Below are 56,924 nucleotides of genomic sequence, written 5' to 3'. Positions count from 1 at the left end.
AGCGCACCATACCAGAAGCGCACCAGGTCGGCCATGAAGGCCTGTTCGTAGGAGAAGACGAAGCGGCAGATCACGATCAGCAGCTCGGCCGCGACGACGAGGAAGGCAAGCCAGACCACGCTGAGGCCGCGCGTCAGCGCGCCGATCACGATGCCGAGGATCACCAGGGGCACGTGGAAATAGGGGCCGCGGAACTGCGAGCGCCCAAGGTCCCCGGCCAGCTGCGAACCGACGACGCCCTCGAGCATTCCCTCGACGCGCATGAAGGACAGGATGGCGTCGCCAAGCCCCACCAGGAAGACGACCCAGAAGGCCGCCCGGACCAGGAAGGCGTTGAAGTTGCTGACGCGCGTGGCATCGTCGCGAAGGCTGGTGCCACCCGAGCGCAGCACATGCAGCACGCCGAGCAGGGGCAGGCCGAAATAGAGCGCGAGTTGAACGATGCCGAGCGTCGAGCTGTCCCCGGCGAAGAGGCTGCCCGCGCCCGGCCATCCCATCCAGATCGTGAGGATCGAATTCGCCATGAAGGCCGCCAGCATGGCGAGCATCGCCCAGCCGAAGGCTCGCACCAGGAAAGGTCCCGACCCGTCCGTCGTCGCCATCGTCTGTTTCCCCGTGAACCTATTGCACAAGCGGGACGAGGCCTGAGCCTCGCCCCGCAGGTCTTCGTTTCAGGCCAAGCCGGCCAGCTGGATCAGATACCGATCACGGCGTTGCGCTTCTGGACGTACGCCGCATCCGAGATGGCCATCCAGCCACCGATGTCCTGACGCGCGGCGAGGACGCTGTCCATGATCCGCTTGGACAGGTCGGAGTGCTCGCGCGCTTCCTCGATGACCGCGGTCGCCGCCTCGCCGAATGCCTCGTAGACGTCGTCGTTGAACTCGCGCAGCTCGACGCCGTTTTCCTTGATCAGCTTGGTGAGGTAGGTGCCGTTGTTGGCGTTCGTCTCGGCCATCTGGCGCGCGTTCTCTTCGTTGCACGCCGCCTCGAGGATGTTCTGGTCGTTCTTGGACAGGCTGCCCCACCACGAGGCGTTCATGCCCAGCGCCAGCTGCGAGCCCGGCTCGTGCATGCCCGGCCAGTAGTAGTACTTGGCGGCCTCGTAGAACTTCAGGAAGTAGTCGTTCCAGGGGCCGACCCACTCGGTCGCGTCGACCGCGCCGGAGACCAGGTTCTCGTAGATCTGGCCGCCCGGGAGCGAGACCGGCGAGCCGCCGAGCTTGGCGATGACGTCGCCGCCAAGGCCCGGGATACGCATCTTGAGGCCCTTGATGTCGTCGGGCGAGTTGATTTCCTTGTTGAACCAGCCGCCCATCTGCACGCCGGTGTTGCCGCAGGCGAAGTTCTTGAGGCCGAACTCGCCGGCCAGCTCGTCCCAGAGCTCCTGGCCGCCCGCGAATTTGATCCAGGCGTCGATCTCGGTGTAGGTCAGGCCGAAGGGCACGGCGGTGAAGGCCGCCCAGCCCGGATGCTTGCCCTTCCAGTAATAGTCAGCGCCGATATAGGCTTGGGCGTTGCCCGAGGCGACCTCGTCGAACGAGTCGAACGCGCCTACGCGCTCGCCGGCGGCAAAGTACTGCGTGGTGATCCGGCCTTCGGTCAGCTCGGTGATCCGGGCGGCGAGGCGCTGCGCGCTGGTGCCGAGGCCCGGGAAGTCACGCGGCCAGGTCGAGACGATCACCATGTCGGTGCGCGACTGCGCGATCGCAGGCGCGGCGAGCGTGGTGGCCGCACCCGTCAGTGCTGCGCCCTTCAGGAAGAGACGGCGTTCCATTTGCGATAATCCTCCGGTCTGTGCGTATTGGTTACTCGCGTGCATCCGTATTCGTTCTGCTTGGGATGCGCATTTCCGATCGGTCTTGTTGTTGGCTTTAACCGTTCCAGGAACCTCGGTGGCACTATAGCTATCGGCATGGCTTGCCATGCGCAAGCAACATCATTGCCGAGGATACTGCCGTCGCCCCGTTTTCCTGCATGCGACATGGCGCGCACTGCAAAGGTGTTTGGCGGCTTCTGCGGCACATGACAGCCGGCCGTTTGCCTGACTATGGTGCTCGCGCGTTCCGGCACGCGCCGGAACCCGGGCACGGAGTTCCGGCGATGGTCGAGGATGCCGACGGCGCCGTGATCCGCACCGGGATCACCGCCAACGCTGACGAGGTCGGGCGCGCCGGGCTGCCGGTCAGAGAACCGTCCCGGGCGGTGGTCACCGTGGCGCAGGGACGGATCACGCCGGGTTGGCGCCGCCGACCGGGCATCAGAGGAGTAGAGGGAATGACGCGACTGGACGAAACCGCAAGCGGGGTCTTCGTGATCGCCGTGACGCCGTTCAGGGCCGATGGGGCGGTCGATTTCCAAAGCGTCGACAGGATGGTGGATTTCTACCTCGGTGTCGGCGCGACGGGGTTGACCGTGCTGGGCATGATGGGCGAGGCGCCCAAGCTGACGGCCGAGGAATCGCGCGACGTCGTGCGGCGCGTCCTGGCGCGCGTCGACGGGCGGGTGCCGGTCGTGGTCGGCGTCTCGTCGCCCGGCTTCGCGCAGATGCGCGCGCTGTCCGATGCGGTGATGGGCGACGGCGCGGCCGCGGTGATGGTGGCGCCACCCGCCAGCCTCGCGACAGATGCCCAGATCGTCACCTACTACCACGGCGTGGCCGAGGAGCTTGGCGACACGCCCTTCGTCCTCCAGGACTACCCGCTGGTGACCAAGGTGCAGATCGCGCCGTCGGTGATCCTGAAGATCGTGGAAGACCTGCCAAGCTGCGTGATGCTCAAGCACGAGGACTGGCCTGGGCTCGCCAAGATCTCGACCCTGCGGGCGGCGAGCGATGCCGGCGCGCGGCGGATCTCGATCCTGTGTGGCAATGGCGGGCTGTTCCTGCCCGAGGAGATGGGCCGCGGCGCCGATGGCGCGATGACCGGCTTCGCCTATCCCGAGATGATGGTCGGCGTCTGTCGCCACCACGCGGCTGGCGAGCCCGGGCGCGCGCGCGATCTCTTCGACGCGTATCTGCCGCTCGCGCGGCTCGAGCAGCAGCCGGGCATCGGCCTCGCCATCCGCAAGCACATCCTCGCCCGGCGCGGCGTGATTGCCGACGCCAGCCTGCGCCGGCCGGGCGCGAAGCTGAGCGCCGCCGACATCGCCGAGGTCGAGACCCTGATCGCGCGGCAGGAGAAACGGCTCGGCGAGATCGGCTGACGCCAAGCCGCCGGCGCCCGCCCCTCCGGGCGCCGGCCTCGCGGTCGGCGCGTCCGCGTCAGGCGTATTCCTCGATCTTGCGGGTGATGCGGCGGAACATCGGCATCGACCGGCCCTCGACGAAGGCATCGAGCACCGAGTGCAGGATCTCTCGGGCCTCGTCGTTGCGGCCGGCGCGCGAGAGCAGGTCGGCGAGGCTCTCGGCCGCGCGGAACTCGGACGCGAGATGCCCAAGGCGCCGCGCGCGATCGCGTGCTTCGGAGAAACACCGGAAAGCGGCGTCGGCATCCGCGCGCAGGGCGTGCATCTCGCCCTCGACCCGGGCCAGCTCGGGCCAGAAGAAATGGGCGCTGTTGGCCTCCATCATCGCCCGGGCGTCCGTGAACTCGGCCATTGCCGCCTCGAACTCGCCGGCGCGCGCCAGCGCCAGGGCATAGGGCGGCAGCAGCATCGGCAGGAAGACCGCGAAGTCGAGCCGCCGCAGCATCTCGAGCGCCGCGCGCAGCTCGGGCAGGGCCTCGTCGCTGTGGCCCTCGTGGAGATGCGCCATCCCCCGCGACGCGCGCCCCAGCGCGGCCCAGAGCGGCATGCCGTCGCGCTCGCTGAGTTCGATGCAGCTCTGTGTCACCTGCGTTCCCAGGGGCACAATCTCGGCGGCCGAGAGGAAGCACGACAGGTGCCCCAATCCGTAGCCCGCCGTATGCGCATGGCTTACCCGCTCGATGTCGGCGATGGCGCGCTCGGCCTCGGCGACGGCCGTGTCGAAGCGGCCTTCGAGCGTCAGGCACCCGATGCGGTAGCAACGCGCGGCGACCCCGACGTCCTGACCGAAGCGCGAGGCCAGCCGCCCGTGCACCCCCGGGTCGTACCAGGTCTCGGCCTCGTCGAGCGCGCTTTCAGCCTCGGCGACCCGGCCCATCATCGTCAGAACGGTGCCGCGCAGCCGCCGCCCCAGCGCACGGGCAAGGCCGTCCTTGCCCTTGTCGCTCTCGGTGCAGATCGTGATCGCGATGTCGAGCGCCTGTTCGAGCCGGCCCGGCACGTAATGGCCCGCCCAGCGGCCGTAGAGGCCGTCGATCAGCAGCTCATTGTCGCCGGTGCGCCGGGCGATGCGCTCGATCTCGGCATAGGTGCCGGTGGTCTTCTGCGCCGCGTAGCCGGCATGGGCGATGCATGCCTGCCCGAGCAGCAGGAGCAGGCGCTTGCGCTCGCGCAGGGTGAAGGCGTCCTCGGGCTCGCCATCGATGGCGGCAAGCGCCGCGTCGAGATGGGCGAGCGCCTCGGCATAGGCCGGGCGGCGCAGGGCCTGCTCGGCCGCCTGCCGGCCATATTCCACGGCCTCGCGGGCCAGGCCCGCCTCGGCGGCATGCTGGGCAAGGACGCCCGGAGCCGCGGTCGGGCTTTCGCGGAGGACCTCGAAGATGCGCCCGTGGATCTCCTGCCGGCGCCGGTTCAGAAGGCTCTCATAGGCGGCGTCGCGGACCAGAGCGTGCTTGAACAGGTGGCGCTCGTCGCCGCCCAGCCGCGAGAAGACCAGTTCGACCTTGCGAAGCTGGTCGAGCGCCTCAGCGATGCGCTCGCGCGACAGCCGCGCGACCTCGGCCAGCGGGGCCGTCTCGAACTCGCGGCCAAACACGCTCGCGATCTGCGCGATCTCCTTGACCTCGGGCAGGCGGTCGAGCCGGGCCATGAGCGTGTCGTGCAGGCTGGCGGGGACGGTCATCTCGCCGCTCTCGATCATCGCCTTGGTCAGTTCCTCGATGAACAGGGGCACGCCGTCGGTGCGCTCGATGATCGCCTCGATGGTCTCGGAAGGCAGGTTGCCGCCGCCCAGGCGGCGCACGATCTCCTGCACCCCGCCGCGGCCGAGGCGGTTGAGCGAGACGCTCGACACATAGCTCTGATGCGGCAGCCCGGGTGGGTTCTCGGGCCGGGCGGTGATCAGTTGCAGGACGGGCTGGTTTTGCTGGCAATCCACGATTGCGCAGGCGAACTCCTCGGTGGTCGGGTCGGCCCAGTGGGCGTCCTCGAGCAGCACCAGCAGCGGTCCCTGGCGCGCCAGCGAAACGACGTGATCGATCAGGGCGCGGAAGGTTGCCGCGCGCCGCGCCGATGGCGGCAGGTCGATCGCCCCGTAGCGCGCCTCGCCGTCGAGCCCCATGAGATCGGCGATCAGCGCGGTCGACAGCGCCGACACGCCGTCGTGCCGCAGCAGGGCCTCGAGCTTGTCGAGGCGCTGGTCCAGGTCGTCATCGGGCCGGATGCCCGAGGCGGCGTTGAAATAGCTGATCACCGGCCAGAGCGCGATGTCGCGGTGGTAGGGCGAGCACTGGAGCGTGACCAGTTGATGGCGCTCCTTCTCGATATCCTCGCACAGCGCGCGGGAGATGCGCGACTTGCCGATGCCCGCCTCGCCCAGCAGCAGCACGGTCTGCCCCTCGCCGCCGCGTGCCAGTGCCCAGCGGTCCTGCAGCAAGGCAAGCTCGGTCCTGCGTCCGACCATCACGCCGGTCGCATGACCCTCGCGCCCGCTGAACCGGTCATGCGCGGGGTTCCGTCGCAGCACGGCATAGACGGTCTGGGGCTTGGCGATGCCCTTGATCTCGTGCGTGCCCAGGCTCTCGAGGATGAAGGCGTTGCCCAGCAGGCGGCGGGTGCTGTCGGACACGACGATGTGGTTCGCCTTGGCGAAGGCCTGGAGGCGGGCCGCGAAATTCGGCGTCTCGCCGATGGCCGTGCGGTCGCCACTCTCGGCGCTGCCGATCAGCTCGCCCACCACCACCAGCCCGGTGGCGATGCCGATGCGGCAGCTCAGCGGCTCGGCGAGGGGCGCGCGACGGTTTATTGCGGCGATGATCTCGAGCCCCGCATCGACGGCACGCTCGGCCGAGGACTCGTGCGCCTGCGGCCAGCCGAAATAGCACAGCGCCCCGTCACCGAGGTATTGCGCGACATGCCCGCCAAGGCGGGTCACCAGCCCGGCGACGATGTCCTGGTAGTCGCGCAGCACGTCGCTCCAGACCTCGGGGTCGAGCCGGCTCGACAGCACCGTCGAGCCAACGAGGTCGACGAACATCACGGTGAGCCGGCGACGCTCGGCATGGGCATGTGCGACGGCCTGCACAGGGATGGCCGTCGCGGGTCCGGGTGGCGGTGCCGGTTCGGGCGCCGGCGCAGGCTCGGGCGGGTGGAGGGCCGCGACCGCGCGCGCAAAGCGCTTTCGGTCCCCGATGGTCATCCCCAGTTCGCGAAGGTCCGCATCGGTGAGTTCGGCAAGAAGGTCGGACGTGATGTCGTTGGCCTCGAATGCGTCCGCGTAGCGCCCGCATTCGATTGAATCGAGCCACTGCCTCAGGTCGATCACGGACCGCATCTCCTTGCCCCACTGCGTCTGGCGCCCATTGGATGCGCTCGGCGCATGGATTTCAACGGAAAGCCGCCTGGCATGCCGCCTCCGCCCGTTCGTTCCGGACATTCTGTCCGGCAGATCGCGGGGCGCGGGCCGTGCGGTCGGCGCTCAGCGGAAGGCACGCATCCAGCCGAGGCTCTCGGATGTTGGGCCGGCGGGGCGATACTCGGCGCCGAAGAAGCCGTCATAGCCCAGGGCTGCAAGCGCGGGCAGAAGCCGGTCATAGGCGATCTCGCCCTCGTCCGGCGCGCCGCGGCCTGGCACCGCGGCGAACTGGATATGACCCACCATCGGCGCCATGCGCTGGTAGAGCCGCGTGAGGTCGCCCTGCATGATCTGCAGGTGATAGCAGTCGAACATCATCCGCACCTCGGCCCTGCCAAGCGCCGCGATGATGTCGGCGGCGGCGTCCGCGGTCTGGATGAAGTAGCCTGGCGCATCGCGGCTGTTGAGCGGCTCGATCAGGACATTCATCCCCTCCAGCGCCGCGCGGTCGGCGGCATGGGACAGGTTGCCCAGATAGGTCTCGCGTGCCGCCGGGCCCGAGGCGAACCCCGCCATCACGTGGACATTGCGCGCCCTGATGGCTGCGCCGTAATCGAAGGCCTGATCGATCGCCGCGCGCGCCTCGGCCTCGCGGCCCGGCAGGGCGGCGAGCCCGTTCTCGCCCGCCTGCACGTTGCCGCGAACGGTGTTGATCCCGAGCGCAGGCAATCCCGCCGCATTGAGCGCGGCTTTCAGCTCGGCCGCGGTCAGGTGGTAGGGCCAGTGAAACTCGACCGCCTCGAAACCCGCATCGGCGGCGGCGCGGATCGCGACCTGCAGCGGCAGTTCCGCCCAGAGAAATCCCAGATTGGCCGAGAGCCGGATCATTCGTCCCACTCGACCCCGAATTGCCGCACGAGATCGCGGATCTGCGCGTCATCGAGTCCCACCGCACCGCATCCGCGCGTGAGCAGCGCAAGCTTTGCCGTCTCCTCCAGTTCCTCGATCGCGTGCACCGCTGCCTCCAGCTCCTTCGCCGCGACCACGGGCCCGTGATTGGCCAGGACCACGGCCGACCGCCGCCCGGCCAGGCTGCGCACCGCGTCACCCATCGCCGGGTCACCGGGCCGGAAATAGGGCAGCAGCTTCACGCGCCCCAGCCGCATGATCGAATAGGCCGTGAGCGGCGGCAGCAGGCAGTCGGGGTCCACGTCCGGCAGCATCGAGAGCGCGACCGCGTGGGTCGAGTGCAGGTGCACCACCGCGCCGCAGCGGTCGCCCCGCGTCTCATAGAACGCGCTGTGGAGCGGCATCTCCTTGGTCGGAGCATCGCCCGCGACCAGCCGCCCCGCCGCGTCGAAGCGGCTGAGCCGCGCGGGATCGAGCCTCCCCATCGACGATCCCGTCGGCGTCACCAGCAGCCCGCCATCCGCCAGTCGCGCCGAGATGTTGCCCGACGCGCCGCAGGTCAGCCCGCGCTCGAACAGCGAGCGGGCAAGCAGGCAGATCTCCTCGCGCAGCGCGGCTTCCTCGGTCATGCCCCCTCCAGGATCCGCGACGCCTTTTCAAAGAAGTCGGGCGAGCCGAAATTGCCGGACTTCAGCGCAAGCGCCAGGTTCCGGCCCGGAACCTTCAGCGCTGGAACGCCCGGGTCGATCTCGGGCCCGATCTCGAGCGCGTCGATACCCACCCCCTCGACCACCGCGCCCGAGGTTTCGCCGCCCGCCGAGATCAGCCGCGTGATGCCGCCCGCCACCAGACGCCGCGCGGTCTCGGCGAACAGCCCCTCGATCGCCGCGGCGACGGCCTCGCGCCCGAAGCGGGCCTGGGCGCCCTGCACCGCCTCGGGGTCGGCCGAGGAATAGGCGAGGGGGAGCGTTTCGGGATGGCCGAGAAGGAACTCTGCGACCGCCTCGGCCGTCGTCTCGCCGCGCATTACCGCGTCCGCGCGGATCTCCATCGCGGGATAGCTGGCGGCGTGGCGGGCGACCTGGGCATTGGTCGCGCGCGAGCACGAGCCCGAGAGGATGGCGCAGGGGCCGCCGACGCCGTCCCAGGCCGTTGCCTCGCCGGCGATCAGTCCGGCCCGGCGAAAGTTCTCGGGCAGCCCAAGCGCGACGCCCGAGCCGCCGGTGACCAGCGCAAGGTCTCGCGCGGCCTCGCCAATCGCCATGAGGTCGGCGTCGCGGATCGCGTCGACCACGACCAGCACGTGCCCCGCCGCGTGCTCCGCCGCCAGCGCGGTCCGGATTGCGTCGGGGCCCATCAGGACCGTGGGCGCACCGACATGGCCGACCGGGTGCGCCGTCTGCGGCGCGAGCCAGCGGCGGATGTCGGGGTCGGTCATCGGTGTCAGCGGGTGGTTCTGCATCCCCGACTCGCTCAGCAGCCGGTCACCCACGAACAGGTGACCCTGGTAGACGTATCGCCCGGTCGCGGGAAAGGCCGGGCAGACGATCACCCGGTCGGCGCCCAGCGCGGCGATCAGCGCATCCGCCACCGGGCCGATATTCCCCTCGGGCCGCGAATCGAAGGTCGAGCAATACTTGAAGAAATACTGCTGACATCCTTGTTTTCGCAGCCATTCCAATGTTGATAGAGACTGCGCTACAGCATCCCCCGGCGCGATGGTACGCGACTTGAGGGCGACGACGCCGGCCTCGACCCCGGGCTCGGCGGGCGCGCCAGGCACGCCGCAATATTGTGTCACCCGCATCCCGCCCTTGGCCAGCGTGTTGGCGAGGTCGGAGGATCCGGTGAAATCGTCACCGATGCAGCCCAGCAGCATCACGCCTCTCCCGGCAGGCGCAGGCCCGCGTTGCGGGCATAGACCTTCGCGACGGCGGCATCGTCCTCGCCGCCATGCCCTGCGCCCGAGGCGGCGAGAAACTGCTGCAGGGCGGCCGCGGCCAGCGGCGCCGAGAAACGCGCCGCGCGCGAGATGTCCGACACGATCCCCAGATCCTTGACGAAGATGTCGACCGCCGAATGCGGGGTGTAATCCCCGGCGGCGATGTGGGGGCCGCGGTTCTCGAACATCCACGAGGTTCCCGCGCATTTCGAGATGACCTCGACGGTACGTGCGGGGTCGACGCCCTGGCTGATGCCGAAGGTGATCGCCTCGGCGGCGGCGGCGATGTGAACGCCGGCCAGCAACTGGTTGATGACCTTCATGGCCGAGCCGGGGCCCGCCTCGTCGCCAAGCTCGAAGACCGTCTCCGCCATCGCGTCGAGGAACGGGCGCGCCGCCGCGAACGCCTCGGGCCGGCCCGAGGCCATGACGGTCAGCTTGCCCTGCGCAGCCTTGGCCGAGCCGCCCGAGATCGGCGCGTCGAGATAGTGCAGCCCCCGTGCGGTGACGCGCGCCTGGGCTTGCCGGGCATGGGCGGGCGAGACGGTGGGGCAGTTGATCACGACCGCGCCCGGCTTCATCTGCGCGACCGCGCCGCTCTCGCCGAACAGCACAGCGTCCGACTGCGCCGCGTTTACCACGACCACGATCACCGCGTCGGCGTTGGCGATCGCCTCGGCGCGCGGGGTCGGTGCCCCTCCCTTGGCCCGGAAGGCGGCCTCGCGCTCGGGTGAAATGTCGACGCCCACGGTCTCGACCCCCGCGCGCTGCAACGAGCAGGCCATGCCGTAACCCATCGACCCAAGTCCGATCACGACTGCTTTCATCGGGCGCTTCCTCCATATCGCGGCCAATGCAGCCAACAGCGCCGGCGCGCGATTCCACGATTGACGCGGCAGCATATGTTAGCGCTATCACTTGTCAATCAGAAGATGTTGGCGCTAACATATCTGCCGGCCCGTCGCGATCCCGCACGGGTTTTCGCGAGGGGCGCGAAAGACGGCGGACACAAGTCAAGGGCTTGAGCGAATGAGCAAACCCACGTTGGCAGATGTCGCTCGGCTCGCCGAGGTGAGCGAGATGACCGCGTCGCGCGCCCTGAACCGCAGGGGCTACGTCTCGGCCGCCACGATCGAGCGCGTCGAGGCCGCGGCGGCCAAGGTCGGCTACATGCCCAACCGCCTTGCCGGCGCGCTGGCGAGCGAGCGCACGCCGCTGGTCGCCGTGGTGTTGCCCACGCTCTCGAACGCCGTCTTTCCCGAGGTGCTGGCGGGGATCGGGGCAGGACTTGCGGGGACCGGCATGACGCCCGTCTTCGGTGTTACCGAATACGCCCCCGAGGCCGAGGAGCAGAACATCCGAGAGCTTCTGAGCTGGCGGCCCGCGGGGCTGATCGTCACGGGGCTCGAGCACAGCGTCGCCGCCCGCAACCTTTTGGCCGCCTGCGATGCGCGCGTGGCCGAGATCATGGACACCGACGGTACGCCGGTTTCCGCCTGCTTCGGCCTTTCGCACCGCGCGGTGGGCGAGGCGATGGCGCGGCACCTGCTGGACAAGGGCTATCGGCGCTTTGGCTATGTCGGTGCGCGGCTCGACCGGGACCTGCGCGCGCGCAAGCGCCGCGACGGGTTCGTCGCGGTCATCCGCGCGGCGGGCGCGACGCTCGTGCACGATCTTGCGCCCGATGCGCGCTCGTCGATGCTGCTTGGCCGTCAGCTCACGGCCGGGGTTCTGGCCGCGGGCGGGCAGGGCGCCGATCGCAGGGTCGACGCCCTCTACTACTCGAACGACGACATGGCGGCGGGAGGGCTGATGCACTGCCTCGCCGAGGGGGTCGAGGTGCCCGGCCGCGTCGCGCTCGCGGGCTTCAACGGGCTGGACCTGGTCGATGCGCTGCCGCTGCGGTTGACGACCTACCGCTCACCGCGGTTCGAGATCGGCCGCCAGGCCGCGGCATACATCGCCGCGCTCCAGGCGCCCGAGATCCCGCCCCGCAGGGTCATCGACGGCGAACTGGTGCCGGGCGAGACGAGCTGAGCCGGCCCCTTCCAGTTTCGTCGCGCGCCGGGCGCGTCAGTCGGCGGCGAAGCAGTAGAACAGCCCCGCACCGCCCGTGCTCCTGAGCGCGTCCTTGCTGCATCCGCGCGTCGCATGGGCCGAGTTCCACGAGGTGTTGCCGCCGCCGTGCCGGTCGTGATGGCCGACCTGCGCACTGCCTTCGCCGCTGCTCGTCCAGTTGTTGCAGGTGTGGTCGGCGTCGTCGGGCCAGAATGGCGTCCCGTCCTCCTGCGTCCCGGTCAGGATGTCGTGCTCGTTGACATCGTGGTAGCGGCCCTTGACGTCATTGCCGTTCTCGTCGAGCGCGGTGCGCTGGAAGATGTTCGGGCTGATGTGCAACTGGTCGAGATCGACGGCGATCAGTTCGCCCCGCGCATTGTACCAGGGACCGGGGCCGATCCGGTTGCGGGCGAAGACGCCACGCTTGTCCGGCTCCTCGGTGCTCAGATACGCGCGCCATTCCCGGTCGCCCGCGCCGGCCGCCTCGGCCAGCTTCTGGCAATGCGCGTCGGCCCCCTCCAGGCCGCCGAGATCCGCGCCGTTGCCGACGCCGACGCTGGTGATGAAGAACCCCATCGGGTGCGCTTGCTGCGCGCTGGCCATGCTCGTTCCAAAAAGCAGGATCGTGGCCGTCGTAATGCCGCCGAGGATCGACTTCATGCTGACCTCCCTGTCTGAAATTTCCTCTTCGCGGCCCGCACTGTGTCGTGCTCGTCTTGAAATCGGAATGCCGGGCCTAAGCTGCGGGCCGCCGGTCGAGGTTAGAGATCAGGCCGAAAACTGTCCACGAAATCGCGCGAGGCCGGCGAAGCGGCCGAGCTAAGCTCGGCGCGCTTCGGACATGAAGGCTGTCGTGATAATGGCGTGAAAACAGTATTTTATATTCGATTTCACGCGTGGAAGCCCTAGCCGCGGGGCGCGGTGATCGCCCGGTAGTCCTCCGGCTCGCGGTGCAGGGCGAAGTTGAAGACGTTGCTGCGGATCTCGGCGCAGCGGTCGAGGTCGACCGTCGCGGTGATGACCTCGTCGCCGACGGTGGCCGCGCGTGCGATGATCTCGCCCGTCGGCGCCACGATGATCGTGCCCCCGATCAGGTCGCAACCCTCCTCGTGGCCCGCCTTGGCGACGGCGACGGCCCAAAGCCCGTTCTGGTAGGCGCCGGCCTGAACCGACAGCTCGTTGTGAAAGTACTGCAGGTGGTCGTGCTCGGGCGCCGGCGGGTAATGCAGCGGCGTGTTGTAGCCCAGCACGACCAGCTCCGCCCCGCCAAGGCCCAGGACGCGCCAAGTCTCGGGCCAACGGCGGTCATTGCAGATGCACATGCCAACCTTGCCGCCGAGGGCGTCGAACACCGGGAAGCCCAGGTCGCCCTTCTCGAAGTACCGCTTCTCGAGGTGCTGGAAGGGGCGCCAGGGCTCGTGCTCGCGATGCCCCGGGAGGTGGATCTTGCGGTACTTGCCGGCGATGCGGCCGGTCTCGTCCACCAGGATCGCGGTGTTGAAATGCCGCCCCTCGGGGGTCAGCTCGGCATAGCCCAGGTGAAAGCCGATCCCCAGCTCGGCCGCGGCATCGAACAGCGGCTGCGTCTCGGCCGAGGGCATCTCGGTCTCGAACCACCGGTCGATCTGCGCGGGGTCCTCGGTGTACCAGCGGGGGAAGAAGGTGGTCAGCGCGAGTTCGGGAAAGACCACGACGCGGGCGCCGCGCGCTTTCGCCTCGCGCATCAGCGCGATCATGCGGGCCACGGCAGAGCTGCGCGGCTCGTCGGCTGCGATCGGGCCAAGCTGGGCTGCGGCGAGGACGAATTTCCGGCTCACTGGGTTTCTCCCAAAAGATCGAGAACGACGTCGAGCAGCACCTCGGCTCCCGCGACCAGGTCGTGGGGCTCGGTGTGCTCGTTGATGTTGTGGCTGAGGCCGCCGACCGAGGGCACGAAGACCATCGCGGTGGGGCAGTTGGGCGCGAACATCTGTGCGTCATGCCCGGCGCCCGAGGGCATCCGCCGCACGCCGAGCTGGCGTTGGCGCGCCGCGTTCTCGACGCGGTCTACCAGCGTGGGATCGAAGGCCACGGGGTCGAAACGTGCGAGGCTTCGGGCCGTAACGGCGCAGCCTTCCTCGGCCGCGAAGCGGGCTGCCGCCTCGCGCAGGCGGGCCTCGGCCGCCTTGAGCCGCTCATTGTCGGTGTTGCGAAGATCGACCGTCATCCTGGCCGTCTGTGGCACGACGTTGACGAGGCCGGGTTCGACCTCGACAAGCCCGACCGTCGCGACCTGCGGCGGGCCGAAATCCGAGGCGATGGCGCGTGCCTCGACCGCGATGCGGGCGGCGACCAGCCCCGCGTCGTGGCGCATCGCCATCGGCGTGGTGCCGGCATGGTTCGACTGGCCCGACACGGTGAACTCGGTCCACGAGATGCCCTGCACGCCGGTCACGGCGCCGATGCGGACGCCCTCGCGCTCGAGCACCGGGCCCTGCTCGACATGCAGCTCGAGAAAGGCCGCCGGCACCAAGCTGCGCGGTGCGATGTCGCCGGCATAGCCGATGCGCCGAAGCTCGTCGCCGAGGACGGCGCCGTCGATGCCCACCGTGGCGAGCATCTCGGACAGGTCGAGCGCGCCCTGATGCACGCCCGATCCCATCATGTCGGGAGCGAAGCGGGCACCTTCCTCGTTGGTGAAGGCGGCGACGGCAAAGGGCTTGCGGGTGCGCGTGCCCGCGTCATCGAGCGCCGCCGCGATCTCGAGCCCCGTCATGACGCCAAGCACGCCATCGTAGAGCCCGCCGGTCGCGACGCTGTCGACGTGGCTTCCCACCATCACGGGCGGTCCGTCCTCGATCCCCGCGCGTACGCCCCAGATGTTGCCGATCGCGTCGATCGAGACCTCGAGGCCCAACTCGCGCATCCAGATGACCAAGAGGTCGCGCCCGGTGCGGTCCTCGTCGGTCAAAGCCAGCCGGCAGACGCCGCCGTCCGGTAGCGCCCCGACAGCGCCAAGCCGCTTGATCCGGTTCAGAAGGCGCGTCCCATCGATCCGTGGCGCCGTCATGCGGCCTGCCCCCGGATCGTCGCGGCATCGGCCCCGACAAGCGCGCGATAAAGCTCGGGGTCGGTGTCGCCCTCGGTCCCGAAGACGAGGATGCGCGAGCCGGCGTCCAGCCCCAGCGCCTTGCGCGCCGCGTCGTCGGCCATCGCGGCCATGAGGCCCGCAAGTCCCGCGACGGCGGATTCGCCCGCGACCACGGGCGTGTCCCCCGCGGCGGGGTGGGCGAGGCGGCGCATCATCTCGACCGCGGCGTCGTCGGGCAGGGCCATCGCGGCGTCGGCGTGATCCTTCAGGATCTCCCATGCCAGCGCCGACACCTCGCCACAGGCCAGCCCCGCCATCAGCGTGTCTAGGTCACCCTCGACGGCGGTCGGGCGGCCTGCACGGAAGCTGTCGAGCCAACAGGCCGAGCGATCAGGGTCCGCCAGCACGATCACAGGGCGCGCATCGCCCCAGCGCCGCTTGGCCTGCGCGGCCACCGCGGCCGCCATACCGCCGACGCCGGTCTGCAGGAAGACATGGGTGGGCTTTTCGCCAAGCTGGCCAAGAGCTTCCCAGGCCATCAGCTCGTAGCCCTGCATGACGTCCTTCGGGACTTCCATGTATCCGGGATACGAGGTGTCCGAGACCACGAACCAGCCCTCGCGGGTCGCGGTTTCCTGCGCCTCGCGCACGCTGTCGTCGTAGTTGCCGGCGCAGCGGCGCACCTCGGCGCCGTAGTGCTCGATCGCGGCCTTGCGGCCTTCCGACACGGTCGCGTGGATGAAGATCACGCAACGGCAGCCGAAGGTCTGCGCCCCCCAGGCGACCGAGCGCCCGTGATTGCCGTCCGTGGCGCAGCACACGGTGATGTTGCCGACCTCGCCGGCATGGGCGCCGGAAAGGATATCGGCCATGCCGACCGCCTTCCCGATTAGCGCCGAGACCTCGCGGCAGAGGAGCCGCGCCACCGCGTAGGCGCCGCCCAGCGCCTTGAAGCTGCCAAGGCCGAACCGCCCGCCTTCGTCCTTGTAATGGATCGAGGCCACGCCTGCCTCGGCCGCGAGACCCGGTAACGGAAGCAGCGGCGTCGGCGCGTAGCCGGGCCAGGAGGTGATCGTCGCGCGCGCGGTCTCGAAGGCCGCGTCGCTCAGGATCGCGTCCTGTGCCGCCGTCCAGGGCGCCCCGCGCCGCGCCGTGTCGTTCGTCACAAGCGCGAAGGGGCGCGCGGTGTCGCCCGGCGCTCGAAGGATTTCCCGTGTCATCTTGGTCCCCTGGATTATTCCGGGGGCGCAGTGGCCCCCGGCTGTCGTCTTGCCTCCGGGCGGCGGGCCGCCCGGAAGATGCGCGCGCGGCGCGCGGCTCAGTAGGTGTTCTCTTCGCTGATCGATGCCAGCAGCGCATCGAGCATCGCGATCCCCGCCGCGCCGTACTGGTCCTCGATCAGCTTGCGAACGGCCGGCTGCGCGGCTTCAGCAAACTTCGCCTGTTCGGCCGGCGGCACCACGTTGACCTCCATCTTGGCCGACAGCGCGGGCAAGCCCTTCTCCGATGCCTCGATCACGCGGCTCATCGAGCGGCCGGCCTCGGTCGCGACCTCGGACGCCCAGTTGACCAGCGTCTTATGCTCGTCCGACAGGCCGTTGTAGAACTCGGCATTCATGGTCCAGATGTAGGGCGTGATGATGTGGTTGGTGACCGAGAGGTACTTCTGCACTTCGTCGAACTTGGCGAAGGCGATGATCGGCACCGGGTTCATCTGGCCGTCCGCGACGCCCGTCTGCAGCGCCGTGTAGACCTCGGCCCAAGGCAGGGGGGTCGGCTGCCCGCCCAGCGACGAGACGATCGCCTCGTGCGTCGGCAGCGTCATGGTGCGGATACGCAGCCCTTCCATGTCGGCGACCGAGGTGATCGGCTTCTTCGAATTGGTGAAGGCGAAGAATCCGCCCGAGTCGATCAGCCCCAGGACCTTGAGTTCGGTGGCGCCTTCGAGGTCGGCGACGAACTTCTCGCCAAAGGCGCTGTCCTTCGAGATCACGCGGCTCGCGACGCCGATGTTCGGAAACGCGAAGGGGATGTCGAAGACGCCGACCAGCGGGTAGTGCTGTGCCATGCCGCCCGAGGAGGAGATGGTGCTCTCGACGATGCCCGAGCGCACCTGCTCGATCACCTCGTTGTCCTTGCCGAGCTGACCGTTGGGGAAGAGCTGCACCTCGATCGCGCCGTTCGAGTTCGACTCGACGAGGCTCTTGAACACCGCCGCCATGGCGCCGGAATGGCTGGCGAACGGGTCCTCGGGATTGAGATGGGCAAGCCGGATCGTCACGTCGGCCGCGAAGGCCTGGGCCGACAGGCAGACGGCGGCGAGGCCGATGCCGATTTTACCGAACGTTTTCATGGTGTTCTCCCTGTTTTTCGGTGGTGGGTTGCGCTCAGAGACCGAGCAGGCGGGGAATGAAGAGCGTGAGGTCCGCCCAGAATGCGACGACCAGCAGGATGCCGATCTCGGCTAGGATGAAGGGCCACAACTCGCGCGTGATCGCCTCGACCTTCTCGCCGGTGACCGAGGCAAGGACGAATAGACACGCCCCCACCGGTGGCGTCATCAGCGAGACGTTGAGCGCCAGCACGATCATGATCCCGGCATGCACCGGGTCCATGCCCAGCTTGACCGTGAGGGGAGCGAGCACCGGCGCAAGGATGATCAGCGTCGCGTTGATGTCCATGACCAGGCCGATCAGCAGCAGCAGCACGATCAGGCCGATCACCACGTCGGGGTTCTGCGAGATTGCGAGCATCCCCTCGGCGATCGCCTGCGGTACCCGGTTGAAGGTCATCCACCACCCCAGGATCGTGGCCGAGGCGATGATCAGGAAGATGACGCCGGTGATGCGGGTGGTCCGCACGCCGATCTCGTAGAGGTCACGCCAGCTCAGCGCGCGATAGATCACGCCGCCGACGAACAGTGCATATGCCACGGCGATGGCTGCCGCCTCGGTCGGCGTGGCAAAGCCGCCGAGGATCGAGCCGAGGATGAAGATCGGCAGCATCGCCGCGAGGAACCCCTCGCGCAGGGCCGATATCACCGCGCCGAAGCTGGGCCGGCCCTCGCCCTTGGGAAGCTTCTTGCGCTTGGCGGTAAGGGCGATCACGGCCATGCAGATGGCGCAGATCATCAGGCCGGGCAGGATGCCGGCGGCAAAGAGGCCGGCGATCGAGACGCCCATGATCGAGCCGTAGATGATCATCAGTGTCGACGGCGGAATCGTCGGCCCGATGATCGAGCCCGCCGCCGTGACGGCGCAGGCATAGGGGCGGGTGTAACCCGCCTTGACCATCGCCGGCACCAGCGTGTTGCCGAAGGCGGCGGAATCCGCCGTCGCCGATCCCGTGATGCCCGCGAACATGACCGAGGCGACCATGTTGGAATGCGCCATGCCGCCGCGCATCCAGCCGACCAGCGCGTCGGCGAGTTTCACGAGCCCCGCGGTGATGCCCGAGCGGTTCATGATCTCGCCCGCCAGGATGAAGAAGGGCATGGCGAGGAAGGGAAAGAGGTCGAGCCCCGCGAACACCCGGTCGGGCGCCATCGTCATGAACTTCGGCCCCATGTCGATGATGCCGATCATGCCCGCGACGCCGATCGCGATGCCAACCGGCATGCCCAGCGCGAGAAAGCCGAAGAAGGCGAGGGGAACGAGATAGACGCCCATCACTCAGGCCCTCCGCCCGCAATGCTGACGCCGGCGGCCTCGGGCGCGCGCTCGGCGAAGAAGTCGTGAACGCCCATGAGGGCAAGCTGGACGCAGGCCACGAAGGCGGCCAGCGGAACGCCGGCGAAGGCGTAACCCTTTGGAATCGCGTAGATCATGGTGAGGCGCGAGAAACCCTTCTCGGCAAAGCCAAGGCCATACCAGAAGAGCGCGAAGAAGAACGCGAAGCCGATCAGGTCGAATGCGACGGCGAGCCAGCGCCGCGCCCCCGCCGGAAGCCGCGTGAAAACGAACTCGACGCCGATATGCTCGCGGTAGGCAATGCCGCTCGAGACCGCCAGCAGCGCCATCCAGATCATCAGGTAGCGCGCGAGTTCCTCGGTGAACGTGATCGGCAGCGGGATCGCATAGCGCACCAGCACGCCCAGCCAGACATCGACGACCAGCAGCAGCAGAAGGGCGACGCAGACCCGCTCGACGAGCCAGTTGACCCGATCGCTCCACCGCCTGGCCGACTGTGCAAGGTTCGCGATGGCGGCCTCCCCCGGAAATGCTGCCGAACACGGGTTATTGACGCCGAGGATGAAACTGTATTTTCATGATGTCAACAAAGATAAAAGCTGCATTTCATAAGGGAGGCTTGGGCCATGCCGGCGAGAGCCAAGGCCGCGACGCTCGAAACGCTGACCCAGCGAATCCATCGCGTCTACGACAGCCTGCCCGAGGGCGAGCGCAAGGCGGCCGACCTGGTCCTCGACATGCCCGGCGAGCTGGCGACCTGGGCGGCGTCCGAGTTGGCCGAACAAGCGGGGATCTCGAACGCAACCGTCTCGCGCTTCGTTCGACGCCTGGGCTACCGATCCTACGAAGAGGCGCGACGGGCCTCGCGCGCGATGCGAGCGTCGGGCTCGCCGCTCTATCTCGCCGAGGGGGGGCAGCGGACCGGAAAGCCCGCAAGGACGCTCGAACGCGCCATCGAGATCGAGAAGGCGCTGATCGACGCCTCGGTCGGGATGCAGAACCCCCTGACGATCGACGCCGTGGCGACGTGCCTGGCCGGGGCGGCCCGGCTGCGCGTGGCGGGTTTTCGCAACAGCTATTTCCTCGCGGAATACGCGCGCACCATGATGGCCCAGTTCCGGCCCGGGGTCGAAATGCTCAACGCGCCGGGGCAGACCCTGGCCGAGGGCATCGCGACGGTCGGGCCCGGTGATGCGGTCCTCATCGTGGGCCTGCGCCGGCGGCCGGCGGGCTTCACGGATTTCGTGCGCGCGGTTGCGGCGACGGGCGCCGATGTGGTCCTGCTCGCAGATCTCAGCATCCGTGGCGCCCCGGCCGAGGCGCGCTGGACGCTGAACTGCGCGGTTGAAACACCCCAGGCGGTGGATTCATATGTCGGTGTGCTGGCGATCCTGCGCACGGTCGCGCTGGTGATGCTCCAGCGCCTCGACGCGAGGGGACGCCGTCACCTCGAGCGCATCGAGCAGATCCACGCGAACCTGTCGGAGCTCGAGTAACCGGTGCAGTAAAGCCAAGGCGCCCGGTGGCACGAATAGCGCCGGCGCCGGTTGAAGAAGATCAAGGCGCAAGACGCGCGACCTGCTACCTTCGGGCATGAGCCTCGTTCTCCTCGTCCTCCTGGTGCTTGGCATCATCCTGGCCATGTCGCGTCAGCGCCGGGCCGAGGCGCGTATCACGCGGCTCGAGGACCATGTTGAACGCCTCCAGCAGGTGATCACGGCGCTGCGCGCGCGGGATGCTGCCGATGCAGGCGCCGAGGCCGCGCCATCCCCCGCGGCCGGACCTTCACCCGCAGCCGAAGAGCCGGAACTCCCATTTGGCGAGCCGGCAGGCGCCCCGGAGCATGCCGGCACCCCGGAGCAAGGCCCCGACCACCCGGCCGGGCCCGAGACGCGCGATGAGCCGGAGCCCGTGCCCGCACGCGCGCGCGCACCGCATGTCGCCCGCGGGCCCATCGGAGGGGCGCCCGTCACGGCCAAGCCGAGAAAGGCGGCCTCGCTCGAGGAGACGCTCACCTCGCAGTGGATGGTCTGGCTCGGCGCCCTCGCGGTCGCTCTCAGCGCGGTCTTCCTGTTCAACTATGCCATCGAGCAGGGGTGGCTCGGACCGCTCGCGCGCGTGACTCTCGGGCTTTGCCTCGGCGCGGCGTTGATCGCGGGCGGTGAATGGGTTCACCGGCACCCGATCGCGGCCGTTGGACGGGTGGCGCGCGCCGATTTCGTTCCGGCGGCGCTAACGGCGTCGGGACTTTTCGCGCTGTTCGTCAGCCTCTTTGCCGCGCACGCCCTTTATGGCCTGATCGGCAGTTGGGCCGCATTTCTTGCGCTGGGCCTCGTCAGCTTCCTCGCGCTGGCTCTCGCGCTGCGGCAGGGGTGGTTCGTGGCGCTCGAGGGGTTGGTGGGCGGCTTCCTCGTGCCGGCCCTGCTGGAGAGCGAGACCGCCAACGCCCTGCCGGTCTTTCTCTACCTGACGATCGTCTCCGCCGGCTGCCTTGGCCTGATGGTCTGGCGCAAATGGTGGTGGCTCTCTTTCTTGACGATCTTCTTCGCCCTGGTCTTCTGGCCCGTCGCCTGGCTCGCCGGACCGTGGCGGCTGGGGGATCAGGGCGTTCTCAGCGCCTACGCCCTTATCCTGTCGGCGCTGTTCGCGCTGTTCAGCGTGGGACTGCCGGTGAAGAACCCCGGCACGCCGGCGACCGCATGGCTTCGCGCGGCGCTGGCAGATACCTCGGGCCTCGGGTTCACGCTCAGCGGCGGCGTGCTCGTCTTCCTCGCGATGGTCTGCGAATTCAACGCGCCCGCCTTCGTCTTCCTGGGGCTTTATGCCGTCGCGGGCATTGGCTTCGGCCTGCGCCGCGCCGCGTTCGAGAGCCTCGCGGTCCTTGGCGCGCTGGTGAGCGCGGCTGCCTTCGGCCTTTGGCCGCCACCCTATGACGTGAGCGTGCCCGACGAACTGGTGCGGCTTGGCGTCGATCGATACGCCACGGCCTTCGGCCCCTATGTCATGCCGCCCGAGTTCATCGTCTTCGCGCGGAGCGCGCTTGCCTTCGCTGCGGTTTTCGGGATCGGCGGCTTCCTCGCGATATGGCGCGCCGGCACGCCGGCGGTATGGGCCGTCCTCTCGGTGGCGATGCCGCTCTACCTGCTGACGCTGGCGTATTGGCGGATCGGCGCGTTCGAGGTGGAGGTGCGCTGGGCCGTACTCGCAGTCGGGCTCAGCCTGTTCAACATGGCGGCCGCGGCCCTCGTTCCCGCTCGCATCGGCCCGCGAGCACGCGATGTCGTCATCGGTTTTTATGCTGCAGGATCGACCGCCGCTCTGGCGCTGGCCTTTACCTGCGTGCTGCGGGAGGCATGGCTGACCGTCGCGCTCTCGCTCGAGGTCGCGGCGCTCGGCTGGCTGTGGGCAAGGTTGCGCGTGGACGAGCTGCGGCTGGTCGGATATCTGGCCGCTGCGGCAGTGATCTGTCGCCTTGTCCTCAATTATCAGATCATCGAGTATCAGGGATCCGTTGGAGGGCTTTTCAGCTGGGTCGTCTATGGCTACGGCATCCCGGGGCTGGCATTCATTGCCGCCGCGAGGTTCTTCCGCCGCGACAAGCCGGACCCGCTGGTCACGCTTTGCGAGATCGCGGCCACCGCCTTCCTGTTCCTGATGGTCGCGCTCCAGCTGAGGATCTGGACGTCGGGCGCAATCGACCACCCGCGCTACGACCTTTTCGACCAGTCGGTGCAATCTGTGTGGTGGCTGGTGGGGGCAGGGATGCTGCTCAGGCGCGAGCTCGCGGCACGGGTTCCGTGGGCCCGCTTCGGGGGGATCGCGCTGCTTGCGCTTGCCTGCGCACAGATCCTGCTCGGACAGGTGCTGGGGGAGAACCCGCTGCTGAGTGCCGAGCCGGTAGGCGCGCTCCCGGTTCTGAACCTGCTCGGCCTCGCCTACCTGGTGCCCGCTGTGATGATCTGGTTCCTGGGGTCGGTCGACGGCTTCCTCATCGGCCTGCGGCCGCGCCAGCTTTTGCGGGTTGCTTCAGGGGGCCTCCTCTTCGTCTTCATCACGTTGCAGGTGCGCCACCTGTTCTGGGGAAGCGAGTTATGGCTCGCGCCGACGCGGAAGCCGGGCGATGCTGAGATCTATGCCTATTCAGCGGCCTGGATCCTTTACGCGCTCGCGCTTCTGGGCCTTGGGATCCTCCACAAGGCGTCGTTCCTGCGCTACGCGTCGCTCGCGGTGCTCATCGTCACGGTTCTGAAGGTGTTTCTCTACGACATGTCCGACCTGGTCGGGCTCTTCCGCGTGGCGTCGTTCCTGGGGCTGGGGCTCACGCTGATCGGCATCGGCTACGTCTATCGCCGCTTCGTGTTCCGCGAGTGATCCTGCGCCGCGCACGGAATCGCAGCGCCGGGCACACGCCAGCGCCGCTCCTGCAGATCCGTCGAATTCGTGGGATGGTCCGTTCAGATCGTCTTCTGCATTTCAAGCAGGAACCAGGCGAGTGCACTGCCGCAAATCGTCACCGCCCAGATCAAGGGGTCATTCATGGCGAACCTCCTTATGCCGTCCGTGCGCAGATGCTTGGGTCTCTGCATCTCGACAACATTTTACGCCGCAAATGGTTCCGTGTCCGACATAATCTTGTCCGACCCCCTGGATTTTCGGGGGGTTTGATGCGGGCTGGGGCGCGAAAGCGGTGAAGCGCACCGGGATTCGTTTCGGCGAAGATCGAAATCGGTCGAGGCTCTGACCCATGATAGTTCAAATTCTGTAATTAGTTAGGAGTCGAAGCTCACACAGATATTCACCTAGGCGTCGCCGACACGACACTCATTCATTGCAGCACTTTGACGTCGAGAGATTGGCTGGGGGACCAGGATTCGAACCTGGACTAACGGAGTCAGAGTCCGCTGTTCTACCGTTAAACTATCCCCCAGCAGGACAGTCGCGCCGCGCGGGTGGCGGCGTGGTGGGCGGGACATAGCCGTGGCCGGGCGGGCTGTCAACCCGCCCCGCGAGGTGGCTCGGCCTGGCTCAGTTGAAGGCGAAGCTCAGCGTCATCGTGCCGCCGAAATCGACGTAGTCGTTCGATCCGATGCCCGAGGTGTTCGCCTCGATCCCGAACAGGCCGCCGGCGAACGGCACCGCGACGCCCAGCCCGAAACGGCCCGAGGCGCCGTCATCGACTTTCGAGAGCGAGCCCGCATTATCCGCAGTGAACTCGACGCCCGCGGCAAGCCAAGTTTGCAACGGCGTGCCGCCCATGTCGAAGATCGTGCCCGCCCGCGTTCCGAGGTAGCTGCGGAACAGCGTGTAGTCGTCGCTCGGCATCACCGTGCCGAACTGGTCGGTGTAGGATTCGGCCCAGTCCTGGGTGATCGAGACGCTGAGCCGCGGGGTCAGGGTGATCCCCGCGAGCATGTAGGACGCGGTGAGCCCCAGGCCCGCCGTCAGGCGGTCCGAGTCCCAGGAGGCGATCTGCCGGCCATCCGTCGTGTCGGTGTCGTTGAATGTATAGGCAATGAAGCCATCGACCGCGAGGCCGGCGCCCAGCCGATACCCGCCATAGAGGCCAAAGCCGAAGCTCTGCGCCTCGAACTTGCCGCTGATCCCGCTGAGCTCGGTATTGGTGTCGGTTTCGCTGTAGCCGCCGAAGAACCCGGCAGCCATCTTCTCGGTCGCGAGGAAGTCGATGCCGGCGAGGATCGAGCCGGCCACACCATAGGCCGAGGTTCCCGCGAAATCGAGGTAGCGCACGTCGTTTTGCACCCAAACCTGGTTCTGCGGCGTCAGCGCATGCGCGTCTGCCGGCGAGAACGGCGCAAAGCGCGCGGCGATCGCGCTGCCCACGGCATTCTCGTAGGCGGTCGTCTGTTCGTTCATTCCGGTGGTCGTCAGCGCCCGCTGCACATCCTGCGCCATGGATTGCGCCGGAACTGCCAGCGCGCCCGCACTGATCAAGATGGCCGCGCCCGTTGCCCCGCGGGTGCTGCCCAAGCTGGAAATCTTGCCCATTTATTCCCCCAACAACGCAAATACCTCACGTTGCGAGGTCTAACCGCTGCACCGGCCTTCCGCCACGTTAGCGTGACCGATGCCGCGATTTCAGGCGGGAGTGTTGCTCAAGCGTTGAACAGGAAGTGCAGCACGTCGCCGTCGGCGACCCGGTAGCTCTTGCCCTCGACCCGCATCCGACCCGCGTCCTTCGCACCGGCCTCGCCGCCATTGGCGATGAAGTCGGCATAGGCGATGGTTTCGGCCCGGATGAAGCCGCGCTCGAAGTCGCCATGGATCTCGCCTGCGGCCTGAGGCGCCAGCGTGCCCTCACGGATCGTCCAGGCGCGCGCCTCCTTGGGGCCGACCGTGAAATAGGTGATCAGCCCAAGCAACTCGTAGCCCGCGCGGATCAGCCGGTCGAGTCCAGCCTCCTCGAGGCCGAGCGCCTCGAGGAACTCGGCCCGTTCCGCATCGGGCAGCTGCGAGATTTCTTCCTCGATCTTGGCCGAGATCACGACGGACCCGGCGCCCTGTTCCGCCGCGAAGCTCGCGACCCGCCCCGAGAGCGCGTTGCCGCTTGCCGCAGCATCCTCCTCGACGTTGCAGACGTAGAGCACCGGCTTGGCGGTCAGCAGCTGGAGCATGCGCCACGACTTCAATTCGTCGGGGGCGATTTCGACGGTTCGGGCAGGGCGCCCGGCCTCGAGCGCTTGGCGCGCGCGGATAAGGAGGCGCTCCTGTTCGATCGCCTCCTTCTCGCCGCCGCGCACCTTGCGCACGATGTTCTGAAGGCGGCGCTCGACCGACTCGAGGTCGGCGAGCATCAGCTCGGTCTCGATCGTCTCGATATCCGCCAGCGGGTCCACGCCGCCGGCGACATGGGTCACGTCGTCATCCTCGAAGCAGCGCACCACATGGGCGATCGCGTCGACCTCGCGGATGTTGGCAAGGAACTGGTTGCCCAGTCCCTCGCCCTGAGAGGCGCCTTTCACCAGGCCGGCAATGTCGACGAAGGTCAGACGGGTCGGAATGACCTGCGCGGATTTCGCGATCGCCGCCAGCTTGTCCAGGCGAGGGTCCGGAACCGCCACTTCGCCCACGTTCGGCTCGATGGTGCAGAACGGGAAATTCGCTGCCTGCGCCGCGGCCGTGCGCGTCAGCGCGTTGAAGAGCGTGGATTTTCCGACATTCGGTAGCCCAACGATGCCGCATCTGAAGCCCATGTCGCGCCCCTTTTTCAACCGTCGCGGGGCCTGTGGCACGGGTCGCGCGAAAGGTCAAGCAGGGCGCCGCCACGCTCTGAAATTGCGTGAAACATTCTGTCCTTTCCATGAGATGGAATTCCGCGGTGTGGATATGAGCGGGCGCGCGACCTATCCCCTTCCTATCGGGCGGCCATGACGATCGGCACCCGCAAGAAACCCGAAATAGGGGAAGGGGACGAACACAATGAGCGTGAAGCGAAAGATATTGATCCTCGGGGCGTCCTACGGGTCGCTCCTGGGCATGAAGCTTGTGCTGGCGGGCCACGACGTGACGCTGGTCTGCCTGCCGGCCGAGTCGGAACTGATCAACTTCGAGGGCGCGCGCGTGCGCATTCCGGTGAAGGGTCGCGAGGGGCTGGTCGAGCTCGACTCGCGCAACGCTTCCGGCCGCCTGCGCGCCGCGGGCACGGCCGAGGTCGACCCGGCGAAATTCGACCTTGTGGGTCTTGCGATGCAGGAGCCCCAGTACCGCTCGCCCGGGGTGCGAGAACTGCTCGACCGGGTTGCGCGCTCGCGGGTGCCAGCCATGTCGATCATGAACATGCCGCCGCTGCCCTATATCGCGCGGCTGCCGGGCGTGGATGTCGCGACCATCCGCGACTGCTACGCCGATCCATCGGTCTGGGACAGCTTCGATCCGGCGACGATCACGCTGGCCAGCCCCGACCCGCAGGCGTTCCGCCCGCCCGAGGAGCAGGTGAACGTCCTGCAGGTCAGCCTCCCCACCAACTTCAAGGTGGCGCGCTTCGCGTCGGACGAGGCGACGGCGATGCTGCGGGGCCTCGAGGCCGACATCGACGCGATCCGGTTCCCGACGGCAGAAGGCGCGGTCGAGCTTCCGGTGAAACTGCGGGTCCACGACTCGGTCTTCGTGCCGCTGGCCAAGTGGGCGATGCTCCTGACCGGCAACTACCGCTGCGTGACGCCTGACGGGCCGCGCGCCATCCGCGACGCGGTCCATGCCGATCTCGCCCAGTCGGCGGACGTCTACGAGTGGGTCTGCCAGGTCTGCGAGGCCCTGGGCGCCGCGCGCCAGGACCTCGTACCCTTCGAGAAGTATGCGAACGCCGCCAAGGGGCTTGCCAAGCCGTCTTCGGCTGCACGCGCGCTTTACGCCGGGGCACCGGCGATCGAGCGTGTCGACATGCTGGTCCAGCGTCTCGCGGCGCAGAAGGGCATGCACCACCCGGTGGTCGACGAGACCGTCGCGCTGGTCAACGCGAAGCTTGCCGAGACCCGCGCGGCCGCCTGAGCCTTATCACCAAGGGTCCCGGCATCGCGTCCGGGGCCCGATAACGGCCGTTTCCCGTGGTCAGTCCTTCCGGCTGAACTTGGCCAGAAGCTGCGCAAGGGGGCCGTCCGGGGCGGCGGCCTTCGCCGCCTCGACGCGCTTGCGCGCCTCCTTCGCCTTGGCGTCGGCCATGCGTGCCTGGCGGGGCGCGCCGGTCGCCGCCTGAGGCGCGCGCTCGGGCTTCCTGAGAGGTTGAAGACGCAGCGCCACGGCGTTCTGAAATCCCGAGAAATCGCCGGCCGCGAGCTTCTCAGCGCCGTCCGCGACGCCGCGCATCAGATCGTCGAGCCATTCGCCGTCGGCCTTGGCGAAATCATGCAGGACATAGCCTGCGACCCGGTCCTTGTGCCCCGGATGCCCGATGCCGAGGCGCACGCGGTGATACGCCTCGCCGATATGCTGGTGGATCGAGCGCAGCCCGTTATGCCCCGCATGGCCACCACCGGTCTTGACCCGGCATTTCGCCGGGGCGAGGTCCAACTCGTCGTGAAAGACGACCACGTCGGCGGGTTCGAGTTTCAGATAGCGCATCGCCTCGCCGACCGCCTGGCCCGACAGGTTCATGAAGGTCATGGGCTTGAGCAGCACGACCTTCTCGGCGCCGAGACGCCCCTCGGCCACCTCGCCCTGGAACTTCGACCGCCATGGCGAGAAACCATGCGCCGAGGCGATCGCCTCCACGGCCATGAAGCCGATATTGTGGCGATGGCCAGCGTATTGCGCGCCGGGATTGCCGAGGCCGACAAAGAGCTTCATGCGCGTCCCCCGAAGCGAAAAGGGCGCGCCGGACGATGCCGCGCGCGCCCCGTGGCAGCCGGTGCGGCGCTCAGCCGTTGTGCTCGCGGATCTTCTCGGCGGCTTCCTTCGAGAAGGCGACGCCCGCGTCGGCCAGCGCCTTGTCCAGCTCGCCCGACAGAGTCATCTCGGTGATGATGTCGCAGCCGCCGACGAATTCGCCCTTGATGTAGAGCTGCGGGATCGTCGGCCAGTCCGAGAAGGTCTTGATCCCGTCCCTCATCTCGGCCGAATCCAGCACATTCACGTCCTTGAAGGGGACTTCCATGAAGGTCAGGATCTGCGCGACGCGGCTGGAAAATCCGCATTGTGGCATGGACTTGGTGCCCTTCATGAACAGCACCACGTCGTTCTGGTCGACGGTGTCCTTGATCTGGGCGTGGATGTCGCTCATGGCGATTGGCTCCTGGCAGGGCTTAGTCCGGGGCGCTCGTCTGGAGGGCGAGCGCGTGAAGCGGTGCGTTCTGGCCTTCGAGGATGCTCTTCAGCGCCTGGTTCACCATGCGCTGCTGCTGCACGCGGTTCTTGCCGCGGAATTCCTCGGCCACCACGGTCGCCGCGTAGTGGTTTCCGTCACCCGCAAGGTCGCGGATCTCGATCCGTGCGCCGGGAAATGCCTCGCGCAGAAGGTGTTCGATCTGGGCAGCTTCAACGGGCATTCGGGGCTCCGTGGCGGGCGACATTGCTCGTGATGTAAATGTTGCCTTGCGCAGTGGCAAGGCCCGGCGCGGCGTCAAAGGCGCCGGGGCAGGTGGCGCAGGCTGATCAGCCCGCAGACCAGCATCAGGCCCGAGAGCGCGATGAAGACGACGCCCAGGCCGAACCATGTCAGAAGCACGCCATAGACGAATAGCGGCGCCAGTTCGCTCACATCCATGTAGGTCCGGTAGACGGCCGTCATCTCGGGGCGCTCGTGGACGTGGACCGCGCGGTAGAAGGGCACCGCCCCGATCGCGTCGAGCCCCGAGGCCGCGAATGCGCCGACCAGCAGGAAGCCTGCCGTCCACCAGGGCGCGGTGACCCCGGCGACGCCGGCACAGAAGACCGAGACCGCGAGGATGGCGAAGCAACTGACGATCGCGCCGCGCACGCCGATGCGACCGTTGATCCGCTGCCACAAGAGCGCGCTGATCAGAAGGGCGTTGCCGGCCGAGATGACATAGGCGCCAGCCGCCTTTCCCTCGCCCGCCGCGACCATGGTGATCGGGACATAGACGAAGAAGGTCACCCAGAAGCACGACCGGCCGAACGCGATCGTCCAGGCCAGCCGCAGTCGGGGCTGCGCAAGAAAGCGGCGGACGTTGCGCAGGGGGTTCGAGGGGGCGATCCGTCCGGGCACGATGACCTTGTTCTCGGTCAGCCGAAAGTACCAGAAGACGGCGATCAGGATCGTCGACCAGGCGATGCTCCAGACATAGACGCCCGCGGGGCCGATGCCGGTGTAGAGCCAGACGCCGATCGTGGGTGCGCTCGACCAACCGATGGTCGAGATCGCCATGCGCGTCGCATCGTTGCGCACGAAATCCTGCTTTCGGATGAAGTCCATCACGTAGAGGCTGAGCGCAATGTTGAGGCAGGAAGTGCCGAACACGCGCAGCAGCATCCCGGTGGCCTGGCCGCTCACCGTCTGGCTCCACAGCGCCAGGTAGGCCACGCAGAGGGCCAGCGCGCCGATCGTGTAGGTCCAGCGCCGCGACAGCCTGCGGATCATGACCGGGATCGCGAAGCTTGCCGCCAGCGCGACCAGGCCGACCGCGGTGTAGAGAAAGCTCACCTGGCGCTCGTCGGCCAGAAGTTCATAGGCCTGCAGGGGCACGATCGTCGCTGTCGAGGCCCGCGCCATCGTCTCGAGCAGGAACAGCGTGGCGAAGGTCCGCACGCCCGGCGATGGCGTCGCGGATAGCCAGATGGGATGGCGGACATTCAGGGCCATGTGGGCGTCCGGGTTTGGCCGCTAGGTGCAATGACCTGGGCCGTGGAGAGGGATCCGGGCGCGAGTCGGCCGGCAAGTGGCGAAATCTGAAACGGGCGGCGCGATGTTCGCTACCTCGCGGGCGTCAACTTTGGTCGAGACTTGACCTTTCTGCACCGGGGCGGGCACCCGGCCGTCACTGGCGCTTGCTTCCAGCCGCGCGCTCGTCGAGGGTCGTCCGACGATACGACAGGGGGAGCAGGCGCGATGCGCGATCGGATGATACGACCCGAGGAGACCTTGGGCGAAAGGTTGGTGGCCTGGCTCGAATTGCTGGGGATCGACACCGTCTTCGGGATCCCGGGCGTCCACACGATCGAGATGTATCGCGGCCTTGGCCAGAGCCCGGTGCGCCACCTCACCCCGCGCCACGAGCAGGGCGCAGGCTTCGCCGCAGACGGCTATGCCCGCGCATCGGGCCGCGTTGCGGCGGTCTTTGTCATCACCGGGCCCGGTCTCACCAACATGCTGACCCCGATGGCGCAGGCGAAAGCCGACAGCGTGCCGATGCTCGTGGTCTCGGCGGTCAACGCCCGGCCCGTGTTGGACCTGGGTGAGGGCGACCTCCACGAGGTTCACGATTCGCGCGGGATGACCGAGCATGCGGCGGTCTTCAGCCATCGGCTCAGCGATCCCGGCCAGCTGCCGGCCGTGCTCGCCCGCGCCCTCGCGGTGTTCGAGGGCGCGCGTCCCGGACCGGTCCACATCGAGATCCCCCGCGACCTGTTCGGCCAGCGGGTTCCCGCCGCCGAGCTGCAGCGCCCCGTGCCGGTGGCAGCCCCCGCGGCGTCGGGTGCCGCATGCGACCGCGCCGCCGAATGGCTGGCCGCGGCCACGCGCCCGCTCATCATCGCCGGCGGCGGTGCTGTGGGCGGGTCGGGCGCCATCGCCGATCTCGCCCGGCGGCTCGACGCCCCCGTGGTGATGACCGCGAATGCTCGCGGCCTCTTGCCAGGCGGCGATCCGCTGGCCGTTTCGGCCAGCCCGTCGCTCGAGGCGGTGCGCGCGCTGGTCGCGGAATCCGATGTCGTGATTGCGCTCGGGACGGAAATCGGCCGCACCGATTTCGACATGTACGACCACGGCGACTTCTCGGTGCCGGGGCGCCTGATCCGCGTCGACATCGACGCGGCCCAGCTTCATCGGGGCGCGCCGCCCGCCATCGCGATGGTGGGCGATGCCGGCGACGCGGCGGGCGCGCTGCTTGCCCGCCTCGGCCCGCCCTCGGCGCAGGCGGCGGCAGGGGCCGGGGCGGCGCGCGCGGCCGCCACGATGCAGGCCGCGACCGAGGAGATCGGGCCGAAATATCGCGCCTGCGTCGATTTTCTCGACACGGTGCGTGCTGCGCTGCCCGAGGCGCCGCTGGTGGGCGATTCCACCAACGCGATCTATGCGGGCAACCTGCTGCACGGGCTGCCGCGGCCGCGGCTCTGGTTCAATGCGGCGACCGGCTACGGCGCGCTGGGCTACGGGCTGCCCGCGGCGATCGGTGCCGCGCGCGCAATCGACGGTCCCGTGGTCTGCCTCGCCGGCGATGGCGGGGTCCAGTTCACGCTCACCGAACTTGGGCTCGCCGTCGAGGCCGGGCTGCCGGTGATCCTGATCGTCTGGAACAACCGCGGATATGGCGAGATCGCGCGCTACATGGATGCGGCCAAGGTGACGCGTGTGGGTGTCGACCTCGTGACGCCTGATTTCCTCGCGATCGCCCGGGCCTATGGCGCCGCGGCGGTCAGGCTCGAGTCGGTCGGGGCGCTGACCGGCATCCTGGCCGACGCGGCGCGCACCCCGGGGCCGACCGTGATCGAGCTCGACGAGGCGATGGTGCTGGGCGGCTGAGGGCTGCCCTCCTCAGCCGTCCTGGCGCAGCTGGCCGGCCGCGAAGACCTTGTAGCTGGCGTAGTACTTCAGGATGTTGCGCACGTAGATCACCGGCTCGCGGCTGACGCTGCGTGCGGTCGCGATCTCGACATGGCCGAACCATCGGTTGGGGTCGAGGCCCATCTTCTCGGCCTTTCGTCGCGCCTTCGAGATGTTGCCGGGCCCCGCATTGTAGGCCGCGAACGAGAAGAGCGCCTGGTCGAGGGGCGTCATCGCTGGGTCGCTGAAGTATCGGTCGCGCACGAAGCGCAGGTACTTCACCCCGGCTTCGACATTGGGCTCGGCAAGGTGGATGTCGCGGACCCCGACATTCGGGTCGCGCGCCGTCTGCGGCATCACCTGCATGATGCCGACGGCGCCGGCGCGGCTGCGCTTGGACTGGTCGAGCCGCGATTCCTGGAAGCCCTGGGCCGCGATCAGGATCCGGTCGAAGTCGTACTGATCGGCGTATTTCGCAATGATGCCGATGGTCTCGCGAAAACGCTCCTGCGCCTCGGGCTCCATCGCGTTCTTCAGCCGCTCGCTGTCCTCGAGGTGGCGCTTGCGCAGCGTGTTGCCGAGCAGCGTTCCCTTGCGGAACCGGGGCACGATCTCGTTCAGCGCGGCCAGCAGTTCGGGCGCGTCGGGCCGCACGGCCATCGCGATCTTGCCGCCGCGGGCGACCGCGATGTCGTCGCGCACTGTGAGATCGCCAAAGACCTTGGCGTAGAGCGGCGCCATGTGGCTATCGAAGATCGCGAGCGGGAAGGTTCCCGCGCTCACCAGCTCGAGGATGTCGGGATCCTCAAGGTTCTCGTCGACCGCAGTCACCGGGATCGGCGCGAGCCCCTTGGCCTCGCGCTCGGCGTTCAGCGCGATGACATGCTCGTGATAGCTGCTCGACTTGCGCAGGAACACGCCCGTGCCGACGAGGTCGTCGACCGAGGTGATCTCGGGCGCCTTCGGCCCGGTCACCACGATCTCGTCGACCTCCTCGATGGTGGGGTCGGTGAAGGCGACCACGGCGGCGCGCTCGGGCGTGATGGTCAGCATCGCCGCCACGGCGTCGACCCGGCCCTCGAGCAGACCCGGGATCAGACGGTCGCGCGCAACCGGCGCGATGAGCATCGTCAGGTCGCGTGCGGGCTTGCCCAGCTTCTTGCGCAGCGCGGCCTCGAGCTCGGCCGCCGCCTCGACGATGAGGCCGCGCTGCTCGATCGTCCGGCCCCGGTCGGCATGCTCGTAGCGGAAAAGCACCGGGTCCATGCCGGTGCCGAGCCGCAGGAAGCCGCGCTCGACGATGCCGTTTAGGTCGCCGGTCCAGGGCTCGGCCACGGCGGCGACGAGCTCGTCATCGGCTAGCGCCGTGGCAATGTCCTCGCCGTCCTTCAGGACGCCCGACTGGGCAAGCGCGATCCCGGGCAGGGCGGTCGCGGCCGACAGGAGGCCCAGCGCCCGCCGGCGCGTGACGAGGGGAAATGGCGAATCCTCAGGCATGATCCAGGCGCTCCCTCGACGACCGCCGGATCCGCTGCGTTCCGCTGGTTGAGTCGGCTTCGCGTCAGACGGCGACTCGTGGCTTCAGAAGCCTGAAACCATGACAGATTTCGCGGGCGCGCACCACTGCGCCGAAGGGCGCTTCGGGCAGTGGTCGATTCTGTCCGCGACGCCGCGCGCCGCGCCTCAGCCCAAGATGCGCTCGACGATCTCGCGGGTATTCCTCGACAGCGCGGGCGCCGCGGCGATCCGTTCGAGCTCGGCGCGCATCAGCGCCTGGCGGCCCGGCTCGTAGCGCCGCCATGTCTCGAAGCATCCCGCGACGCGCGCGGTCGTCTGGGGGTTCACCGGGTCGAGGCGCAGGAGCCAGTCGGCGACCAGCCTGTAGCCCGCGCCATCCGCCGCGTGGAAGCCCACCGCGTTGCCGACAGCAAAGCTTCCGATCAGCGCACGGAACCGGTTGGGGTTCTTCCATTCGAAGGCCGAATGACCCGTCAGCGCCTCGACCCGCGCCGCGGCGTCCTTCAGCGGCGCCGTCGCCTGCACCGTGAGCCACTTGTCCAGCACCAGCGGGTCGTGCTCCCACGCCTTCAGGAACGCGTCCAGCCGCGGTGTCGCGCCGGGCGCGTCGGCGTGAACCAGCACAGCAAGCGCGGCGATCCGGTCGGTCATGTTGTCGGCCGCGTCGAACTGCGCCTCGGCCGCGCGATGCGCCTCGGGCGTGTCGGCGGCCAGCATCAGCGCAAGGCAGCGGTTCGCGAGCGCCCGGCGCCCCGCGGCGCCTGCATCCGGCGAATAGGGGCCCGTCACCGCCATCCGCGCCCGAAGCGTGGCCAGCGCCTCGCCCAGTGCGCCGCCGAGATGGGCACGCATCGCGCGCAGCGCCTCGTGGATGGCATCGGGATCCGCAAGGCCGCCCCGCGTCACCACCTCGCCGGCCATCTCGTCCTCGCCCGGCAACTCGAGCGCCAATGCCCGGAAGGCCGGATCGAGGCTGTCATCGGCCAGCAGGCGGCCCAGCGCCTCGGCCCAGGCGTTCGGGATCGTGCCCCCCGCGATCAGCCGAAGCGCGATCGCCACCGCGTAATCGCGCCCGGCTTGCCAGCGGTTGAAGGGATCGATGTCATGCGCCAGCAGGAAGGCACGCGTCGCGTCGTCGAGCTGCCTCTCCAGCGTCACCGGCGCCGAGAAGCCGCGCAGCACCGAGGCCACCGGCCGTGCCGGCAACCCCTCGAAGCGGAACGCCTGTTCCGCCTCGCGCAGCTCCAGCACCCGCGTCGGCACCAGTTCGGCACCATCGGGGCCGATCAACCCGGTCGCGACCGGGATCACAAGCGGCGCCTTGCTGTCCTGTCCCGGCGTGGGCGGGGTTTGCTGGCGCAAGGTCAGCGTGTAGGTCCCGCCGTCCCAGTCCTCGGACATCGACAGCCGCGGCGTGCCCGCCTGGCTCCACCAGCGCGCGAAATCCGACAGGTCACGGCCCGTGGCATCCTCGAAGCACTGGCGGAACTGCTCGATGGTGCAGGCCTCGCCGTCATGGCGCTCGAAATAGAGGTCCAGCGCTTTGCGGTATCCGTCCTCGCCCACCAGGGTGCGCAGCATCCGGATCACCTCGGCGCCCTTCTCGTAGACGGTCGCGGTGTAGAAGTTGTTGATCTCGATGTATTCCTCGGGCCGCACCGGATGGGCCAGCGGCCCCTGGTCCTCGCGGAACTGGCGCGCGCGCAGCAGCTTCACGTCGTCGATGCGCTTGACCGGCTCCGAGCGCTCGTCACCGGTGAAGCACTGGTCGCGGAAAACCGTGAGCCCCTCCTTCAGGCACAGCTGGAACCAGTCTCGGCAGGTGATGCGGTTGCCGGTCCAGTTGTGGAAATACTCGTGCGCGACGATCGACTCGATGCGCTCGTAATCCGCATCCGTCGCGGTCTCGGGGCTCGCGAGCACGTACTTCGAGTTGAAGATGTTGAGCCCCTTGTTCTCCATCGCCCCCATGTTGAAGTCGTCGACCGCCACGATCTGGAAGACGTCGAGATCGTACTCCCGGCCATAGGCCGTCTCGTCCCAGCGCATCGAGCGCTTGAGCGCATCCATGGCGTAGGCGCACTTGTCCTCGTCGCCGGGGCGGACCCAGACGCGCAGTTCGACCTCGCGGCCCGAGGCCGTGGTGAAGCGGTCCTCGTGGGCGACCAGTTCGCCTGCGACGAGGGCAAAAAGGTAGGCAGGCTTGGGATGCGGATCGTGCCATTCGGCAAAATGGCGCCCGCCGGGAAGACCGCCGGTGGCGCCCGGGTTGCCGTTGGACAGCAGGACCGGATAGTCGGCCGCGGCCGCCTCGATCCGCACGGTGAAGGGGGCCATCACGTCGGGGCGGTCGGGATAGTAGGTTATCTTGCGGAAGCCCTCGGCCTCGCATTGCGTGCAGAACATGTTGCGCGACAGGTAGAGGCCCTCGAGCTCGGTATTGGTCTCGGGGTCGATCTCGGTCTCGCATTCCCAGGTAAAGCTGTCGCCGGGCAGGGCGGCTGCGGGCACGGTCAGCCCCTCGGCGTCGAAGCTCAGCGCCTGCTGGTCCAGCGGCGCGCCGTCGATGCTGGCCCCGACGAAGGTCAGCCGCCGGCCGTCGAGCCTCAGATCGGGCCGCGCGCCTTCGGCCTGCGAGTTGCGCCGGAAAGCGATGCGCGCCCGCACCCGGGTCGCTCGCGGTGCCAGGTCGAAATCGAGCCTGACCTGCTCGATCATCCATGCGGGCGGCCGGTAGTCTGCAAGGCGGATCTTGCGGTCGGCTCCGGTCGCGGTGTCCGTGCGCATCTGCTCTGTCTCCTTGTCGCTGGCCCGACTGAGATAGCGGCTCGGCGCCGCGGTTCCCAGCCCCTTCCGTGACCACGGCGCATCCGTTAGAAGGGGCGCGCGAAAAAGCCGCCGGAACCGAAGCGGGCAGGGCAGAGGCATGCGATGACGACGCGAGCGGCAAGGGACAAACGGGTGCGCGCCGCTAGCGGCGGCGGAACGCGCGGGTCGGCCTCGGGGCAGGGCAAGGCACGCGGACGCCGCGCCTCAAACGCTGGCAAGTCGGGTGCCGCGCAGCCTGTCGGTCCGTGGCGGCTGCGAACCTTTGCTCTGATCGCGGCGCTCCTTGCCCTCCATCTCGCGATCAACGCGCTTGCGCTGATCCCGGTGCATTTCGACGAGGCGCAATACTGGGCCTATGGCCAGGAGCTCGCCTGGGGCTATTTCTCCAAGCCGCCTCTCGTCGGGTTCGTCATCCGCATCGCGACAGACCTGGGCGGCGACACGCTGTTCTGGCTTCGCTTTGCCAGCCCGCTCGCCCATGCCCTGATCGCGCTTGGCATCTTCGCGGTGGGCGCGCGGCTCTTCGACGGCCGCGTGGGCTTCTGGGCGGCGGCGGGCTACAGCCTTGCGCCCGGCGTCGGCGTCTCGGCGATGATCATGTCGACCGATCCCGTCGTTATGGTCGCACTTGCCGGCGGGCTCTACGCGCTGGTCCGTGCGGGCGAGACCGGGGATGCGCGCTGGTGGGCCGCCGTGGGCGTCGCCTTCGGCCTGGGCATGCTGGCGAAGTACACGATGCTCGCCTTCGCCGCCGGCGCGCTGGGCTACGGGCTCTTCTCGGCGCGCGAGCGCGACCTGCGCGGCACGGCGATCGCAGTTGCCGTGGGCCTGGCGGTCTTCGCGCCGAACCTGCTCTGGAACGCGGCCAACGGCTTTGCCACTGTCACCCATGTGGCTGAGGACGCCAATCCCGGCCGGGGCTACTTCAACCCGGGCAAGCTGGCCGAGTTCACCGGCGCACAGCTTGGCGTGATCGGGCCGGTCTTCTTCGCCGCGCTCCTGCTCGCCCTCTGGCGGCTCGGCAGCTGGCGGGACGACTGGCGCATGCGGCTGCTGGCCTGGCAGTGCTATCCGCTGCTGGTTGGCATGATCGCGCTCAGCTTCGTCACGCGCGCGCAGCCGAACTGGGCCGCGCCGGCCTATGTCGCGGGCTCGATCATCGCCGCGCGCCTGCTGGTCGATGCAGGCTGGTGGCGCGGCCTCAAGGCGCAGCTGGCGATCGGCGCGGCGGCGCTTGTCGCCGTGGTCGGGCTGGCGCTGGCCTATGCCACGATGCCGCTCGATCTGCCGCGTTTCGCCGATCCCTTCAAGAAGATGCGGATGTCCGAACCGTTCTGCGCCCTGGCCCTCGGCGCGATGGCCGAGGAGGGCGCGCAGGTGCTGCTCTCGAACGACCGCCGCCGTTTGTCCGAGTGCATGTTCGAAGGCGGGCTCACCTGGGATGACATCGCGGTCTGGAACCCGCTTCTCAACCCGCAGAACCATCACGAACTTGTCGCGACCCTGCGGCCGGGGGATTCGCGCAGCATGCTGCTGGCGATCCACGGGGGCGCCGAGAACATCGTGAGCGCGTTCGACGAAGCCTACGAGATCGACGCGGGCACCTTCCCGACCCATTCCGACCGCGAGGCGCCCTACCAGCTCTGGTTCTTGCAGGGTTTCCGCGGCTACGCGGCCCCCTGAGGCGTCAGGGGGCGACCAGGTCGAGGTAGATGGGGCGCGGGTCGAGCTCCTCGAGCCCGCCACGCGCCCAGAGCCGCAGCGCCTCGGGCGCGCCGGACCCCGGCGGGGTGCCGATCACCTCGCCGAACAGCTCGCCGTCACCGGGCGCCGCCCATTGCGCGCTTCCGGCGCGGCCGACCTCGGCGTCCAGGAATGCCAGGAAGGCGTCACCCTCGCCGCGCTTCGACTGAATCGCAGCCAGGCGGTAGATCTCGGCCGAATATTCGAAGGGATCGAGCTGTCCCGCCGCCCGCAGCGCGCCGATCGCCGCCTCGGACCGCCGCCACGCCACGTTGAGCGCGCCGGCGCGCAGCTCGACCTCGGCCCAGATCGCGTGGTGGCGCGCAAGCCCGCCGCTGGCCGGGCCAAACTGTTTGAGCACGACGGGCAGCAGCTCGGCCATGATTTCGCGCGCACGCCACGGCTCGGCCCCGTCCGCAAGACAAAGCGCCAGGCCCTGGCCCGCCTCGATCTTGCGAAGCCCCGCCGCCGGTTCGGCCAGGACCGCCTCGTAGAGCGGCGCGGCGCGTGTGCATTCTCCGGCCGCCGCCGCGGCCGCAGCATCCGACAAGGTATCCACCTGGGCCATGCCGGGCAGGGCAGTCCCGAGCCCCAGGACCAGGGCGGCGAGCCGAAGCGTCCCCGTCATGCCGGCCTCCATCCCGGTGCGCGGCGCGCGAAGAAGGCGCTGATGCCCTCGTCGGCCTCGCTCGTTTCCCACTGATCGGCCAGCGCCTTCGCCGTCGCCTCGAGCTCCGCCTCGCCGATGGGCGGCGAGAACCGGCGCACCAGCGCCTTCGACGCGGCGACCGCGCCCGGCGCCGCCGACAGGTAGGGCGCCACCTCGGCCTCGACCGCCGCGTCGAGCCCCTCGGGCGCGACCGCGCGCGTCACGAGGCCGATCCGCAGCGCCTCGGCCGCGTCGAAGATGCGGCCCGAAAAGAAGACCTCGCGTGCCCTCGGCGGCGTCAGGCGGGCGACGACATAGGGCGAGATCGTCGCAGGGATCAGCCCCAGTCGCACCTCGGTCAGCCCGAACTTCGCCCCCTCGGCGGCAACCGACGCATCGCAGACCGAAATCATCCCGATGCCGCCGCCATAGGCCTGTCCGTTGATCCGGCCGATCAGCGGCTTGGGCAGGTCGTTGAGCGCCTTGAGCATGCGCGCGAGGGTCAGCGCCTCAGCGATGCGGGTGGTGCGGTCGGCCTCCATCTGCTGGCGCATCCAGCCAAGATCGCCGCCCGCGCAGAAGCTCTCGCCCGCGCCCGTCAGCACCACCACGCGGATCGCCGCATCCGCCGCGATCTGCCGCGCAACCTCGGCCAACTCGGCGATCATCTGGGCGTCCAGGGAATTGTGCTTGTCGGTCCTGGCAAGCGTGAGCGTTGCGACGCCGCGCGCGTCGCACTCAAGCCGGATCGTCTGGAAAGGCATCGAGGTCACGTCTGAGATCCGCCACGAAGTTCTCTGCTTGTTTCAGCCTCTCCATGTCGAGGCCTGTTCTGTGGCCATTTTCGGCACACCAATTCGCCAATTTCGTGGTCGAGAGGTTTCCCTTGGCTCCCGGCGCGTAGGGACAGCCGCCAAGACCGCCGATGGCGCTGTCGAAAACCTGCAGCCCCTGCGCGACCGAGACGGCGACGCTCTCGAGCGCGCGGCCATTGGTGTCGTGGTAATGCCCTGCCAGCCGCGAGGCCGGGGCAACATCCAGAACGGCCTCCAGCATCGCGCCGATACTCGTTGGCGTGCCGCGCCCGACCGTGTCGCCCAGCGAGACCTCGTGGCAGCCCATCTCGAACAGCGCCGCGGTCACCCGCGCGACGGCGTCGGGCGCGATCGCACCCTCGTACGGGCAGACCACGATGCACGACACATAACCGCGTACCGGAATCCCATCGGCCTTCGCCGCCTCGGCCACCGGGCGGAAACGTTCGAGGCTCTCGGCGATCGAGGCATTGATGTTGCGCTGGCTGAAGGTCTCGGAGGCCGCGCCGAAGATCGCGACCTCGTCGGCACCCGCGGCGCGCGCGGCTTCGTAGCCCTTCAGGTTCGGCGTCAGCGCCGAATAGACCGTGCCGGGCCGCCGCGAGATCCCCTCCATGACCGCGGCGCCATCAGCCATCTGCGGCACCCATTTGGGCGAAACGAAGCTGGCCGCCTCGATCCGCTTGAACCCGCAGGCCGAGAGCCGGTCGATCAGTTCGATCTTGGCGGCGGCCGAAATCGGTCGCGCCTCGTTCTGGAGGCCGTCGCGCGGCCCGACCTCGACGATGGTGATGTCGGTCACGACGCGGGCTCGAGCGCGATCAGCAGCGCCCCCTCCGCCACCTGCTCGCCCGCCTTCGCGGCGACCTCGGCCACGGTCCCGTCGCGCGGCGCCAGCAGCGTGTGCTCCATTTTCATGGCCTCCATCACTGCCACCGCCTGGCCCGCGGTCACCGTGTCGCCCGGCGCGACCGCGACCGATTTGACAAGGCCCGGTAGGGGGGCAGCGATGTGGTCGCCGCCGCCCGGGTCCTCCGAGCCGCTGACCAGCGGATTGTCGCGCGCGAAGGTCAGCCTGCGGCCGGCCGAGGCCAGCGTCACGACCTCATCGGCCAGATGAACATGCACGCGCCGCGTACCCTCGCCGCTGGTGACCTGCCACAGCGTCCCGCCCAGCGGCGAGAGCCGGAAGCCGACCGCGCCCAGCGGCGTCTCGGCTCGCAGGCCGCCATCCTCGGGTGTCAGCGCGACCGTCAGACGCTCGTCGCCCGCCGTCATGATGACGAAGCTGCGCCCCGGTCCCCAGGCGCGCCAGCCGGTCATCTGCCGCGGCGCCATCATCCCGGTGATCGCGGCTGCCGCGATGCCAAGGTCCAGGGCACCGGCCTCGGGCCGCGCGGTCAGCGGGTCGATCCGGCGCGCAATCAGCCCGGTGTCGATCCGGCCTGCCAGCATGTCCTCATCGGTCGCCAGCGCGCCGAGGAAGGCGATATTGGTCACGCAGCCCCGCGCCTCGGTCGCGGCCAGCGCATCGGCGAGTTGCCCGAACGCCCCGGCACGGTCGGGCGCCGCGGTGATCACCTTGGCGATCATCGGGTCGTAATGCGGGGTCACCGTGTCGCCCTCGGCTACGCCCGTGTCGACACGGGCGCCGCCGGGGAAACGCAGCATCGAAAGCCGGCCCGTCTGCGGCATGAAATCGCGGGCAGGATCCTCGGCATAGATCCGCGCCTCGACGGCATGGCCGTTCAGCGGGATCTGGTCCTGCGCCAGCGGCAGGGGCTCGCCCGCGGCGACGCGCAGTTGCCACTCGACCAGGTCGAGGCCGGTCACCGCCTCGGTGACGGGGTGTTCGACCTGCAGGCGGGTGTTCATCTCCATGAACCAGAACCCGTCGGGCCTGAGCGCGCCCGAGCCATCGACGATGAACTCGACCGTGCCCGCGCCGCGATAGCCCACGGCCTCGGCCGCGCGCGTCGCGGCGCGCGTCATGGCGGCGCGAACCTCGGGCGTCATGCCGGGGGCAGGGGCCTCCTCGATCACCTTCTGGTGGCGGCGCTGGGCCGAGCAGTCGCGCTCGTAGAGATGCACGATGTTGCCATGCGCGTCGGCGAAGACCTGGACCTCGATATGCCGCGGATTGAGGATGTACTTCTCGATCAGGACGGTCTCGTTGCCGAACGAGGACGCCGCCTCGGACTTCGCCCGCGCCAGCGCCTCGGCGAATTGCGCGGGGTCGTCGACGCGGCGCATGCCCTTGCCGCCGCCGCCCGCCGCCGCCTTGATCAGCACGGGGAAGCCGATCCTCGCGGCCTGCTCGGCCAGGAAGGCGGGGTCCTGGTCGTCGCCGTGATAGCCGGGGGTGACGGGAACGCCCGCATCCTCCATCAGCCGCTTCGAGGCGTCCTTGAGCCCCATCGCCCGGATGGCCGAGGCGGGCGGGCCGATGAACACCAGCCCCGCGGCCTCGACGGCCTCGGCGAAACCGGGGTTCTCGGACAGGAAGCCATAGCCGGGGTGGATCGCCTCGGCGCCGGTGTCGCGCGCGGCGGCCAGGATGCGCTCGGCCTTGAGGTAGCTTTCAGCCACGGGGGCGGGGCCGATGCGAACGGCCTCGTCGCAGGCCAGCACATGCTGGGCATCGGCATCGGCGTCCGAATGCACGGCGACGGTCGCGATGCCCATGGCACGGGCGGTGCGGGCGATGCGGACGGCGATCTCGCCGCGATTGGCGATGAGGATTTTCCTGAACATCTCAGTCCTTTAGGGCATCGAGCTCGGCCTGATGAAGGGCCGCGCTGTCCTCCGAGAAACAGCAGAAGATCACCTGACGGATGCGCGGCTCGGCAACGAGCACGCCCGCCACCGAGTTGACCGCGATCTTTGCCGCCTGTTCGGCGGGAAAGCCGTAGATGCCGGTCGAGATCGCGGGAAAGGCCACCGTCCGGCAGCCCTTCTGGGCCGCGAGCTGCAGCGATCGGGCATAGGCCAGCGCCAGCAGCGCTGCCTCGCCTTGCTCGCCGCCGTGCCAGACCGGGCCCACCGCGTGGATGATGCGCGTCGGCGCCAGGGCGTAGCCGTCTGTGATCACCGCGTCGCCCGTGGCGCAGGGGCCGATCGCGGCGCATTCGGCGGCCAGTTCGGGCCCAGCCGCACGGTGGATGGCGCCGCAGACGCCGCCGCCGGGCGCGAGGCTCTCGTTCGCGGCGTTGACGATGGCGTCGACCATCAGTTCCGTGATGTCGCCGGTGTGGACCGTCATGCGTGTCATGGCGCGTTCCTCCCGTTCAGCCGCACCAGCTCTCGCGCCTGCCGCCCGAATAGGGCCGCGCGAGGCCGGCCTCGATCATGATCCCGGCGACGTCTTGGCCATCGAGCGTGAGCCGCCCCAGGTGCCGCCCATAGCGGTCGCGGCCCGACAGCGTCAGGCGCACCTCGCCGGCCCGCAGGATCCTCCAGGTCAGCAGCCCGGTCGCACGGGTTCCCAGCACCCATTCCGAGACGCAGCCCGGCGAGAAAACCTCGGGCGTGTCGAAGCCCGTCAGCCGAACCGAGCCGCCCGGACGCCCCGGGCAGATCGCCCGCACTGTGTCGCCGTCGGTCACCCAGACCACCCGGCAGCGCCCATCGGGCAGCGCCTCGGCGCCCGCCTCCAGCAGCGCGATCGCGCCCGCGGCCAGCACGGCGAGGATCACGACCGTCCGCCAGGGGCTGCGCGTTCGCCGGCCGCCCCGGCCCAGCCTTGCCTTGGGTCGCCATGACACGCCTCACATCCGGAACACGCCGAAGCGTGTCTCCGGGATCGGCGCGTTGAGCGCCGCGGAAAGCGAGAGCGCCAGCGCCTCGCGCGTCTTGGCGGGGTCGAGGATGCCGTCGTCCCACAGCCGCGCCGAGGCGTAGAGCGGATGGCCCTGGTGCTCGAACTGCTCGATGATCGGGCGCTTGAACTCGTCCTCCTCCTCGGGACTCCAGGCCCCGCCCTTGCGCTCGATGCCCTCGCGGCGCAGCGTCGCCAGCACCCCGGCGGCCTGGAAGCCGCCCATCACCGAGATGCGCGAGTTCGGCCAGCTCCACAGGAAGCGCGGCGAATAGGCCCGTCCGCACATGCCGTAGTTCCCGGCGCCGAAGCTGCCGCCGATGATCAGCGTGAGCTTGGGCACCTCGGCGCAGGCCACCGCCGTCACCAGCTTGGCGCCGTGGCGCGCGATGCCCTCGCTCTCGTATTTCCGCCCGACCATGAAGCCGGTGATGTTCTGCAGGAACAGCAGCGGAATGCGCCGCTGGCAGCACAGCTCGACGAAGTGCGCGCCCTTCACCGCGCTCTCCGAATAGAGGATGCCGTTGTTGGCGATGATGCCCACCGGCTGGCCCTCGATCTCGGCGAAGCCGCAGACCAGCGTCTCGCCGAAGCGGCGCTTGAACTCGTCGAGGCGTGAGCCGTCCACCAGCCGCGCGATCACCTCGCGCACGTCGAAGGGGATGCGCGTGTCGGGCGGCAGGATGCCGTGCAGCTCGGCGGGATCGTAGAGCGGCGCGTCCCCCCCGGGCAGCCCCGCATGGCCGCCGGCGCCCAGATGCCCGACCGCCCGGCGCGCCAGCGCCAGCGCGTGGGCGTCATCCTCGGCCAGCGTGTCGGCGACACCCGACAGGCGCGTGTGCACGTCGCCTCCGCCCAGGTCCTCGGCCGTGACCACCTCGCCGGTCGCGGCCTTCACCAGCGGCGGGCCCGCCAGGAAGATCGTGCCCTGGTTGCCGACGATGATGGTCTCGTCCGACATCGCGGGGACATAGGCGCCGCCCGCGGTGCACGACCCCATCACCACCGCGATCTGGGCGATGCCGGCCGCGGACATCCGCGCCTGGTTGAAGAAGATCCGCCCGAAATGGTCGCGGTCGGGAAACACCTCGTCCTGCCGCGGCAGGTTCGCGCCGCCAGAGTCGACCAGATAGATGCAGGGCAGGCGGTTCTGCGCGGCGATCTCCTGCGCGCGCAGGTGCTTCTTCACCGTGACGGGGAAGTAGCTTCCTCCCTTCACGGTCGCGTCGTTCGCGACCACCATCACCTCGCGCCCGCGCACCCGGCCGATCCCGGCGATCATGCCCGCGGCCGGGGCTTCGCCGTCATACATGCCATGCGCGGCGAAGAGCCCGACCTCCAGGAAGGGCGAGCCGGGATCCACGAGCCGCTCGACCCGCTCGCGTGGGCTCAGCTTGCCGCGCGCGGTGTGGCGCGCGGTGGCCTCGGGGCCGCCGCCGGCAAGCGCGGTCTCGGCGGCGGCGCGCACGGTCGCCAGCGCCTCCTGCATCGCGCGGGCGTTTGCGGCAAAGGCCTCGGAGCGGGCCGAGACCCGCGAGTGAAGAACGCTCATGTCAGGTCCCGCTGTTGAGATAGGCGTGAGGACGCAGGGTTATTCCGCCGTCGCGTTTCGGCAGGATGGCGGTATCGGGTGTCATCGCAGCCCCCGGCGCAGGGCGGCGCTGTCGATCGCGCGGCGAACCGCCTGGTTGAGCTCGCATTTTGCCGCGTCGAAACGTGCCTGCAGCTCGTCGCTCAATGCGGCAGCGCGTTCCATCTCGACGGGGTCACGACACAATTCAGCGCGCGCCGCGAGCCAGCTGTCGGTGTCGGCGCGCCCCTCGCGGGGCCCGAGCGCACGGTCCTCGGCGGCGGCGATCGCCGTCCACGCGGCTGCCGCGGCGTCGAGGCACTGCACGGGCGCGTCCAGCGGCTCGCCCGGACGCCGGATCTCGCAGCCCGCGATGTCCTCGCGCGCCGTGCCGCAGCGGCGCAACTCGCGCATCGTCCCCGCCGCGGCGCTGCATGCTGCCCACTCGGCCGGCGCTGCCTGCGCCTGCGGGGCAGCAAGCATCGCAAGCGCGGCAGCAAGGGGCAGCGCCAGGCGCATCAGGCGGTTTCCTTGAACAGCTCGCGCCCGATCAGCATGCGGCGGATCTCCTGCGTGCCGGCGCCGATCTCGTAGAGCTTGGCGTCGCGCAGCAGGCGCCCGGTCGGGTAGTCGTTGATGTAGCCGTTGCCGCCCAGCGCCTGGATCGCCTCGAGCGCCAGCGACACCGCGCGCTCGGACGAATAGAGCAGGCAGCCCGCCGCGTCCTGGCGCGTGGTGCGGCCCGCGTCGCAGGCCGCGCCCACGGCGTAGACATAGGCGCGCGAGGCGTTCATCGCCGTGTACATGTCGGCGATCTTGCCCTGCATCAGCTGGAACTCGCCGATCGGCTGGCCGAACTGCTTGCGCTCGTGCACATAGGGCATCACCACGTCCATGCAGGCGGCCATGATCCCCAGGGGCCCGCCCGACAGAACCACGCGCTCGAAGTCGAGCCCCGACATCAGCACCTTGACGCCTTCGCCCTCGCGGCCCAGCACGTTCTCGAAGGGGATCTCGCATTCCTCGAAGACCAGCTCGCAGGTGTTCGAGCCGCGCATCCCCAGCTTGTCCAGCTTCTGCGCGGTCGAGAAGCCTGTCATCCCCTTCTCGACCAGGAAGGCGGTGATGCCGCGCGGGCCGGCGTCGGGGTCCGTCTTGGCGTAGACCACCAGCGTGTCGGCGTCGGGCCCGTTGGTGATCCAGAACTTGTTCCCGTTCAGCACGTAGCGGTCATTGCGCTTCTCGGCCCGCAGCCGCATCGAGACGACATCGGACCCGGCGCCCGGCTCGGACATTGCCAGCGCGCCGACATGTTCGCCCGAGATCAGCCCGGGCAGGTACTTCGCGCGCTGCTCGGGCGTGCCGTTCAGCTTGATCTGGTTGACGCACAGGTTCGAATGCGCGCCATAGCTCAGGCCGACCGAGGCCGAGGCGCGGCTGATCTCCTCGACCGCGATGACGTGGGCCAGGTATCCCATCCCGGCGCCGCCCAGCTCCTCGGGCACGGTGATGCCCAGAAGCCCCATCTCGCCCATCTCGCGCCAAAGATGCGGCGGGAACTCGTTGGTGCGGTCGATCTCGGCGGCGAGGGGGGCGATCCGCTCCTGCGCGAAACGGTGCACCGCCTCGCGCAGCGCCTCGATCTCCTCGGTCAGGCCGAAGCTCATGCCGGCGTTGAACATGTCGCTCTCTCCGTCTTGGTCGCGCCGCACATGCGGGCGATCATGTTCCAGTAGGTGTCTTCGATCTCGCGCGGGCTCAGTGGACCCTTCGCGCGATACCAAGTGGTGATGCCGGTGAGCGACGCGATCACCGCGCGCGCCGCAAGCCGCGGCCGGATGCAGTCGAGCGTGCCATCCCTTTGCCCGTCCTCGAGAATCTCGATCAGCCCCTGTTCGTAGCTGCGGCGCATTCCCTCGATCGCCGCGAAGTTCTCGGGCGTGAGGCTGCGCAGTTCCATGTAGCTCAGGAACACGCCGTCCGGGCGCGGTAGGTGGTGGCGGATATGGAAGCGGGTGAAGCGCTCGAGCCGGTCGATCGCCGGGGCAGGGGCCGCGAGCCGGGCGCGTCCCCAGGCCTCCAGCAGCTCCTCCATGTGGGCCCGAAGAAGATCGAACAACAGCGCCTGCTTGGTCGGGAAATAACGGTAGAGCGCAGCGGCGCCGAGGCCGATCTCCTCGGCCAGGCGGCGCATCGACATCGCCTCGTAGCCGTGGCGCGCGATCAGCCGCAACGCGGCTTCGCGGATCGCCGCCTCGGTGCGGATGCCGTCTGACCCTGCGCGGCGCGCCATGCCCCTCGCCCCTGTCGGTCGTTATGGGAACAAATTGCTTTGATGCGGCAGTTTAATTGAACGATCGTTCATTTCAAGCGGAAAGGAACGAGACGCCGAAATCGTCAAACGCCCCGGCGCCTTCGGCCCGCCCGCAGGTTATCTGCGGGCCTCGGGAAGAGTTTAGAGAGTATGAACAAAAAATCTTAAATCAATGAAATATATGCTATAAACATGCTCTTTCACATGTGAAAGCCTCGCGCTTTCAAGCCCTGGCCGCGATCAGGCCGGCCGCGGCGTCGACCGAGAGCTCGTAGCCCAGTGGTCCCAGACCCGCGATCACCGCGGTCGCGGCGAGCGAGACGTAGGAATGATGCCTGAACGCCTCGCGCCGGTGGGGGTTCGAGAGGTGCAGCTCGATCACCGGGATCTCGAGCGTTTTGAGCGCGTCGAGCACTGCCACCGAGGTATGCGTGTAGCCCGCCGCATTCAGGATCAGCGCGGCGCCGTCCGTCCGCGCCTCGTGAATCCAGCTCACCAGCTCGCCTTCCGAATTGGTCTGGCGGAACTCGAGGCGCAGGCCGTGAGTCGTCGCGCGCGCCCGTGCCCGGGCTTCCAGGTCGGCCAGCGTCTCGCGGCCATAGATCTCGGGCTCGCGCTGGCCCAGAAGGTTCAGGTTCGGGCCGTTCAGAAGAAAGATCGTGCGTTCCATCGGGGTCTTTCGGGTAAGCGACACGCCCGCGCACGTGGATACACGCGGCGGGCGCCCTGCGCAACGCGGCCGGGGTTACTCGGCCGCGGTGGGCGCGTCCTCGACGATGATCACCGGCTCCATGGCGTTGAGCTCTTCCATCGACAGGTGGCAGGCGATGCGGTGGCCGTTACCCATGTCACGGATCGGCAGTTCCTTGTCGCAGACCCCCGGCATCATGTACTGGCAGCGCGTCTGGAACGGGCAGCCCGGCAGCGGGTTGAGCGGCGACGGCAACTCGCCCTCGAGCACGATGTGGCGCTTCTTCACATGGGTGTCGGCGATCGGCACGGCCGACAGCAGCGCCTCGGTGTAGGGATGGTAGGGCGGCGCGAAAATGTCCTCGGTCCGGCCCTGCTCCATGATTCGGCCCAGATACATCACGACGACCCGGTCCGACAGGTAGCGCACCACGCCAAGGTCGTGGCTGATGAACAGCATCGTCGTGCGGCTCTCGCGCTGGATGTCCGTCAAGAGCTTCGTGACCGCCGCCTGGACCGACACGTCGAGCGCCGAGACCGGCTCGTCCGCCACCACCAGCTTGGGCCGGCCCGCGAAGGCGCGGGCAATGCCGATGCGCTGCTTTTGGCCGCCCGAAAGCTGACGCGGCTTTCGCTTGGCGAACTCGCGCGGCAGCTTCACCAGGTCGAGCAGCTCCAGCATCCGCTCCTCGCGCTCGCGATCGCTCTCGCCGACCTCGAACTGCTGGAGCACCCGGACGATCTGGTCGCCGATCGTCATCGACGGGTTCAGCGTGTCGAAGGGGTTCTGGAAGACCATCTGGACCTGGCTGACGACCTGCGGGCCGCGCTTCTCGACCGGAATGGCGCCCAGTTCGAGATTGCCGAGGCGGATCTCGCCGCCCGTGGCGGTCTCGAGACCCATGAGGACCTTGGCGAAGGTCGACTTGCCGCATCCCGACTCGCCCACGATGGCCACCGTCTCGGCCTCGCGGGCGTCGAAGGTGATCTCCTCGTTGGCCTTCACGGTGCGGGTGTCGCCACCGCCGAACATGCCGGTCGAGACGGCGTAGTGCTTCTTGAGATGATCGACTTTGAGGACGATGTCGCCGGGCTCGATCGCTTCCTCGATCTTTCCGGCATCGATAGGCGCGCCCCAGTCGATGTCGTCGATCCGCTCGCAGCGCGAGCGATGCCGCTCGCCCGGCTCGCCGACGTGATGCATCTTGATGTCGTGGACATCGCAGACGCCCGACACGAATTGCGAGCAGCGGGGCCCGAAGTTGCACCCCCGCGGCCGTTCATGGGGCAGGGGAAGCTGGCCCGGGATGGCGACCAGCGGCCGGGCATACTTGTCCGCCCCCGGCACCGGGATCGATCGCAGCAGCCCTTGAGTGTATGGGTGGCGCATGCGGTTGAAGACGGTGTCGATATCGCCTTCCTCGACCGCCTCGCCCGAATACATCACCGTGATCCGGTCGCAGGTCTCGAGGATCAGGCCCAGATTGTGGCTCACGAAGATCATTGAGGTGCCCATCTCGCGGGCGAGGTCCTTGATGAGGTCGACGATCCCCGCCTCGACGGTGACGTCGAGCGCCGTCGTCGGCTCGTCGAGCAGCAGCAGCGACGGCCGCGAGAGCAACGCCATCGAGATGACGACGCGCTGCTGCTGGCCCCCCGATAGCTGGTGGGGATAGGCGCCCATGATGCGGTCGGGGTCGGGCAGGCGCACGGCGTCGAGCATCTCGGCGGCACGCTGGGCTGCCTCGGCCTCGGGCATCCCCTCGTGGACCGTCAGCACTTCGGTCAGCTGACGGCCGATCTTCATGGCGGGGTTCAGCGAGGCCATCGGCTCCTGGTAGACCATCGAGATCGCGGAGCCGCGGAGCTCGCGCAGCTCCTCGTCCGACATCTCGGCCATGTCGCGGCCCTTGAACTTGATCTTGCCCGATTTGATGCGGCCGTTGTTGCCGAGGTAGCGCATGATCCCCAGCGACACGGTGGACTTGCCGCATCCCGACTCGCCGACGAGGCCCATGGTCTCGCCCGGCATGACGGTCATCGAGAAGTCCATCACCGCGGGGATCTCGCCCTTGCGGGTATAGAAGGAGATATTGAGGTCTTCGATCTCGAGGATGGGCTCGGTCATCAGGTCCTCCTCAATCCTTCAGGGCTTCTTCGCGCAGGCCATCGGCCAGCAGATTGAGCCCGAGAACCAGGCTCATCAGCGCGACTGCGGGGAACAGGGCGATATGCGCAGTGTCCGCCAGCCGGACGAACGCACGGCCATGGTTGATCATCGAACCCCAGTCGGGGCTCTCCGGCTGGAGGCCGAGGCCGAAGAAGCCGAGGGTTCCGAGCAGGATCGTCGTGTAGCCGATGCGCAGGCAGAAATCGACGATCAGAGGCCCGCGGGCGTTGGGCAGGATCTCCCACAGCATGATGTACCAGGGCCGCTCGCCCCGCGTCTGGGCGGCGGCAACATAGTCGCGTGTCTTGATGTCCATGGTCAGGCCGCGGACGATGCGGAAGACGCCCGGCGACGAGCCGAGGATCACGGCCGCGAAGATGTTGAGCTCGTTTGGCGCCATGCCGACCATTCCGAAGGGGTCCGCATTGAACACCAGCCCCGAATAGAGCCACAGCCCCACCACCAGCGTCACCGCGAGATAGAGCGTGAGCTTGGTGGTGTTCTTCTCGTACTTGGTGAACCACATCAGGCTGAGAAACAGGATCGGGAAGATGAAGAAGAACGCTGCCATCCCGATCGGGATCGACCAGGGCAGGGTGACGATGCCGAGGTTGAGCGGAACCGGCTGGTTCACCTCGGGGGTCACGAGCAGGTAGAACAGCAGGATCACGGGGAAGGCGAGCACGAGGTTCGCGAGGAACGACATCACCATGTCGATCGTGCCCGTGTAGTAGCCGGCCGGAAGGCCGAGGGTCGAGCCGACCATATAGGCGATGAGCGTCGCCGCGGGGGCGATCACCAGCACGATCGCGCTGCCATAGACGACCCGGCTGAAGATGTCGCGGGCGAGGTTGTCCCCGCCCCAGAGGAAGACGATCCCGCTCTCGCTGTCGATCGTGCCGGGCAGAGCCTTCTTCATGCCGAACGTGAAGGACTGGTCGAGGGGACCGAGGGGCGCGATCTGGTTTGCAAAGACCGCCGTGAATATCCAGAACAGCACCAGCCCCAGCCCGACCATGCCGATGCGCGAGCCATAGAGCCGGCCGAAGATCCCCAGTTGTTCGCGGATGAAGTAGCCGCCGATCATGGTCACCGCCATCGCGATCCATGTGGGCCAGAACCGCGCGATGGACTGTATGATGATCTCGCCCGTGCCGATGGTTTCTACCATGTCGTTTTCCCCCGTCCTGGCTCAGCTTACGCGGATGCGCGGGTTGAGATAGGCGTAGCCGATGTCCGAGATCAGCTGGGTCAGCAGCACGACGATCACGGCGACCCACGAGATCGCCAGCAGCAGGTTGATGTCGTTGTTGCCCGCCGCCTCGACCAGCGCGAAGCCGAACCCCTTGTAGTTGAACATCGTCTCGACAACGACGACACCTGTCAGCAGCCAGGGGAACTGGAGCATGATGACGGTAAACGGTGCGATGAGCGCGTTTCTGAGCGCGTGCTTCAGCACCACCGAGCGGAAGCTCAATCCCTTGAGCCTGGCCGTTCGGATGTATTGCGAGGTCATGACTTCGGCCATCGAGGCGCGTGTCATGCGGGCGATGTAGCCCATGCCGTAGATGGCCATCGTCATCACCGGCAAGGTGAAGTTCTCGAACGTGATCGACCGCGTCGAGGCGATGCCCTTGAACCAGCCGAGGGCACTCGCAAAGATGACCGTGAAGACGATGCCCGTGACGTATTCTGGCGCCGAAGTCGACGCGACCGAGCCGACCGTAAGTGTCCGATCGAGCGTTGACCCCTCCTTCATGCCTGCCAGCACGCCTATTATGAGGGCACCGGGCACCATGACCGCCATCACCCAGAACATCAGGATGCCGGTATAGCCCAGGCGCTCGCCGATGACCTCCGACACTGGCTTGCGGAACACCCGGCTCCAGCCCATGTCGCCCCTGACCGTGTTGCCGATCCATTCGCCGTACTGGACCAGGAAGGGCCGATTGAAGCCTTCCTTGTCGAGCCAGGCTTGCACCTCGGCATCGGTCATGCGCATCTCGCCTTCGGTCTTGGCGAGCTTCTCGAGGTTGCCGGGCAGGGTGACGAGGTAGAAGACGATGAACGTCAGTGCCAGCATCGTCAGCAGCATCGTGCCGATCCGACGAAGGATGAACATCAGCATCGGTAGCCCTTTCAACGGGCCCGGCAAGTGCTGACAGCTAGTCACGCGCCCTCGACGGGGCGGTGCCGGGCTCAGGCATCAAGCGGGGTGGCCGGTGCGGCCACCCCGTACGACCTTGCTCAGTCGTCGAGCCAGACGAGGTCGAAATGCATCTCGAAGGCCTGGTGCATGTCGGCACCCATCACGCCTTCCCGGTAGGCGCGATAGACGTTCCGCCAGTAGGGCTGGATGATGACCCCACTGTTGCGCAGGTTCTCTTCGAGCTTCGCCATGATCTCGCGGCGCGCCTCGACATCGGGCGTCGCAAGCGCCTGTTCGATGAGGGTGTCGAACTCCTCGCTGGAATAGGCGGACTCGTTCCAGGCCGCGCCGGACTTGTAGGCGAGGTTCAGCACCTGCACGCCCAGCGGACGCGGGTTCCAGTTCGTCGAGGAGAAGGGATACTTCGTCCAGTCGTTCCAGAAGGTCGAACCCGGAATGACCGTCCGCTTCACCTTCAGCCCGGCGTCGCGCATCTGGGCGGCCACCGCGTCGGTCGTGTTCCGCCGCCAGTCGTCGTCGATCGAGATGAGCTCGAACTCGGTCTCGAGATGCCCCGCCTCGCTCAGCAGCGCCTTGGCTTTCTCGACGTCGCGGACCGCCGGGCCGATATCTGCATACTCGATATGCATCGGGCCGACGTGGTGGTTCGCGGCGACCGAACCGGCACCGTTCATGCCAAGCTGCAGCACGACCTCGTTGTCCACCGAGGCCTGGATGCCCTGGCGGACCCGCTGATCGTCATAGGGCGGGTTCGCAACGTTCATGCGGATGACGATGGTCGCGCCCGTCGAAATCTCGGAGATCGGGAGCCCCAGCGACTCGACCTGCGCCAGGCTGTCGGCCTTGGTCTCGTAGCTGGTGTCGATTTCCTCGGCCTCGAACGCGGCGATCTCGGCGGTGGGGTCGGTGCCGAGGTCGATGAACTCGACCCGGTCGAGATGGTAGCCCGAGACGCCGGGGGCGTCGTCGTCGCGCTCGACCACGGCGCGCACGCTGGTCTCGTACTCGACCAGCTTGCAGGGGCCGAGGTGGATGGCCAGCGCCTCCATCGGGTCGGTCGAACCTTCATAGCTGCGATGCATCACCAGCGCGGGGTAATCGGCGGCCCCGACGATGAGCGAGATGTCCGGCGTCGCCAGATTGAGCTTGATGGTGTGATCGTCGACACGCTCGACGCCGCCCTCGCGCAGCTGCTTGGTCTCGGGGTCGACCAGCGGGCCCATGCGGGCAGCCATCGAGTTGCCCTCGGCCGCCGCATCGCACCAGCGCGTGATGTTGTGAATGACGTCGTCGGCGTTCAACTCGTCGCCGTTCGACCACTTGAGACCCTTGCGGACGTTCAGCGTGTAGGTCTTGGCGTCGTCCGAGATTTCCCAGCTCTCGAGAATGCGGCCCGAGAACGTGAAGTCGCGGTTCCAGCGCACGAGGTAGTCGTTGCACTGGCGGGCGACGTTGCCGAGCTCGGACCAGTCGAACGAGCGCGGATCCTTGAAGGCTTTCACCAGCATGCCGACGCGCAGGGTGCCGCCCTTCTTGACGGCCTCCTGTGCATGGGCCGCGCCGGGCAGGGTGAAGCCACCCAGCGTCGCGGCGCCGGCCATCGTCACGCCCAGGCCGGCCATCGTCGCAAGATACTCGCGACGGTTGAGCTTGCCGTCACGGAACTGCGCCGCGACACCCTCGGCCATCGGGTGCAGGCTGCGGTCCGTCATCATCATCTTGGTCATGGTATCTCCCAACCCTGTTGCTTCGTTTTCGGGTCTGCCGGCAGCTAAGCACGCGATGCCAGTGGCAGCCAAGCCTCATCTTCCGAGCCTGCCTGAGTATTCGTGGAATTCCGCGGTCGCGCGGCGGTGTCTGAGCGACATATTCTGTCGCATCTCCGACACCCGCCTTTTCAATTCTGAGTGATGGCCCGCCGGTCCCCGGGAATTCTTCCGAAACGGGCAATAGGCGGAGGTGCCACGAGGCCCGGGCCAGCGAGGGCTTCGAAGCAGCCTGGGAAATCAGAAATCGGGGTTGGAGGCGACGGCCGGAATCGAACCGGCGTACACGGATTTGCAGTCCGCTGCGTAACCACTCCGCCACGTCGCCAGAAGCCGGTCCGACGGCGGTTGCCGGCCGGTGCGATGCGATCCATAGACAACCGCGCAATTGAACGCAAGGGCCGCGCGACCCCGCGACGCGTTGCCCTCGGTTGCGAAGCCTCAGGCGATGTGGCACATGGATCCGGACAACGGGCAAACAACAGTCGGGATCACGAGATGACTGACTTCGCGGACGCGCGCAGGGCGATGGTCGATTGCCAGGTACGGCCTTCCGACGTGACCCGCTACCCGATCATCGAGGCGATGCTCTGGGCGCCGCGCGAGATCTTCGTGCCGCGCGCGAAGCGCGAGATCGCATATGCGGAGACCGAGATCCCGCTGATGCCCGGCCGCATGTTGATGACGGCGCGCGTCTTCGCCAAGATGCTCGAGGCCGCCGAGATCGGGCCGAAGGATCTCGTGCTCGACCTTGCGCCCGGCACCGGCTACTCGACCGCGGTGCTCGCCCGGCTGGCCGAGGCGGTGGTGGCCGTCGAGCCCGACGCGCAGCTTGCCGCCACGGCGCAGGGCTTGCTCGATCAACTGGAGGTGATGAACGCCGCCGCCGTGCAGGGCGACCCGACGGCGGGCGATCCGGCGCACGGCCCCTACGACGCCATCTTCATCAATGGAGGTGTGTCAGAATTGCCGCAGGCGCTGCTCGATCAGCTCAAGGATGGTGGCCGATTGGTCGCGGTCTTCACGAATGGTGCCGCGGGACAGTGTCGCGTGATAACTCGTGCTGGCAATGCGCTGTCGGAACGGTATGTTTTCGATGCGACGGCCCCGGTACTGCCTGGATTCGAGCGCAAGGCAAGTTTCGCCTTCTGAAGCGCTCGCCTGCTTCACCGGGTGTCGTGAGTGGTGCCCGGTGGGGGCGTAACATAAGAGGCGGTTATGGGAGCGGGGGCGACCGTGTCGAGCCTTGAAACGAGTATTCATGCCGTGCGGGCCCGGCGTCACCTGATCGGGCTGCTGCTGGCGAGCGTGGCCCTTGCATGTGCGGGCGGGGCCGAGGCGCAGACGCTTTCCGATACGCTTGTCAGCGCCTACACGTCGAACCCGGACATTGCGGCTCAGCGCGCCAACGTGAAGGTATCGTCGGAGTTGGCGGTTCAGGCGCGCTCATTCGGTCGCGTGAACGTGACGGGGACAGGAAGCTTCGAGTTCCAGCGTGACGTGTTCGACGGCGCGAACGACAGCTACTTCCCGCTCGTCCTTTCGCTCGACGTTGTGCAGCCGATCTACACGGGCGGCCAGGTCGAGAACTCGACCGAAGCGGCCGAGAAACGCATCAGCGGGCAGGAAGCCCTGCTGATCGCGACCGAGCAGCAGGTTCTGCTCGAGGCGGCGACGGCGTTCTTCAACGTGCGCCGCGACATTGCGTTCGTCGATCTCGGCATCAACAACATTCGCGTGCTGACCGAACAGCTTCGCGCCGCGAACGAGCGCTTCGAAGTGGGTGAGGTGACCCGCACCGATGTCGAGCAGGCGCGCGCGCGTCTCGCCGCATCGCAGTCGCAGCTTGCCGCTGCACGCGGGTCGCTGGCGGCCTCGCGCGAGGCGTATCTGCGCATCGTCGGCGCGCCGGCGGTTGATCTCGCCCCGCCGCCGCCCTTGCCCAAGGTGCCCGAGAACCTTGCAGACGCGGTGGGCATCTCTCTCGTGAACGATCCGCAGCTCCTGGCCGCCCGGATCGAGCGCGACGCGACAGGCTCGGACGTCAGGGCCGCAATCGGGGCGCTGCTGCCGCAGGTTTCGCTGGTCGCGTCGGCGGCCCAGGTCGAGAATATCGACTCGTCGATCCAGAACGACAGGACCGGAGCCTCGGCGGGCGTCGTGGTCACGGTTCCGTTCTACTCGGGCGGGTTCAACTATTCGAACGTTCGCGAGGCGCAGGCGAATGTCGAGCGCGCCGTTGCCGACATCACGGCGTCGGAACGGTTCGCGGTTCAGAACGTGGGCGTCTCGTGGGCCGATCTTCAGGTCGCGCGCGCCTCGATCCAGAACAGCAAGCTCGAGATCGCCGCGGCAAAGCTGGCATTCGAGGGCGTGCAGGAAGAAGCGAAGGTCGGTGCGCGGACCACGCTGGACGTGCTCGACGCCGAGCAGGAGTATCTCGACGCTCGGGTCCGCCTGGTGGCTGTCGAACGCGACGAGGCGGTGGCGACGTACCAGTTGCTTGCCGCGATGGGTAAGCTGACCGTCGAACACCTCGGGCTCAAGACCACCGAGCCCGAAACCGAGAGTTACTACCAGACCGTCCGCAATCGATATTTTGGATACGACCGGACCGATGATACAGTCTGGCAATACAAGCTGCATCCCTGAGCCGCGACCGCGCCGACGGGTAAGCAGGATGACGCCGGTACACCGGCGCTCTGGCAGTCAACGCCGGATCTTCTGAGGCAGGCCGCGAGCAGGGGAAAGCATGAGCGACAACGAGCACCGCCGTTCGATGGATGACGTCCTTACGTCGTTGCGCAGGATCATGTCGTCCGGCAGGGACGAGAGCGAGGATTCCGGCAACGTGGCGACAGCCACCAAGCCTGCCCGGGGAAGCTATGCGCCCAGGCAGGCCGACGACGCCGAGCCGCTGAGCCTGACGGACGAGGTCGAGCCGCTCACCCTTACCGACGAAGTCGAGGCGCTGACCCTGACCGAGGATGGCGCTGCGTCGGGTGAAGCCGGGAAGGCGCCCGAAGCATCGGACGCTTCCGTGGGGGAGTCCGCGGATCTCGACATGATCGATGAGGTCGATCCGGTCGAGCTTGCCGAGGGGGGCGATGAAGGTGGCTCCGACGAGACCTTCGGGATGCCTCTCTCGTCTCGTAAGGCGGCCTTCGAAAGCACCATGGTCGAGCTCGACGATGTCGAGTCGGTGGAACTGAGCGACGACGAGGTTGATCTCGATATCGATGCGGCGTCCCTGAAGGTCGGTGACGACGATGCCGAGGAGATGGCGGCCGACCTGGAAGCTCGCGAGGAAGATGCGCCTGACACCAAAGGCGATGATGCCGAAGACCAGTCGTCCGAGGACGAGGATGCGGCACAGGACGAGCCTCGCGAGGCGCGCCCCGAGGACACCGACGCCTCCAGTGAAGAGGTGGCATCC

At 68.2% G+C, this 56,924-nt stretch carries 47 protein-coding genes and 2 tRNA genes (2 of these 49 cut by a window edge); 10 read left to right on the top strand and 39 right to left on the bottom strand.

Annotation, left to right across the window (positions count from 1 at the left end):
- Nucleotides 1–602: the 5' portion of a TRAP transporter small permease subunit gene (locus H0I76_RS02605; RefSeq protein ID WP_200606642.1), read on the bottom strand. 370 nt of this gene lie to the left of the window's left edge; 602 of the gene's 972 nt are visible here — the first part of the coding sequence; its start codon is at nucleotides 600–602; the stop codon falls past the left edge of the window.
- A gap of 92 nt (nucleotides 603–694) precedes the next feature.
- Nucleotides 695–1,777, bottom strand: coding sequence for a TRAP transporter substrate-binding protein (locus H0I76_RS02600; protein ID WP_200606634.1), 1,083 nt, complete (start codon nucleotides 1,775–1,777; stop codon nucleotides 695–697).
- Between the two features lie 500 nt (nucleotides 1,778–2,277).
- Here H0I76_RS02600 and H0I76_RS02595 point away from each other — a divergent pair, with 500 nt between their 5' ends.
- Nucleotides 2,278–3,204, top strand: coding sequence for a dihydrodipicolinate synthase family protein (locus tag H0I76_RS02595; RefSeq protein ID WP_200607818.1), 927 nt, complete (start codon nucleotides 2,278–2,280; stop codon nucleotides 3,202–3,204).
- Between the two features lie 58 nt (nucleotides 3,205–3,262).
- On the opposite strand, the gene H0I76_RS02590 is transcribed toward H0I76_RS02595, so the two are convergent.
- The 5 genes from H0I76_RS02590 to ltnD form a co-directional block, all read right to left on the bottom strand.
- Nucleotides 3,263–6,568, bottom strand: coding sequence for an AAA family ATPase (locus tag H0I76_RS02590; protein WP_200606620.1), 3,306 nt, complete (start codon nucleotides 6,566–6,568; stop codon nucleotides 3,263–3,265).
- 153 nt (nucleotides 6,569–6,721) lie between these two features.
- Nucleotides 6,722–7,486 (bottom strand): hydroxypyruvate isomerase family protein, encoded by a 765-nt coding sequence (locus tag H0I76_RS02585; protein ID WP_200606618.1) that lies wholly within the window; start codon nucleotides 7,484–7,486, stop codon nucleotides 6,722–6,724.
- Nucleotides 7,483–8,136: a 3-oxo-tetronate 4-phosphate decarboxylase gene (gene otnC / locus H0I76_RS02580; protein ID WP_200606608.1), complete on the bottom strand. Its 654-nt coding sequence runs from the start codon at nucleotides 8,134–8,136 to the stop codon at nucleotides 7,483–7,485. Before otnC ends, H0I76_RS02585 begins: the two co-directional genes overlap by 4 nt.
- The gene (gene otnK, locus H0I76_RS02575; protein WP_200606606.1) at nucleotides 8,133–9,386 is read right to left on the bottom strand and encodes a 3-oxo-tetronate kinase; all 1,254 of its coding nucleotides are present in this window, start codon (nucleotides 9,384–9,386) and stop codon (nucleotides 8,133–8,135) included. The genes otnC and otnK overlap by 4 nt, the downstream gene beginning before the upstream one ends.
- On the bottom strand, nucleotides 9,386–10,276 hold the full coding sequence (gene ltnD / locus H0I76_RS02570) for an L-threonate dehydrogenase (protein WP_200606597.1): 891 nt from the start codon (nucleotides 10,274–10,276) through the stop codon (nucleotides 9,386–9,388). Before ltnD ends, otnK begins: the two co-directional genes overlap by 1 nt.
- Nucleotides 10,277–10,478: 202 nt before the next feature.
- Between ltnD and H0I76_RS02565 the strand changes: the two genes are divergently transcribed.
- Nucleotides 10,479–11,486 carry a LacI family DNA-binding transcriptional regulator gene (locus tag H0I76_RS02565; RefSeq protein ID WP_200606595.1) on the top strand — a complete coding sequence of 336 codons (1,008 nt, stop codon included), beginning with the start codon at nucleotides 10,479–10,481 and terminating at the stop codon, nucleotides 11,484–11,486.
- Between the two features lie 36 nt (nucleotides 11,487–11,522).
- On the opposite strand, the gene H0I76_RS02560 is transcribed toward H0I76_RS02565, so the two are convergent.
- The 7 genes from H0I76_RS02560 to H0I76_RS02530 all read right to left on the bottom strand — a co-directional run bounded on the left by H0I76_RS02560 (nucleotide 11,523) and on the right by H0I76_RS02530 (nucleotide 18,667).
- Entirely contained in the window at nucleotides 11,523–12,167 is a 645-nt protein-coding gene (locus tag H0I76_RS02560) for a hypothetical protein (RefSeq protein ID WP_200606593.1), read from the bottom strand.
- Between the two features lie 245 nt (nucleotides 12,168–12,412).
- On the bottom strand, nucleotides 12,413–13,324 hold the full coding sequence (locus H0I76_RS02555) for an N-carbamoyl-D-amino-acid hydrolase (RefSeq protein ID WP_200606591.1): 912 nt from the start codon (nucleotides 13,322–13,324) through the stop codon (nucleotides 12,413–12,415).
- Nucleotides 13,321–14,556 (bottom strand): M20 family metallo-hydrolase, encoded by a 1,236-nt coding sequence (locus H0I76_RS02550; protein ID WP_200606589.1) that lies wholly within the window; start codon nucleotides 14,554–14,556, stop codon nucleotides 13,321–13,323. The genes H0I76_RS02555 and H0I76_RS02550 overlap by 4 nt, the downstream gene beginning before the upstream one ends.
- Nucleotides 14,553–15,797 carry a diaminopropionate ammonia-lyase gene (locus H0I76_RS02545; protein WP_200606588.1) on the bottom strand — a complete coding sequence of 415 codons (1,245 nt, stop codon included), beginning with the start codon at nucleotides 15,795–15,797 and terminating at the stop codon, nucleotides 14,553–14,555. Before H0I76_RS02545 ends, H0I76_RS02550 begins: the two co-directional genes overlap by 4 nt.
- A 98-nt stretch (nucleotides 15,798–15,895) precedes the next feature.
- A complete protein-coding gene (locus H0I76_RS02540; protein WP_200606586.1) occupies nucleotides 15,896–16,930 on the bottom strand; it encodes a TRAP transporter substrate-binding protein in 1,035 nt (344 codons plus the stop codon).
- 34 nt (nucleotides 16,931–16,964) lie between these two features.
- Complete coding sequence (locus H0I76_RS02535; protein ID WP_200606584.1) at nucleotides 16,965–18,245, bottom strand: TRAP transporter large permease; 1,281 nt, start codon at nucleotides 18,243–18,245, stop codon at nucleotides 16,965–16,967.
- Nucleotides 18,245–18,667 carry a TRAP transporter small permease gene (locus tag H0I76_RS02530; RefSeq protein ID WP_325166301.1) on the bottom strand — a complete coding sequence of 141 codons (423 nt, stop codon included), beginning with the start codon at nucleotides 18,665–18,667 and terminating at the stop codon, nucleotides 18,245–18,247. The genes H0I76_RS02535 and H0I76_RS02530 overlap by 1 nt, the downstream gene beginning before the upstream one ends.
- A 225-nt stretch (nucleotides 18,668–18,892) precedes the next feature.
- Between H0I76_RS02530 and H0I76_RS02525 the strand changes: the two genes are divergently transcribed.
- Both H0I76_RS02525 and H0I76_RS02520 read left to right on the top strand, forming a co-directional pair.
- The gene (locus H0I76_RS02525; RefSeq protein WP_200606582.1) at nucleotides 18,893–19,762 is read left to right on the top strand and encodes a MurR/RpiR family transcriptional regulator; all 870 of its coding nucleotides are present in this window, start codon (nucleotides 18,893–18,895) and stop codon (nucleotides 19,760–19,762) included.
- 97 nt (nucleotides 19,763–19,859) lie between these two features.
- On the top strand, nucleotides 19,860–22,637 hold the full coding sequence (locus tag H0I76_RS02520; protein WP_200606580.1) for a DUF2339 domain-containing protein: 2,778 nt from the start codon (nucleotides 19,860–19,862) through the stop codon (nucleotides 22,635–22,637).
- A 482-nt stretch (nucleotides 22,638–23,119) separates the two neighbouring features.
- On the opposite strand, the gene H0I76_RS02515 is transcribed toward H0I76_RS02520, so the two are convergent.
- From H0I76_RS02515 to ychF, 3 genes are all read right to left on the bottom strand, one after another.
- Nucleotides 23,120–23,193: transfer RNA gene (locus tag H0I76_RS02515), tRNA-Gln, on the bottom strand.
- Between the two features lie 98 nt (nucleotides 23,194–23,291).
- Nucleotides 23,292–24,179, bottom strand: a complete 888-nt coding sequence (locus H0I76_RS02510; RefSeq protein ID WP_200606578.1) for an autotransporter outer membrane beta-barrel domain-containing protein — start codon at nucleotides 24,177–24,179, stop codon at nucleotides 23,292–23,294.
- Nucleotides 24,180–24,379: 200 nt separating this feature from the next.
- Complete coding sequence (gene ychF, locus H0I76_RS02505) at nucleotides 24,380–25,477, bottom strand: redox-regulated ATPase YchF (RefSeq protein WP_200606576.1); 1,098 nt, start codon at nucleotides 25,475–25,477, stop codon at nucleotides 24,380–24,382.
- Between the two features lie 226 nt (nucleotides 25,478–25,703).
- Between ychF and H0I76_RS02500 the strand changes: the two genes are divergently transcribed.
- A complete protein-coding gene (locus H0I76_RS02500) occupies nucleotides 25,704–26,771 on the top strand; it encodes a ketopantoate reductase family protein (protein WP_200606574.1) in 1,068 nt (355 codons plus the stop codon).
- 60 nt (nucleotides 26,772–26,831) lie between these two features.
- Here H0I76_RS02500 and pth read toward each other — a convergent pair whose 3' ends face one another.
- The 4 genes from pth to H0I76_RS02480 form a co-directional block, all read right to left on the bottom strand.
- Entirely contained in the window at nucleotides 26,832–27,566 is a 735-nt protein-coding gene (gene pth / locus H0I76_RS02495) for an aminoacyl-tRNA hydrolase (protein WP_200606572.1), read from the bottom strand.
- A 70-nt stretch (nucleotides 27,567–27,636) separates the two neighbouring features.
- Nucleotides 27,637–27,999 (bottom strand): Grx4 family monothiol glutaredoxin, encoded by a 363-nt coding sequence (gene grxD / locus H0I76_RS02490; protein WP_200606570.1) that lies wholly within the window; start codon nucleotides 27,997–27,999, stop codon nucleotides 27,637–27,639.
- Between the two features lie 22 nt (nucleotides 28,000–28,021).
- Entirely contained in the window at nucleotides 28,022–28,264 is a 243-nt protein-coding gene (locus tag H0I76_RS02485; protein WP_200606561.1) for a BolA/IbaG family iron-sulfur metabolism protein, read from the bottom strand.
- Between the two features lie 74 nt (nucleotides 28,265–28,338).
- A complete protein-coding gene (locus H0I76_RS02480) occupies nucleotides 28,339–29,538 on the bottom strand; it encodes an MFS transporter (protein WP_200606559.1) in 1,200 nt (399 codons plus the stop codon).
- A 246-nt stretch (nucleotides 29,539–29,784) separates the two neighbouring features.
- Here H0I76_RS02480 and H0I76_RS02475 point away from each other — a divergent pair, with 246 nt between their 5' ends.
- Nucleotides 29,785–31,416: a 5-guanidino-2-oxopentanoate decarboxylase gene (locus H0I76_RS02475; protein ID WP_234455057.1), complete on the top strand. Its 1,632-nt coding sequence runs from the start codon at nucleotides 29,785–29,787 to the stop codon at nucleotides 31,414–31,416.
- A gap of 12 nt (nucleotides 31,417–31,428) precedes the next feature.
- Here the strand turns inward: H0I76_RS02475 and H0I76_RS02470 are convergent, their stop codons facing one another.
- Both H0I76_RS02470 and pepN read right to left on the bottom strand, forming a co-directional pair.
- Nucleotides 31,429–32,934 (bottom strand): MltF family protein, encoded by a 1,506-nt coding sequence (locus H0I76_RS02470; protein WP_200606557.1) that lies wholly within the window; start codon nucleotides 32,932–32,934, stop codon nucleotides 31,429–31,431.
- Nucleotides 32,935–33,120: 186 nt separating this feature from the next.
- Nucleotides 33,121–35,742 (bottom strand): aminopeptidase N, encoded by a 2,622-nt coding sequence (pepN, locus tag H0I76_RS02465; protein ID WP_200606556.1) that lies wholly within the window; start codon nucleotides 35,740–35,742, stop codon nucleotides 33,121–33,123.
- Nucleotides 35,743–35,886: 144 nt separating this feature from the next.
- Between pepN and H0I76_RS02460 the strand changes: the two genes are divergently transcribed.
- The gene (locus H0I76_RS02460) at nucleotides 35,887–37,467 is read left to right on the top strand and encodes an ArnT family glycosyltransferase (RefSeq protein ID WP_200606554.1); all 1,581 of its coding nucleotides are present in this window, start codon (nucleotides 35,887–35,889) and stop codon (nucleotides 37,465–37,467) included.
- A gap of 4 nt (nucleotides 37,468–37,471) precedes the next feature.
- On the opposite strand, the gene H0I76_RS02455 is transcribed toward H0I76_RS02460, so the two are convergent.
- From H0I76_RS02455 to H0I76_RS02380, 16 genes are all read right to left on the bottom strand, one after another.
- A complete protein-coding gene (locus H0I76_RS02455) occupies nucleotides 37,472–38,155 on the bottom strand; it encodes a hypothetical protein (RefSeq protein WP_200606552.1) in 684 nt (227 codons plus the stop codon).
- Entirely contained in the window at nucleotides 38,152–38,940 is a 789-nt protein-coding gene (locus H0I76_RS02450) for a crotonase/enoyl-CoA hydratase family protein (RefSeq protein ID WP_200607811.1), read from the bottom strand. The genes H0I76_RS02455 and H0I76_RS02450 overlap by 4 nt, the downstream gene beginning before the upstream one ends.
- Nucleotides 38,915–39,793, bottom strand: coding sequence for a hydroxymethylglutaryl-CoA lyase (locus H0I76_RS02445; protein WP_200606550.1), 879 nt, complete (start codon nucleotides 39,791–39,793; stop codon nucleotides 38,915–38,917). Before H0I76_RS02445 ends, H0I76_RS02450 begins: the two co-directional genes overlap by 26 nt.
- Nucleotides 39,790–41,745, bottom strand: coding sequence for an acetyl/propionyl/methylcrotonyl-CoA carboxylase subunit alpha (locus H0I76_RS02440; RefSeq protein ID WP_200606548.1), 1,956 nt, complete (start codon nucleotides 41,743–41,745; stop codon nucleotides 39,790–39,792). Before H0I76_RS02440 ends, H0I76_RS02445 begins: the two co-directional genes overlap by 4 nt.
- A gap of 1 nt (nucleotide 41,746) precedes the next feature.
- Nucleotides 41,747–42,262: an O-acetyl-ADP-ribose deacetylase gene (locus H0I76_RS02435; protein WP_234455056.1), complete on the bottom strand. Its 516-nt coding sequence runs from the start codon at nucleotides 42,260–42,262 to the stop codon at nucleotides 41,747–41,749.
- Nucleotides 42,263–42,278: 16 nt separating this feature from the next.
- Nucleotides 42,279–42,755, bottom strand: a complete 477-nt coding sequence (locus H0I76_RS19650) for a thermonuclease family protein (RefSeq protein WP_200606546.1) — start codon at nucleotides 42,753–42,755, stop codon at nucleotides 42,279–42,281.
- Between the two features lie 3 nt (nucleotides 42,756–42,758).
- Nucleotides 42,759–44,360 carry a carboxyl transferase domain-containing protein gene (locus H0I76_RS02425; protein ID WP_200606538.1) on the bottom strand — a complete coding sequence of 534 codons (1,602 nt, stop codon included), beginning with the start codon at nucleotides 44,358–44,360 and terminating at the stop codon, nucleotides 42,759–42,761.
- Between the two features lie 81 nt (nucleotides 44,361–44,441).
- Complete coding sequence (locus H0I76_RS02420; RefSeq protein WP_200606536.1) at nucleotides 44,442–44,897, bottom strand: hypothetical protein; 456 nt, start codon at nucleotides 44,895–44,897, stop codon at nucleotides 44,442–44,444.
- Nucleotides 44,897–46,060 (bottom strand): isovaleryl-CoA dehydrogenase, encoded by a 1,164-nt coding sequence (locus H0I76_RS02415; protein WP_200606527.1) that lies wholly within the window; start codon nucleotides 46,058–46,060, stop codon nucleotides 44,897–44,899. The genes H0I76_RS02420 and H0I76_RS02415 overlap by 1 nt, the downstream gene beginning before the upstream one ends.
- On the bottom strand, nucleotides 46,042–46,671 hold the full coding sequence (locus tag H0I76_RS02410) for a TetR/AcrR family transcriptional regulator (RefSeq protein WP_200606525.1): 630 nt from the start codon (nucleotides 46,669–46,671) through the stop codon (nucleotides 46,042–46,044). The genes H0I76_RS02415 and H0I76_RS02410 overlap by 19 nt, the downstream gene beginning before the upstream one ends.
- Nucleotides 46,672–46,915: 244 nt before the next feature.
- Nucleotides 46,916–47,362, bottom strand: coding sequence for a type II 3-dehydroquinate dehydratase (gene aroQ / locus H0I76_RS02405; protein WP_200606517.1), 447 nt, complete (start codon nucleotides 47,360–47,362; stop codon nucleotides 46,916–46,918).
- Nucleotides 47,363–47,437: 75 nt separating this feature from the next.
- Nucleotides 47,438–49,510: a dipeptide ABC transporter ATP-binding protein gene (locus tag H0I76_RS02400; protein ID WP_200606515.1), complete on the bottom strand. Its 2,073-nt coding sequence runs from the start codon at nucleotides 49,508–49,510 to the stop codon at nucleotides 47,438–47,440.
- Between the two features lie 10 nt (nucleotides 49,511–49,520).
- Nucleotides 49,521–50,723, bottom strand: a complete 1,203-nt coding sequence (locus tag H0I76_RS02395; protein WP_200606513.1) for an ABC transporter permease — start codon at nucleotides 50,721–50,723, stop codon at nucleotides 49,521–49,523.
- A 21-nt stretch (nucleotides 50,724–50,744) separates the two neighbouring features.
- Nucleotides 50,745–51,680, bottom strand: a complete 936-nt coding sequence (locus H0I76_RS02390) for an ABC transporter permease (protein WP_200606511.1) — start codon at nucleotides 51,678–51,680, stop codon at nucleotides 50,745–50,747.
- Between the two features lie 119 nt (nucleotides 51,681–51,799).
- Nucleotides 51,800–53,449, bottom strand: a complete 1,650-nt coding sequence (locus tag H0I76_RS02385; RefSeq protein WP_200606509.1) for an ABC transporter substrate-binding protein — start codon at nucleotides 53,447–53,449, stop codon at nucleotides 51,800–51,802.
- A gap of 293 nt (nucleotides 53,450–53,742) precedes the next feature.
- Nucleotides 53,743–53,816 (bottom strand) — tRNA-Cys (locus H0I76_RS02380).
- A 170-nt stretch (nucleotides 53,817–53,986) separates the two neighbouring features.
- On the opposite strand from H0I76_RS02380, the gene H0I76_RS02375 reads away from it, so the two are divergent.
- The 3 genes from H0I76_RS02375 to H0I76_RS02365 form a co-directional block, all read left to right on the top strand.
- Nucleotides 53,987–54,640, top strand: coding sequence for a protein-L-isoaspartate O-methyltransferase family protein (locus tag H0I76_RS02375; protein ID WP_200606507.1), 654 nt, complete (start codon nucleotides 53,987–53,989; stop codon nucleotides 54,638–54,640).
- Nucleotides 54,641–54,724: 84 nt separating this feature from the next.
- Complete coding sequence (locus tag H0I76_RS02370; protein ID WP_200606505.1) at nucleotides 54,725–56,140, top strand: TolC family outer membrane protein; 1,416 nt, start codon at nucleotides 54,725–54,727, stop codon at nucleotides 56,138–56,140.
- Nucleotides 56,141–56,240: 100 nt separating this feature from the next.
- A protein-coding gene (locus H0I76_RS02365) for a putative sodium/potassium/calcium exchanger (protein WP_200606495.1) crosses the window boundary here: on the top strand, nucleotides 56,241–56,924 show its 5' portion. It continues 384 nt past the right edge of the window; only the first 684 of its 1,068 coding nucleotides appear in the window; the start codon lies at nucleotides 56,241–56,243; its stop codon lies off the right edge, out of view.

It is taken from the genome of Thermohalobaculum xanthum (assembly GCF_016623495.1).
GTDB lineage: Bacteria > Pseudomonadota > Alphaproteobacteria > Rhodobacterales > Rhodobacteraceae > Thermohalobaculum > Thermohalobaculum xanthum.
Note: the sequence above shows the minus strand (reverse complement) of the source record. Positions and strands in the feature narration are given on the sequence as shown.

Excerpts from the sequence above, each read along its gene's own strand:
- H0I76_RS02600 (WP_200606634.1), bottom strand. The coding sequence starts at position 1,777 with ATGGAACGCCGTCTCTTCCTGAAGGGCGCAGCACTGACGGGTGCGGCC.
- H0I76_RS02595 (WP_200607818.1), top strand. The coding sequence starts at position 2,278 with ATGACGCGACTGGACGAAACCGCAAGCGGGGTCTTCGTGATCGCCGTG.
- H0I76_RS02585 (WP_200606618.1), bottom strand. The coding sequence starts at position 7,486 with ATGATCCGGCTCTCGGCCAATCTGGGATTTCTCTGGGCGGAACTGCCG.
- otnC (WP_200606608.1), bottom strand. The coding sequence starts at position 8,136 with ATGACCGAGGAAGCCGCGCTGCGCGAGGAGATCTGCCTGCTTGCCCGC.
- otnK (WP_200606606.1), bottom strand. The coding sequence starts at position 9,386 with ATGCTGCTGGGCTGCATCGGTGACGATTTCACCGGATCCTCCGACCTC.
- ltnD (WP_200606597.1), bottom strand. The coding sequence starts at position 10,276 with ATGAAAGCAGTCGTGATCGGACTTGGGTCGATGGGTTACGGCATGGCC.
- H0I76_RS02565 (WP_200606595.1), top strand. The coding sequence starts at position 10,479 with ATGAGCAAACCCACGTTGGCAGATGTCGCTCGGCTCGCCGAGGTGAGC.
- H0I76_RS02560 (WP_200606593.1), bottom strand. The coding sequence starts at position 12,167 with ATGAAGTCGATCCTCGGCGGCATTACGACGGCCACGATCCTGCTTTTT.
- H0I76_RS02550 (WP_200606589.1), bottom strand. The coding sequence starts at position 14,556 with ATGACGGCGCCACGGATCGATGGGACGCGCCTTCTGAACCGGATCAAG.
- H0I76_RS02545 (WP_200606588.1), bottom strand. The coding sequence starts at position 15,797 with ATGACACGGGAAATCCTTCGAGCGCCGGGCGACACCGCGCGCCCCTTC.
- H0I76_RS02540 (WP_200606586.1), bottom strand. The coding sequence starts at position 16,930 with ATGAAAACGTTCGGTAAAATCGGCATCGGCCTCGCCGCCGTCTGCCTG.
- H0I76_RS02535 (WP_200606584.1), bottom strand. The coding sequence starts at position 18,245 with ATGGGCGTCTATCTCGTTCCCCTCGCCTTCTTCGGCTTTCTCGCGCTG.
- H0I76_RS02525 (WP_200606582.1), top strand. The coding sequence starts at position 18,893 with ATGCCGGCGAGAGCCAAGGCCGCGACGCTCGAAACGCTGACCCAGCGA.
- H0I76_RS02520 (WP_200606580.1), top strand. The coding sequence starts at position 19,860 with ATGAGCCTCGTTCTCCTCGTCCTCCTGGTGCTTGGCATCATCCTGGCC.
- H0I76_RS02510 (WP_200606578.1), bottom strand. The coding sequence starts at position 24,179 with ATGGCGCAGGATGTGCAGCGGGCGCTGACGACCACCGGAATGAACGAA.
- ychF (WP_200606576.1), bottom strand. The coding sequence starts at position 25,477 with ATGGGCTTCAGATGCGGCATCGTTGGGCTACCGAATGTCGGAAAATCC.
- H0I76_RS02500 (WP_200606574.1), top strand. The coding sequence starts at position 25,704 with ATGAGCGTGAAGCGAAAGATATTGATCCTCGGGGCGTCCTACGGGTCG.
- pth (WP_200606572.1), bottom strand. The coding sequence starts at position 27,566 with ATGAAGCTCTTTGTCGGCCTCGGCAATCCCGGCGCGCAATACGCTGGC.
- grxD (WP_200606570.1), bottom strand. The coding sequence starts at position 27,999 with ATGAGCGACATCCACGCCCAGATCAAGGACACCGTCGACCAGAACGAC.
- H0I76_RS02485 (WP_200606561.1), bottom strand. The coding sequence starts at position 28,264 with ATGCCCGTTGAAGCTGCCCAGATCGAACACCTTCTGCGCGAGGCATTT.
- H0I76_RS02480 (WP_200606559.1), bottom strand. The coding sequence starts at position 29,538 with ATGGCCCTGAATGTCCGCCATCCCATCTGGCTATCCGCGACGCCATCG.
- H0I76_RS02475 (WP_234455057.1), top strand. The coding sequence starts at position 29,785 with ATGCGCGATCGGATGATACGACCCGAGGAGACCTTGGGCGAAAGGTTG.
- H0I76_RS02470 (WP_200606557.1), bottom strand. The coding sequence starts at position 32,934 with ATGCCTGAGGATTCGCCATTTCCCCTCGTCACGCGCCGGCGGGCGCTG.
- pepN (WP_200606556.1), bottom strand. The coding sequence starts at position 35,742 with ATGCGCACGGACACCGCGACCGGAGCCGACCGCAAGATCCGCCTTGCA.
- H0I76_RS02460 (WP_200606554.1), top strand. The coding sequence starts at position 35,887 with ATGACGACGCGAGCGGCAAGGGACAAACGGGTGCGCGCCGCTAGCGGC.
- H0I76_RS02455 (WP_200606552.1), bottom strand. The coding sequence starts at position 38,155 with ATGACGGGGACGCTTCGGCTCGCCGCCCTGGTCCTGGGGCTCGGGACT.
- H0I76_RS02450 (WP_200607811.1), bottom strand. The coding sequence starts at position 38,940 with ATGCCTTTCCAGACGATCCGGCTTGAGTGCGACGCGCGCGGCGTCGCA.
- H0I76_RS02440 (WP_200606548.1), bottom strand. The coding sequence starts at position 41,745 with ATGTTCAGGAAAATCCTCATCGCCAATCGCGGCGAGATCGCCGTCCGC.
- H0I76_RS02435 (WP_234455056.1), bottom strand. The coding sequence starts at position 42,262 with ATGACACGCATGACGGTCCACACCGGCGACATCACGGAACTGATGGTC.
- H0I76_RS02425 (WP_200606538.1), bottom strand. The coding sequence starts at position 44,360 with ATGAGCGTTCTTCACTCGCGGGTCTCGGCCCGCTCCGAGGCCTTTGCC.
- H0I76_RS02420 (WP_200606536.1), bottom strand. The coding sequence starts at position 44,897 with ATGCGCCTGGCGCTGCCCCTTGCTGCCGCGCTTGCGATGCTTGCTGCC.
- H0I76_RS02415 (WP_200606527.1), bottom strand. The coding sequence starts at position 46,060 with ATGTTCAACGCCGGCATGAGCTTCGGCCTGACCGAGGAGATCGAGGCG.
- H0I76_RS02410 (WP_200606525.1), bottom strand. The coding sequence starts at position 46,671 with ATGGCGCGCCGCGCAGGGTCAGACGGCATCCGCACCGAGGCGGCGATC.
- aroQ (WP_200606517.1), bottom strand. The coding sequence starts at position 47,362 with ATGGAACGCACGATCTTTCTTCTGAACGGCCCGAACCTGAACCTTCTG.
- H0I76_RS02400 (WP_200606515.1), bottom strand. The coding sequence starts at position 49,510 with ATGACCGAGCCCATCCTCGAGATCGAAGACCTCAATATCTCCTTCTAT.
- H0I76_RS02395 (WP_200606513.1), bottom strand. The coding sequence starts at position 50,723 with ATGGTAGAAACCATCGGCACGGGCGAGATCATCATACAGTCCATCGCG.
- H0I76_RS02390 (WP_200606511.1), bottom strand. The coding sequence starts at position 51,680 with ATGCTGATGTTCATCCTTCGTCGGATCGGCACGATGCTGCTGACGATG.
- H0I76_RS02385 (WP_200606509.1), bottom strand. The coding sequence starts at position 53,449 with ATGACCAAGATGATGATGACGGACCGCAGCCTGCACCCGATGGCCGAG.
- H0I76_RS02375 (WP_200606507.1), top strand. The coding sequence starts at position 53,987 with ATGACTGACTTCGCGGACGCGCGCAGGGCGATGGTCGATTGCCAGGTA.